Genomic DNA, 55,542 nt, shown 5'->3' on the forward strand with positions numbered 1-55,542 from the left:
GCGCATCGAAGCCTATTGCGACCCGCTACCCTTCTGGTATGCGCCCTTCGAAGGCGAGCGCGTGGCGAAAGATCAATTCCCGCTGCATGCGATCACGCAGCGCCCGATGCCGATGTACCATTCCTGGGGCTCGCAGAACGCCTGGCTGCGCCAGATCATCAGCGAGAACCGGCTCTACGTGCATCGCGAAACGGCGAAGGCGCACGGGCTTGAGGATGGCGACTGGGCGTGGATCGTGTCGCATCACGGCCGCGTGAAGGGCCAGATCAAGACGATGGAGGGTGTGAACCCGCTCACCGTCTGGACCTGGAACGCGATCGGCAAACGCAAGGGGGCCTGGAACCTTTCCGAAGATTCGCGCGAAGCCAATAAGGGCTTCCTGCTGAACCACGCGATCTCGGAACTTCTGCCCGCCAAAGACGGCGAAGGCCGCGTGTCGAATTCCGATCCGATCACCGGCCAAGCCGCCTGGTTTGATCTGCGCGTGCGCCTGGAAAAAGCCGATCCAGTCGAAGCGGGCGTCACGTCGCCCTTGCACCCCACGCTGGGAACACCGCCCAATATGCCCGCCCGCCCCGACATTTTGCGCTACGGCAAGGAATTCCGCCGATGACCGCCTATACGCAAACCTCGAAGCGCTTGGGGCTCGTCATCGACCTTGATACTTGCGTGGGCTGTCACGCCTGCGCGGTGAATTGCAAGGAATGGAACACCGGCGGCCATTCGGCCCCGCTGCCCGATCGCGAGCCTTACGGCGCCGATCCCGCGGGCGTGTGGTTCAACCGCATCCATACCTTCGAGGCGGGTGAAGGCGAGACGAGCCGCACCGTCCATTTCCCGAAATCCTGCCTGCATTGCGCCGAGCCGCTCTGCGTCACCGTCTGCCCGACGGGTGCGAGCTATAAGCGTACCGAAGACGGCATCGTGCTGGTCAACGCCGATACCTGCATCGGCTGCAAGCTGTGCTCCTGGGCGTGCCCCTATGGCGCGCGCGAGTTCGACGACGATGACGGCGTGATGAAGAAATGCACGCTGTGCGTCGACAAGATCTATAACGAAACGCTGCCCGAGGCCGAACGCGTGCCCGCTTGCGTATCGACCTGCCCCGCCTCGGCGCGGCATTTCGGCGATCTGGGCGATCCTGACTCGGCCGTGTCGCAACTCGTCGCCGAACGCGGCGGCTACGAATTGATGCCCGAAATGGGCTACGCGCCGACCAATCGCTATCTGCCGCCGCGCGCGGCCAAGACCGCGAAGACCTGCGCCTCCCTCGAAACCAAAGTCGATCCGAACGCGCTGCACCCCGTGCTGCGCTGGGTCGACAAATTCCTGTCGCGCTGAACATGCACCCCGCTCTTTCCGTCATCGTTTTCACGACCGCGTCGGGTGCGGGCTACGGCCTGCTCGCGTTGATCGGCCTGTTCAACGCGCTGGGCCTGATCCCGGCCGCGTCGTGGTTCGGCTTCTGGTCGCTGGGCTTGGCGTTGATCCTGATCGCGGGCGGTTTGCTGACCTCGACCGCGCATCTGGGCCATCCCGAACGCGCATGGCGCGCGGTCACGCAAGTTCGTACCTCGTGGCTCAGCCGCGAAGGGGTGGCGGCGCTGCTGACCTTCCTGCCCTTCGGCGCGTTCGGCATCGCCTGGGTGTTCTTCGCCAAGACCGAAGGCGTGTGGGCGCTGCCGGGTCTGATCGCGACGTTCGGATCGGCGATCACCGTGTTCACCACCGCAATGATCTACCGTTCGCTGAAGCCGATCCATCAATGGCACAACAAACACACCGTGCCGGTTTACTTGGCGCTGGCATTGGCGACGGGGGCGGTGCTGCTCAACGCGCTCGTGCTGCTCTGGGGCCATCCGCAGAAGATCGTCGGTGTCGTCGCGATCCTGGCGCTGCTGCTCGGCTATTGGGCCAAGCGCCGCTACTGGCATTTCATCGACACGACGAAATCCGCCTCGACGCCCGAAAGCGCCACGGGGCTCGGCGCGCGCGGCAAGGTGCGTTTGTTCGAAGCGCCGCATCAGGCCGACAATTATCTGATGCGCGAGATGGGCTTCCAGGTCGCGCGCAAGCATGCCGCGAAGCTGCGCAATATCGCGGTGCAGACGCTGTTCGTCGGCCCGCTGATTCTAACGGTGCTGGCTTTGGTGCTGCCCGGCCCCGCCGCCGCACTCGCCGCATTGTTGGCGGCGGCGAGTGCGACATTGGGGGTGGGCGTGGAGCGCTGGCTGTTCTTCGCCCAAGCGAAGCACAGCGTGACGCTCTATTACGGCGCGACCGAATTTTAGCGGCGCTTTTTCTTCTTCTGCTCGGCGGCGAAGGCCGCGCTCATTTCCGCTTCCGGCGGATACAGGCCGAAGATCGACTGACCCTTCATCACGCGCTTTTCGACGAAGTTCTCGAACTCCGTCATGCGCGTGGCTTCCTCGGCGATCTCGTCGGCCAGATGCGCGGGGATCACCGCGACCGCTTCGCCGTCGCCCACGATCACGTCGCGCGGATAGACGGCCACATCGCCGCAACCGATCGGATTGTCGATGTCGAGCGCGTGATGGCGCGTGAGGTTCGTCGGCGAGGACGGGCGGTTGGCGTAAGCCGGGAAGCCCAATTCGACGATCGCCGGCGTATCGCGGAAACCGCCATCGGTGACGACGCCGACCACACCGCGCTTCATCAGGCGCGTGACCAGGATATTGCCGGCCGACGCGGCCTGCGGATCCTTGCGCGAGTCGATTACGAACACGCAGCCCGGCGGGCATTGTTCGACCGCGACGCGCTGCGGATGCGTGCGGCCCGCGAAGCCGGAGATCACGTCCAGATCCTCGCGCGCGGGGATGTAGCGCAGCGTGAACGCCTCGCCCACCATGTTGGGGCGGCGCTTGCCGACCGGGGCGACGGGAAACACGCCCTGCATGACGACGTTGCGGAAGCCCTTCTTCATCAGGGCGGTCGACAGGGTGGCGACGCTGACTTTCGACAGCGCGGCGCGCGTTTTCGCGGAAAGCGGTTTGTTGGCCATGTTCCTCACGCTGCCGCCGCAACAGCGCGGCGGCGTTTTTGATGTTGTGCGCCAGTCAGTAGCACAGGCTCGCGCAAACGACTAGCGCGGGCAATCTTTTCGACGCCGAAACAGTGCAACCGTTTGTCTTGGGTAACTATGGCGCGTCGGCCATGCGCCGATGCACCGGGCACGGCGCCGATCCGTGCGCGAGACAAAACGTGCCGACGAATTTCGACATTTCGGCGGCCGCACTCGCTGCCCCCGCATTGACCGCGTCGAGGCGCGCGGCGGCCGCTTCCGCTTTGCGGCGCAACGCGGCTTCGTCGAACGTCAGCAACTTGCCGTCCGCCAGCACCGTACGGCCCGCGATCATCACCTTGTCGATCGAAGCGCCGGACTCGCCGAACACGGTCTGCGTCATCGGGTTGCGGAACGGCACGAAATTCGGCGCGTCGAGACGCAGGAACACGATATCGGCGGCGTAGCCGGGTGCGAGCTTACCGATCTTGTCGAAGCCCAGCAGCGCCGCCGAGCCTTCGGTCGCCAGCGCGAAGGCTTCGTCGGCCGACAGCCAGCGCTCAAAATCGGGCCCGCGCAGCCGCGACAGGAACGACGCAAGCCGCGTCGCTTCGAACATGTTCTGGCCGTCCGACGTATTCGTCGCGTCGGTGCCAATACCCACGCGCAAACCCGCATCGAGCATTTCGCGCACGGCGGCGACACCCGACCCCAAGCGCAAATTGCTGGGCGGGTTATGCGCGACCGCGCAGCCTTTGGCGGCGAGGCGCTTGATGTCGTCGGGCTCGAGCCAAATACCGTGCGCGCCGCTGAACTCGGGGCCGAGCACGCCGAGGCGATCGAGATGCTCGACCATCGTGCAGCCGTAACGCGCGCGCGCCGCGACGGCTTGCGGCTTCGACTCGCAAAGATGGGTCTGGAAGCGCAACCCGGTGTCGCGCGCGAGCCGCGAGGCCGCAATCAGGAATTCGTCGCTGGCATGCAGCGGAATGGTCGGCGCCACGCCGGGGCGCACCATCGCGCGATCATGCGGCCACGTCTCGATGGCCTTGCGCACGGTCGCGAGGCTGACCTCGAAGCCCTGCATCGCCATCGCGGCGGCTTTGGATTTATGCGGCTCGGGTATCGCATCGAGCAAAGCCGGGAACGCTTGGAACAGCGTGCGGTCGGCGAGCATGGGGGCGACGACCGCGCGCATGCCGGCATCGGCATAGGCTTGGCCCACCGCATGCGCGCCCTCGACCGAGGGGGCCGGAATTTCGACGAACAAATCGAAGGCCGCCGTGCAGCCGCGCCTTATCGATTCAACCGCCGACAAGGCGGCCGAAATGTATTTGTCCTCCAACGTGCGCGAACCGTTGATGGCCCCGTTGCCGGTGAGGAACAGCTCCAGCGGCACGCGATCGGCGACCGCCCCGCGCCCCAGCCCGCCATGCGCATGGGTGTGGGAGTTGATAAGGCCGGGGATCAGCAGCCGGTCGGACGCATCCAGCGTTTCAGCCGCGGGCGCGTCGATCTTGCCGATCTCGGCGATCGCGCCGTCGACGACCAGAATATCGGCGTGCGGCGCCTGTCCGGTTTTGGAATCGAGAACGCGCCCGCCGGTGATTTTCAGCGGGCGCGTTCCGGTCATGCGACGATCCTCGGTCAGTTGGTCAGATACACCAGCTCGCGCTCGGCGCGCGGCGGCAGGAAAGAGCGGTTGAAAATCTCCGACGGCACGGGCGTGCGGGTCAAGCCATAACCCTGCACGACCATGTCGATCGAGCGCGCCAACCGGTCGTCCTTCACGTCGCCCGCCCCGATCTCCTTCGCCTCCGCCGAAATCATCAGTTTTTCGTAGGCGAAGCGCAGGCGGCGCTGTTCGACGGGAATATCGACCAGCTGGTCGAACTTCTTCACGGACTCCATCGCGCCGCCGATATCCTTGCCGACATCGATCGTGGCTTGGCTGACGGCGCGCACGAGCCCCTGCACCGCGCGGGGATTTTCCTTCAGCAGCTTTTGCGAGACCATCAACCCGTTCGAGTAGAGGTCCATGCCGAAATCGCCGAACGAGAACCACGTATAATCCTTGTCCGGATCCTGGCCGAGCCCGACGAGGTTGAAGTAGCTGGTGATGTTGAACACCATCGCCGCATCCATATGGCCCTGGATCAGCATCGGCTCCTGCAGGTTGGGCGCCATGGTCGTGAACTTGATCTTGGCGAGGTCGAGATTGTTGACCTTGGCGAAGACCGGCATCAGCCGCGTGGTCGGTGTACCCTGCGCACCACCCAGCGTCTTGCCTTCGAAGTCCTTGATCGTCTTGATGCCGCTGGCGTTGCGCGCGACCACCGCGAAGGGCGGCTGCGTCCACATCTGGAACACCATCACCGGCGCCATGCCGGGCGAGGCCGAGGCGTTCTGGATGATCGCGTTGATGTCGCCGAAGCCCGCGTCATAGGCACCGCCCATGATGCGCGTGATCGTGGCGCCCGAGCCTTCGCCCTGGTCGATGACCACGTTCAAGCCTTCGCGCGCGAAATAGCCCTTGTCGCGCGCCACGAAGAACGCCGCGTCCGAACCTTGGGTCTTCCAGCCCAGCGTGAAGCGGATCGTGGTCGGTTGCTGGGCGATGGCCGTGCCCGCCGCCAGGGCGAAAGCGCCGGCGAAGGCGAGGGTTTTAAGCAGATTCCGCATCGGGGGGCTCCTGTGAAAGGTGAAACCGCCGCGAATTCAGCAGTTTCCGTGCCAGGAACGGTCCGCTTGACCCGATGCCTATGCCTGGGTTACGCATGGAACATGGAATTCCGACTTACGGCGCTTCGACTTATTTGATCCCGCCCCGTCCGGCCAGGACGGGCGCCTCGCGGGCAAGTCGCCGTTTCGCCTCGTCACCACCGGAAATTCCATCGTCCTATGATCCCCGACCGTTCCCAGCTCGCCGCCCCGGCTTTCCTGATTCGCGTGGCAATGGCGCTCGCGCGACTTACGCGCTGAGACCGTCTTCGCCCTGCTCCTTTTCTTGAATTCGACGGAACCGCCAAAATGCCCACGATGAAAAACGTCTCCAAATATCGCCAATTCGCGCCGATCAACCTGCCCGATCGCCAATGGCCCACCCGCACGCTCGACAAGGCGCCGATGTGGTGCTCGGTCGATCTGCGCGACGGCAACCAAGCGCTGGTTGAGCCGATGGGCCCCGAGCGCAAGCGCCGCATGTTCGAATTGCTGGTGCGCCTGGGCTTCAAGGAAATCGAGGTCGGCTTCCCCGCCGCCTCGCAGACCGATTTCGATTTCGTGCGCCAGCTGATCGACGAAAAGCTGATCCCCGGCGACGTGACGATCCAGGTGCTGACCCAGGCGCGCGACGAATTGATCGAGCGCACGTTCCAGGCGATCAAGGGCGCCAAGCGCGCGGTCGTGCATCTCTACAACTCGACCTCGACCGTGCAGCGCCGCGTGGTCTTCGCCCTCGACCGGCCGGGCATCGTCGACATCGCGGTGAAGGGCACCAAAACGGTCAAGCGCCTGGTGCCGACGGTGCCGGAAACGGAAATCGTGTTCCAATACAGCCCCGAAAGCTTCACCCAGACCGAGCTCGATTTCGCCAAGGAAATCTGCGAGGCGGTGATGGACGAATGGGGCCCGACCGCGAAGAACAAGATGATCTTCAATCTGCCCGCGACGGTCGAAGCGGCGACGCCGAACATCTACGCCGACCAGATCGAATGGTTCGCGCGCAACGTGAAGCATCGCGACCGCTATATCCTGTCGCTGCATCCGCATAACGACCGCGGCACGGGGGTCGCCGCCGCCGAGATGGGCGTGCTGGCCGGGGCCGACCGCGTCGAAGGCACGTTGTTCGGCAATGGCGAGCGCACGGGCAACGTGGACGTCGTGAACCTGGCGCTGAACCTGTTCACGCAAGGTGTGGATCCGCAACTCGACCTCAGCGACGTCAACGAGATCGTGCGCACGGTCGAGTACTGCAACCAATTGCCGGTGCATCCGCGCCATCCCTATGGCGGCGAATTGGTGTTCACCGCCTTCTCCGGCTCGCATCAGGACGCGATCAAGAAAGGTTTCGCCGCCCAGGCCAAGTCGAATACCGGCTTGTGGGAAGTGCCCTATCTGCCGATCGATCCGCAGGATCTGGGCCGCAGCTACGAAGCGGTCATCCGCGTCAATTCGCAATCGGGCAAGGGCGGCATCGCCTATCTGCTCGAAACCGATTACGGCCTGGAATTGCCGCGCCGTTTGCAGATCGAGTTCGCGCAAGTCGTGCAGCGCGTGACCGATACGACGGGCAAGGAACTCTCCGCCAAGGACATCTACGACGCCTTCACGGCCGAGTATCTCGAAGGCGGCAAGTTCGGCTTCGTCGAGCACACGACGCTGCCGACAAAGTCGGGCACCGAGCGCAAGATCGACGCCAAGGTCCGCATCGATGGCAAAGAATCGACCCTGTCGGGCGAAGGCAACGGGCCGATCGCGGCCTATGTCGACGCGCTGAGCAAGGCGGCCGGCGTGCCGATCGACGTGGTCGATTATCGCGAACACGCGATCAAGGGCGGCGACGGCGCCAAGGCGAAGGCCGCCGCCTATGTCGAAGCCAAAGTCGGCGGGCGCACGCTGTTCGGCGTGGGCGTGGATTCCAATATCGTCACCGCCTCGCTCAAGGCCGTGACCTCGGCGACCAACCGCGCGCTGCGCTGACGCGCAGCTTCTTTACGGCAACGCAAACCCCGGTGCGGGCATTCCCCGCATCGGGGTTTTCTTTTTCAGCGTCCGCGCGGCGCGGTCTTGGTCGTTTTCAAACGCGCGAGGAAGGCGGCTTTGTGCGTCGTGCGCCATTCCTCGAAATCCCAAGCCGCATCGGACGCGCGCACCGCCCCGCTGCCATCGGGTACATAGACCAGCGCCTGCAAGCGCTTGCCGTCGGCGCGTTCGACGACCCAGGATTCGGCGCGATAGCCCTTGCCTTCATAGGCGTCGAGCAGCGCCTTGGCTTCCGGCGTCACGTCCAGCGCCAGCACGCCCGGCGTCTTCGCGCGGCCATCGGCGACGACCACGGGGAAGGTCGCGCGTTCGGCCTTGCGCCGGCGCCAGCCGAGCAGCGTGGCGTCCTCCACGCGCTTGGGCGCCTTGCCGCCCAGCACCGCGCGGCGCACGGCGGGATCGATCAGCGTGCCGTAGAAGAAAAACTTGAGGGGAGCGGTCATATCAATGTCCCGCCGCGGCGTCTTGCGGCAGGTCGACGCCGGATTTCGCGAGTTGCGCATCGAGCGCGGCTTTGAGACGCGCAAGACCCGCCTCGGTCTTCGACTCGCAGCGCGCGACCAGCACGTCCTGCGTGTTCGACGCGCGCAGCAGCCACCAGCCATCCGGCCCGTTGACGCGCACGCCATCGACCGGGTTCACGTCGGCGCCCTCGGCGGCGAGGCGACCACGCACTTCCTCGACCACTTCGCGCTTGCGCGTTTCCGAGCACGGGAAACGCAGCTCCGGCGTGTTGATGACGATCGGCAAACGATCGCGGATATCGGCGAGGCTGTCGTCGCGCTTCGCGAGGATCGCCAGCAGGCGGAGCCCCGCATACATCGCGTCGTCGAAACCGTACCAGCCGTCGGCGAAGAAGATATGGCCCGACATCTCGCCCGCGAGCGGGGCCGCCGTTTCGGCCATCTTGGTCTTGATGATCGAATGGCCGGTCTTCCACATCAGCGGCTTGCCGCCCAGGCGCGCGATCTCGTCGAACAGCACCTGGCTCGCCTTCACGTCGGCGATGATGGTCGAACCCGGCAAGCGCGCGAGGATTTCCGACGCCAGCACGGCGACGAGTTGATCGCCCCACAGGATGCGGCCCTTGCCGTCGACCACGCCGATGCGATCGCCGTCGCCGTCGAAGGCGATGCCGAGATCCGCCTTCTTCGCCGCGACCGCGTCCTGCAATTGGACGAGGTTCTTGGCGACCGTCGGATCGGGATGGTGGGCGGGGAAACGCCCGTCGATTTCGGCGTTCAGCAGCGTATGCGTGCCGGGGAGCTTGGCGCAGACATCGACCATCACCTGGCCCATGGCGCCGTTGCCCGCATCCCACACGACGTTCAGCTTCTTGCCGTCCTTGGGATAGTCGCGCAGCAGACGCGCGACATAAGCCGCGCGGACATCGACGTCGCTGGCCTTGCCCTTGCCTTCGGCGACTTTGCCTTCGGCGCAGGCCTTGCCCATCGCCTGGATATCGGCGCCCCAGAACGAGGCTTTCCCGATCGTCATCTTGAAGCCGTTATAATCGGCCGGGTTGTGGCTGCCGGTGATCATCACGCCGCCGTCGAGGCCCAGATCGCGCGCGGCGAAATAGAGCATCGGCGTGGGGCCGAGCCCCACTTTGCGCACGTCGAGGCCGCAATCGATCAAGCCGTCGATCACCTTGCCCGACAATTCGGGCGAGGACAGGCGCCCGTCCCAGCCGACCGCGACGGTCTTGCCGCCCTTGGCGACGATCGCCGAGCCGAAGCCGCGACCGACCGCATAGGCGTCGGCCGCCGACAAAGTTTTGCCGACGATCCCGCGCACGTCGTATTCGCGCAAGACCGTGGCTTCGAACGCGTGGCGGAACGCCATCAGCCGGCCTCCGCGCCCGTGGCGGTCGCGGGGCGGCCGATCGACGTGTATTCGAACCCGGCGGCCTTCATGTCGGCCGGCGCGTAGCAATTGCGCAAATCGACGATCACCGGCTTCTTCAGCAGCTTCTTCACGCGATCGAGCTGCAGCGCACGGAACTCGTTCCATTCGGTGATGATGAGGGCGCAATCCGCCCCCTCCATCGCCGAATAGGCGTCCTTGGCGAGCTCGACGCCGGGCAGCATCGACTTCGCCTCGTGCATGCCTTCGGGATCATAGGCGACGATCTTCGCGCCTTCCGCCTGCAACGCCGGCAAAATGTCGAGCGAGGGGCTATCGCGCATATCGTCGGTGTTCGGCTTGAAGGTGAGGCCCAGCACGGCGACCGTCTTCCCTTTGACCGAACCGCCGCACGCCGCGACGACGCGCGCGGCCATCGCCTTCTTGCGCTTGTCGTTGATGTCGACGACCGTTTCGATGATGCGCAGCGGGCTGCCGTAATCCTGCGCGGTCTTGACCAGCGCCAGCGTATCCTTCGGGAAGCACGAGCCGCCGTAACCGGGGCCGGGATGCAGGAATTTCTTCCCGATACGCCCGTCGAGGCCGATGCCCTTGGCGACGTCGTGCACGTCGGCGCCGACCTTCTCGCACAGATCGGCGATCTCGTTGATGAAGGTGATCTTGGCGGCAAGGAACGTGTTCGCCGCGTATTTGATCAGCTCCGACGTTTCCAGCGACGTGAACACGATCGGCGTTTCGATGAGATACAGCGGGCGATAGAGCTGGCGCATCACTTCGCGCGCGCGCTCGCTTTCGGCCCCGATCACCACGCGGTCGGGGCGCATGAAATCGCCGATCGCCGCGCCCTCGCGCAGGAATTCCGGGTTCGACGCGACGTCGAATTGCGCGTCGGGGCGCACGGCCTTGATGCGGCGCTGGACTTCGCGGCCAGTACCCACCGGCACGGTCGACTTCGTCACAACGACGGCATAGCCGGTCAACGCGCGGCCGATTTCCTCGGCGGCGGCGTAGACATAGGAGAGATCCGCATGCCCGTCGCCGCGGCGCGACGGCGTGCCCACCGCGATGAAGATCGCATCCGCACCCGGCACGGCCTTGGCGAGATCGGTCGTGAAATGCAGGCGGCCCGCCTTCACGTTCGTCTCGACCAGCTTGTCGAGGCCCGGCTCGAAGATCGGAATGCCGCCCTTGTTCAGGCGGTCGATCTTGCCGGCGTCCTTGTCGACGCAGGTGACGTCGACGCCGAATTCGGAAAAGCACGCCCCGGTCACCAGGCCCACATAGCCGGTACCGACCATCACGATGCGCATAGGAAGAATCTCCAGGAGGAAGCGGAGGCCCGGCGCTTCTACAAGCCGGGCCGGATCAAGTCGAGAGGGGTATTAACCCCTTGTCATTTCAGGAGTAACGCTTCACGACCTCGCGCGCGGCGGGGCCCAGATCGGCGCGTTCCAGGGCAAACGCGATCTGCGCTTCGAAGAAGCCGATTTTGTCGCCGCAATCGAAACGCTGGCCTTCGAAGCGATAGCCGTGGAACGGCGATTGGCCGATCAGCGGAATCAACGAGTCCGTCAGCTGGATTTCGCCGCCGGCCCCCTTCTTCTTCTTGTCCAGATGGTCGAACACGGCGGGTTCCAAAATATAGCGCCCGATGACCGCGAGGTTCGACGGGGCTTCGTCCGGCTTCGGCTTTTCGACCAGCCCGCGCACTTGCACGAGACGGCCGTCGTCGCGGCCCGGCGACAGAATGCCGTAGCGGCTGGTATGCGCCTTGGGCACTTCCATCGCGGCGACGATATTGCCGCGCACTTCGGGATAGATGTCGATCATCTGCTTCAAGCACGGCGTCTTGGACAGGATCAGATCGTCGGCGAGCAGCACGGCGAAGGGCTCGTTGCCCACCAGATCGCGGGCGCACCACACGGCGTGGCCCAGGCCCAGCGGCGCTTGCTGGCGCGTATAGGCGACATCGCCCGGCGGCGGCAGCCATTCGCGCAACGCGGCCAGCTCGGCGGCCTTGCCGCGCGTCTCCAGCGTATTCTCCAACTCGAACGAGTGATCGAAATGATCCTCGATCGTCGTCTTGTCGCGGCCGGTGACGAAGATCAGCTGTTCGATGCCGGCGGCGCGCGCTTCTTCGACCGCGTATTGGATCAGCGGCTTGTCGACGACCGGCAGCATTTCTTTCGGCATCGCCTTGGTCGCGGGCAGGAAGCGCGTGCCCAAACCGCCGACCGGAAAAATCGCCTTGCGTACGCGCGCCATCGTCACTCGTCCCGTTGGAAATAAAGGGGTTCGCGCCGCAATAACGCGCGAACCGGGCCGGTCATGCCATAGGCGGCCGCGCGTCGCAAGTTCCGGTCTTGTTCCTATTCCTCGCCCGGCGTATCTCGAACCCAGACCGATCCGCGTTCATAGGTTTTGACGAATGTGAAGCCGACGATCCGCCAGCCTTGCGGCGCGCGCTCGAAGTCGTGGATGTAGTGTCCCCACACTTCCCACAAATCGCCGTCGGGCCCGCCGGGTTTGCGATTCCAGGCATAGCCGTTCGACCGTACGGTCGCCCGATCGCCCGAAATCTCCACCAGCGCGTGCCCTCGAATATGCAGGCTCTGCTTGTTGCCTTTGAGGTTGGCGGCCCACCCGCCGATCAGCGCGCCCGCCGGAATGGTCGCGGGCTGGCCGCCGACGAGCGAGGTGAAGTCGATCCGGACATTGTCGGCGAAATACGCGCGCGCGGCCGCCCAATCCTTGCGATCGACCGCGACTTCGACGAGCGCCGGAATGCGTTGCAGATCGAGTTCGTCGGCCAGTCGTTGAATGGACGGCTGGGCCGTCGCGGCGGACGCCGCCAAAACGCCCGCCATCGCCAAAGCGATAATGGATTTGCGCATATTCGCGATCTCCCGTTTCAGAAGGACGCCGGCCGCCACGACCTATCGGTCGCCATGCCGGCAGCGGCAAAAATGAGCCGCAAAAGATCAATACGTCCAATAACGATTTAATGATAAATCGATACGTCATGCCTATCGAATTGCGCCATCTCCGCCATTTCCTGTTGGCGGCCAAACACGAGCATTTCGGTCACGCCGCCGCAAAAGCGAAGATCGCCCAACCGTCGCTTTCCCGCTCGATCGCCGAACTCGAAAGGCTCGCGGCGGCGGCGTTGTTCGATCGCGTCGGCCGCGGCGTACGCCTGACGGCGGCCGGCAAGGCCCTGGCGGAAGATTCCGAGCGGCTGCTGAAAGAAATCGACGCGTCGCTGCTGCGCGCCAAGCGCCTCGCGGACGGCACGCATGGATCGTTGCGCATCGGCTTCGTCGAAAGCTCGGCATGGGGCGGCGAAGTTCCCGCCTTCCTGGGCGAATTGCGCCAACGCCTGCCGGAACTGAAACTCGATCTGACGCCGATGAGTTCGATCGAAGCGCGCGCGTCGCTCGCCGCGGGACGTCTCGACTGCGCCTTCGCCTACGATCCCGCCGATGGCAGCGACGCCGATCTCGCGCGCCTCAACGTGCGGACCGACCGCGTTCTTGCCGCCCTGCCGAAGGGACATCGCCTCGCCGCGCGCAAATCGCTGCGTCTGAAGGATCTGGCGGGCGAGGCTTTCGTGCTGTTCCCGCGCGACGCCGCCCCCGCCTATTGGACGCGGCTGATGGCCGCGTGCGCAAAGGGCGGATTTGCGCCGCGCATCGTCCAGGAAGGCGCGAACGACGCCACGATGCTGACGCTCGTCGCGGCCGGAATCGGCGTAACGCTGGTCAATTCGGCGGCGCGCTGGCGGCACCCCGAGGACGTGACGCTGATCGACGTCGCGGACATCGATCTTCCCTTGCGGCTCGATCTGGTCTGGAACGAATCCGAGCGCAATCCAGCCATCGCGCAGGCCGTGGCGCTGGCGCGCCGTCGCTTTAGGCTCCCAACAATGTCGTCTTCGCCTGATTGATCTTGGCGGCAAGATAGTCCGACCCGCCATGGTCCGGGTGGACCTTCAGCATCAAGCGGCGATGGGCGGCTTTGATTTCCTCGACCGAGGCGGTCTCGGCCACGCCCAGCAGCCTTGCGGCTTCGGCGCGCGACATTGGCCCTTCGCCGGCGGGCGCCGCCGACGAGGCTTCCTGGCCCCCGCGCCATTCGGGATGGACGCGGTCGAGATAGGCTTCCAGAAGCTGGGCCCCCTCGCCGTCCTCGATGCGCAACGTGCCGAGCAGATCGGCGAGCGAATTCGGCTCAAGTTCGGAGAGCCGCTTGCCGCGATAACTTCCTTGCAGCACCAGCCCGTCGAGCGCGCCGGTCGCGTGGTCGAGCTCCATGCGCAGCCATGTGCTCTCGACGCCCGAGCTTGCGTCCGGATCGGGGGCACCGTCATTGCGGCCGATCTTCCACGAGGTGAACCAGCGCGCGAGCTGCGGCCCGTACATCGACCCGATCGCGAGTGCGGACCACAAGCGCCCGGTCAGCAGCAGCCATAAACCGGCGATGCCACCCAGCACGGCGCCGCCGATTTTGGCGCCCTTCACGACATTCGCCGGCTTGGCGTCGATCAAGCCTTTGACGATCTGCCAAAGGGCGAAAGCCAGGATCGTGCCGATGATGAGGTAGATCAGAAACATCGCGCTATCTTACCTGACGCGCGAGCAAGGCGACCGCCCCGCCTTTGCGCGCCGACATATCCGCCAGCGCCTTGCGCCCGCCAGCCGCGAAGGCCGCGACGGCGGCGAGCAGATCGCGCAGCGCATCGGCCGCATTCGCGTCGAACGGGCAATAGGCGCCGCCCGACAGGCGCGCGATGGCCTCAAGAGCACCCCGCGCCAAAGCATCGCCACCTTCGTGGAACACGAAAACCGGCGTGCCGAGCAAGCCCAACTCGCCCGCGTACTTCGCCAACGAGTCGGGGTTTTCTTCGACCGCGTCGCCGACGAACACCAAGGCTGCGACCTTCGCGCGCCGAGTCTCCGCGATGCCGTGGCGAAGCACATTGCCGATCTGGGTTTCGCCGGGGGCGCAACGCACGGCGCGCATGCGCGCGACCAAAGCCGTGGCATCCGCGACAAACGGCCCCGCCTGAAAATCCGCAAGTCCGCCGTAATGGACGAGTTGCACGTCCAAACCGCCCAAATCCTTGGCGGCGAGGAACATCTCACTTTGCAGCTTGCCGGCGCGCTCCCACATCGGTTCGCGGCTCGCCGTCGCATCCAACGCGAAGATCAGCCGCCCGCGCCGCGCGGCCGCGGGGCCGGCCGCGACGGGCAGCGACTTCACCTTGTCGAGAAACGCCGCGATGTCTTTGCGGTTCGACTTGGCGGGGAGGTTCGGGCCGGACATGACCCAATTGAAATAGGTTTGTCCGGCGCCGTCTACAACGCCGTCGGCAAGGGGGCAGGTTCGGGCGCCTCGCGCACGCCCACGGCGTGGAGAATGGCGCGGATTTCCTGGCGGCCGGCGATATGGCTCATCGTCAGCGGCGTAACGATGCCGCGCTCGCGCAAATCGAGCAGCGTGAGGCCCATGAGGAACAATTCGCGGAACACCACGCGGTCACCCAGCCCCGCCGCCTGGCGGAAGCCGAAGCGCTTGGCGAGGGCGTCCAGCGCCTGGGTCATATTCTTCTTGTTGCGCGCCTCGACCGACGCAACGCGGTTGCGAAGGACAAGCCAGTCGATCGACTTCGCGTCGCGCTTAGCACGCACCTTCTTTTGGTCCCACACCATCGCCGAATAGGCGGAGGGGCAGATGATCTTCAGCGTGACGGGCTCGACCTTCGCGATCAAATCGAGATCGACGAAGCTGTCGTTCATCGGCGTGACCAGCGTGTCGGCATAGCTATGTGCGACACGGCTCAATGTCTGGTCGGAGCCGGGCGTGTCGATCACGACCACGTCATGGTTCGACGCGAGCTCGCCCAAAGCCGCCTCGAAACGCTGGGTCTCGTCCGCCACCGCTTCCGACGGCGCCAATTTGGAGCGCGCGACCAAGCGGTGATCGGGCAGCGGCAAGGGCAGTTTCAGCCGCTCCATCGTCTGGGCTCGGTTTTCGAGATAGCGGGTCAGCGTCGCCTGGCGGGAATCCACGTCGATCGTGCCGACCTTCAGCCCTTCGCGCAGCAACCCGACGACCAGATGCATCGCCACGGTCGACTTGCCCGACCCGCCTTTTTCGTTGCCCAGCACGATGATCCGCGCCCGTTGCTGCATTGCGGGGGCGGTGTCAAAATTCGCGGCCGAGGCGCTTTGCGGGCCAAAATCGGCGCCCGCAGCGCCGAACAAGCCCGTTTGGCCGGTCGAATCGGAGATCATGAGCCATTTTACCTCGAATGCCCCGCATCGACCGGCTTGAAAATTTTGCGGCGAGGCGTGCGCGATTCCCGGACCCCTGCTAAACATATGCGTCGAAGCACATGACACAGCCTCAAACATCCGGTTCCGCCGCCGCCGCCACGTTCCGCCTGCGCCAGGTCGCGGAACGCCACTGGGCCTATATCTTCGGCAAGTCCGGCGGCCAGCGCGCCGACAGCCGCAAGCAGAACTTCGCCTTCGCGACGCTGTCGGGGGGCAATCTCTCCTCGGCCATCCTGTCGAGTTCGAACTTTTCGAACTGCACGCTGACCGATTGCGACTTCTCGATGGCGGATCTGTTCGCCTGCGATTTCTCGGGCGCCGATCTCACGCGCAGCGTGTTCCGCAAGGCCGATCTGCGCGCCGCATCCTTCGTGCGCGCCAAGCTGCGCGGTGCGGATCTGTCGGGCTGCGATTTGCGCCCGGGCCAGATCGTCGATTGGGCCGGTTTGCAATCCGACACCAAGGAACGCGCCGCGAGTTTCGAGAACGCGGACATGGAAACGGCGGCGCTGGATTCCACCGACATGTCCTTCGCCAACATGGCGGGGGCGTCGCTCAAAAGCGCTTCGCTCGCCGGCGCCACTTTGTTCTGCGCCAATCTGCGCGGCGCGGATCTGACCGGCGTGAAGCTCGACGGCGCCAAGCTGAAGGGCGCGATGCTGACCGGCGCCAAGCTCAACGGCGCTTCTTTGCGCAACGCCGATCTGTCGGGCGTGGATTTGCGCAACGTCGAAATGAACAACGTGCAGATGGCCGGCGCCAAGCTGGAAGGCACGATCTACGCCGATCCGCCGGCGGGTTCCAATCTGCCCGCGCGCTACAAGGAACAGATCGAGCAGCACGCGCAGTGGGTGAAGACCAACGGCAAGGAAGGCGCCCGCGCCGAATTCGGCGGGCAGGATCTGTCGGACGTGGATTTCGGCGGCTGCGAATTGTCGGGCGCCAAATTCGACGGCGCGATTTTGAGCCGCAGCCGCTTCGTCGCCGCGACGTTGAAGCTCGCCACCTTCCTGTCGGTGCGCGCGGAAAAATCCGATTTCTCCGACGCGAATATCTCCGGCGCGCAAATGCTGGGCGCACGCCTGGAAGGCGCCATCTTCGGCGGCGCGATCGGCCATCCGATGGAAATCATCGCGGCCGACGGCACGCCCACCGGCCGGCGCTTGACAACCAGCCTGAGCAAAGCGTCGCTGATCGGCGCGGATCTGCGCGGCGCCGATTTGCGCGAGGCGGATTTCCGAGGGGCCGATCTGCGCGGCGCCAATCTCGCCGGCGCCTATGTCGACGGCGCGCTGTTCGAGGGCACGCAACGCTGATGTTGCCCCAAGCCGACAGCTACGAACAGCTGCTGGCCAAGTTCCGCTGGGCGATCCCCGACCGCTTCAATATCGGCGTCGATGTCTGCGACAGGCAGGACGCAGCCAAGCCCGCGATTCTGTTCGACGACGATTCGGGCGCCGTCCGCGTCATCAAATTCGGCGAATTGCGCGCGTTGACCAACCGTTTCGCCAACGCGCTGGGCGCCTTGGGTCTCGCGCGCGGCGATCGGGCGGGGATTCTGCTGCAACAAAGCCCCGAAACGGCGGTCGCACATATCGCCGCGTATAAAGCCGGCTTGATCGCCGTGCCGCTCTTCGTGCTGTTCGGCGAAGACGCATTGGAATATCGGCTTGGCGATTGCGGGGCGGCGTGCGTCGTCACCGATCTCGCCCAATTGCCGAAGTTGCTGGCGATCCGCGCCCGCCTGCCCGCTTTGCGCGCGATCATCGTGGTCGACGGCAAGGGCATCGACGGCACGCATGATTTCCAGGCGCTGCTCGACAAGGCGTCGGACGATTTCACGCCGGTCGATACGGCGGCGGACGATCCGGCCCTGATCATCTACACCTCCGGCACCACCGGAAATCCGAAAGGCGCCTTGCACGCGCATCGTGTGCTGCTCGGCCATCTGCCGGGCGTGGAGATGCCGCAGGATCTGTTCCCGCAGCCGGACGATTTGTTCTGGACGCCCGCCGATTGGGCGTGGATCGGCGGCTTGCTCGACGTGCTGCTGCCGTCGCTCCATCATGGCGTGCCCGTGCTCGCCAAACGCCTGCGCAAATTCGAGCCCGACGCCGCCTATGCGCTGATGGCGCGCCACAAGGTGCGCAACGTGTTCTTTCCGCCGACGGCGTTGAAGCTGATGCGTGGGCACCCCGTCCCCGCCGGTCATGGGGCGGCCTTGCGCTCCATCGGCTCGGGCGGCGAAACGCTGGGCGAAGAATTGCTCGATTGGGGCCGCAACACCTTCGGCGTCACGATCAACGAATTCTACGGCCAGACCGAATGCAATCTGGTCGTCGCCAATTGCAGCAAGCTTTATCCGGTGCGGGCAGGTTACATGGGCCGCGCCGCCGCCGGGCATCGCGTGGCGATCATCGACGAGGACGGCAACGAGCTTCCCGACGGCGAGACGGGCGAGATCGCCGTGCGCCGCCCGGACCCGGTGATGTTCCTCGGCTACTGGAACAACGACCGCGCGACGCGCGAGAAATTCGCCGGCGATTGGCTGAAGACCGGCGATCGCGGGCGGCGCGACGCGCAAGGCTATTTCAAATATGTCGGCCGAGCGGACGACGTGATCACCTCGGCCGGCTATCGCATCGGCCCGGCGGAGATCGAGGATTGCCTGATCCGCCATCCGGCCGTCAGCATGGCCGCGGTGATCGGCGTGCCCGATCCGATCCGCACCGAAGCGATCAAAGCCTTTATCGTCGCCAAACCGGGGATAACGCCGGGCGACGATCTGGTGCGCGACCTGCAGGCGCATGTGCGCACGCGCCTGGCCGCGCATGAATACCCGCGCGAAATCGAGTTCGTGTCCGAATTGCCGATGACGGCGACGGGCAAGATCGTGCGCCGGGAACTCAAACGCCGCGAAGCTCAAAAACGCGAAGGGAAGACGCCATGACCGCGAAGACGATCGACTACTACTTCACCCCGCTGTCGCCCTGGGCCTATCTGGGGCATGAACGCTTCGTCGCCATCGCCAAGCGGCACAACGCCCATATCGAAGTGAAACCGGTCGATTACGGCCGCGTCTTCCCCGTGTCGGGCGGCTTGCCGCTCGCCCAACGGCCGAAGCAGCGCCAAGCCTATCGCTTGATGGAATTGCAGCGCTGGCGCGAGCATCTCGCCCTCCCGCTGATCCTCACCCCCAAGAACCGGCCGACATCGGCCGAATTGCCGTCACGCCTCGTCATCGCGGCCGACATGAAGGAACTCAACGCGATGGCGCTGTCGCTCGCCATCCATCGCGCGATCTGGGTCGAGGATCGGGATATTTCCGATCCCGAAACGCTGAAGGCGATTTGCGCCGAAAACGGCCGCAAACCCGACTTCCTGTGGGAAGCCGAGCAGAACGAGGAAACCAAGCGCCGCTACGATTCCTATACCCAGGAAGCGATCGACCGGCAGGTGTTCGGCGCGCCGACCTATGTCTACAAGGACGAGCTGTTCTGGGGCCAGGACCGGCTCGACTTCCTCGACCGCGCGCTGGCGAAAGGCTGACGGCCCGCGCGGCTCGATCAATCCGGTAGCGCGACGACGACGGCGCCGGTCTTGCGGCCGGTATCGACCCGCGCATGCGCAGCGGCAATATCGGCGAGCGCAAACACGGAGTCGATCGGCGGATCGAATGCGCCGGACTCGCATAAACCCGAGAGCACCACGAGGTCCTCGGCATGCTCCGCGGCCGTCCCGGCCAGCACGCGCAGCGCGCCGCGTTGGGGGCGCAGTGCGGACCCCAGCGTCGTGCCGAGGCCTGCGACTACCGCCAGCAAACGCCCGCCCGGCGCCAAGGCCCTGCGCGCGCGGTCGATAGGCGCGTTGCCGATCGCGTCGAGCACAATATCCCAGCGTTCGCGCCCGTCGGCGAATTCGCGCGCGGCGTAGTCGATCGTCTCGTGCGCGCCGTGCGCCAGCACGCGCGCGGTGTTCGCCGCCGAGCACACGCCGGTGACGCGCGCGCCGAAATGCCGTGCGAGTTGCACGGCCGCCGCCCCCACCGAACCGGAAGCGCCGTTCACCAGCACGCGCTCGCCCGGCGCCACTTTCCCGAAATCGCGCAGGAAATGCAGCGCGGTCGAGCCGCCGAAAGCGATCGCGGACGCACGCTCGAACGAATAGCCGCGCGGGATCGGCGCGATCGCGGCCGTTTCGGGCAATACAGCGCACTGGGCATGCGCGCCGAACCGCATACCGAACAACGCGAAGACCGCGTCGCCTTCTTTGAAGCGCGAGACGCCGGGCCCGCATGCAACGACGATCCCCGCACCTTCGGCGCCGAGGATCGCGCGGCGCGGCCCCCAAAGGCCGAGCGCCAGGCGCGCGGGCAGCGCAAAGCCCGTCGGAAACCGCGCCGCGCGCAGGCGTGCATCGCCTGACGTCACGCATGCCGCACGCATCCGGATCAGGATTTCGCCCTTGCGCGGTATGGGACGGGGAACGTCGCGCACGCAAACCGCGTCCGGCCCGCCGTAAGCGGCGCAGATCGCGGCAAGCATCATTTGGATTTCTAAACTTCGACCGCGGCGAAGCGCCAGGTCGGCTCGACGAATTCCTGTTGCGCCGCGACGGTTTGGATCTCGCGCGTACCCGCTTCTTCGGTGCGCTTCAGCAAGCCGTAGATCGACGCCGTCGCGTTCTCGAGCGCTAGTTTCGGATCGCGCGTGCGGCCGAAATGCACGAAGAACAACGCCGCAATGGCGTCGCCCGCCCCGTTGACGCTGACCTTCAGCATCGGCGTTTCGACCGCGAAGCGCTTGCCGTGGTGGGAAACCATCATCGCGATCTTGTCGGCCGCCAAACCGTCGTGATGCAGGCTGGTCAACAGGATCGTCTCGGGCCCGAGCTTATGGACCGCATCGGCCGCCTTGCACGCGTCGGCCAGCGTCTTGACCGTCATGCCGGAGAGATATTCGAGTTCGAATTGATTGGGCGTCACGATATCGGCCGCCGGTACGGCGCGATCGCGCATGAATTCGGGAATGCCGGGGCGCACGAACACGCCGCGCCCCACATCGCCGATCACCGGATCGCAGCAATAAAGCGCTTGCGGGTTGGCGGCCTTCACGCGCGCGGCGGCGTCGAGGATCGCTTCGCCGATCGCCGCATCGCCCATATAGCCGGAGACGATTCCGTCGCATGTCCCCAGCACGCCGCGATCGGCGATCCCTTCGAACACCTCGCGCACCTGATCGGCCGGAAAGACCGGCCCGCGCCATTTGCCGTAGCCGGTATGGTTCGAGAACATCACCGTGTTGATCGCCCACACCTCGACGCCCAGACGCTGCATCGGGAACACGGCCGAGGCGTTGCCGACATGGCCATAGGCGACCCAGGATTGGATCGAGAGCACGTTGCGCATGTCGGCGTCTTCCTTCCTAGACCAAACCCAGCGCGCGAAGTTCTTCGAGCATCGCGGGCGGCAAATTGGAACTGTGCTTGGCTTCCGCCTCGGTCAGATCGGGCGGGGCCGCATCGGCCTCGAAATAGCGCCAGCCCTGAAAGGCGCGCATCGGCTTCGGACGCGTGCGCACCAGCTTGGGCGCCAGCAGAATGTCGCAATAGGGCTTGCCCTCGCGGTCCTTGCCCGTCTTGAAGCCGACGATCTTCTGGCGGCAACGGATCACGCCTTTGATGACCCAATAGAGCGAGCCTTCGCCCGCGATCTCGTCGCCGCGCTTGGGCGCGTTGCGCGTCGTGTGTTTGAGCTGCGGCTTGGCCACGCCGCGCTTGCGTTGATCGGCCAGACGCTTCTTCTGCCAGCCGGCCAGATCCTCGATGGAATCGCAGCCGACGCACAGCTTCACCAGATGCAGACTCATGCCTCGCCCTTCACCTGGGCGACCACCTTGTCGAGCATCGCCACCAGCTGACGTCCGATATCGCCGCCGTCGCCGGCCACGCCGTTGTTGATCACCACGACGATCGCGTCGGCCGCGGCCTTCACCACCACCAGCGCTTTGGCGTCGAGAAAATCGGCCGCGTCGAGATAGCGGCACAGCTGATCGCCGAAACGCGTGATCAACGGGTATCCATAGGTGCCGCCCTGACCGCGCAGTTCGTGCGCCAGCATATAGACGGTCTGGCGTTTCTCGATGTTGTTGGGCTCGCGCAGCAATTCGGCGGCGGCGGCGGCAAGCTTCACCGATTCCGTCTTCGCCTGTTCCTCGAACTCGCCACGCAAACCTTGCACGGCGGTTTCCATGCGTTTGACGGCGGCTTCGTCCACGCCGCCATTGCCGACTTTCGCCTTCAACTGATTGGGCGGGTTCAGCACCTGGAATTTCTTCCCCGGCGCGCCCGCGGCACTTTGCGACATGAACTAGGCCCCCTGCTGTTCGCGCCGCTCGGGGCCGATATAGCCGGCGGCCTTGCGCCCGCGCCGGCGGTCGGGGCCGAAGAACTCGCGGGTGCGGATATAAGGGCGCGGCCGCTCGATCAATTCCTCGATCCGCTGCGACAGCGATTGCGCGGAGACGGGCTTGGCCAGGAACTCGGTCACGCCCAGATCGCGCGCCTTCAGCACCCGCGAACGTTCGGTATGGCCGGTCACCATGATGATCGGCAAGAACGGGTTCGGGCTGTCGGGCTCGGTGCGAATCTTGCGGACAAGCTCAAGGCCGTCGACGGGATACATCTCCCAGTCGATCAGCGCGAAATCCACCGGGTCCTTTTTCATCGCCATCCAGGCCAGGCCGCCGTCATGCGCCTCGACGATCTCGCGCACGCCCACCGCCTCCAGCAGCGCTTTCAGCAGCTTGCGCATATGGGAATTGTCCTCGACGAGGAGGACTCGGATTTTGTTGAACTGATAGGCCATCGGACCGTTGGGGTGCCGGGAATGAGCGGACCTTATGCCTGGCGCTCCGCCTTTTCAAGCCGGGCGGCCTGCGCCTGGGCGGCTTTGGACCCCGGCGGACGGCCCAATTGTCCCGAGATAAAGCGCCCGGCTTGCGCCAAAGCCGCGAAATCGACGCCCGTTACGACGCCCAACCCATCGAGCATGTAAATAACATCCTCCGATGCCACATTGCCGGAGGCGCCCTTGGCGTAGGGGCAGCCGCCCAATCCGGCGACGGCCGAATCGACCGTCGCGATTCCCCCCTCCAGGCAGGCGAGAATATTGGCGAGCGCTTGGCCCCACGTATCGTGAAAATGGATTGCGAGCCGTTCGCGCGGCACCACGGCCGCGACCGCCTCGACCATCGCGCGCGCTTTGGCGGGCGTACCCACCCCGATCGTGTCCCCGAGCGAGACTTCGTAGCAGCCCATCGCGCGCAATTGCGCCGCCACATCCGCGACCGCCGACACGGCGATCTCGCCTTCGTACGGGCAGCCGAGCACGCAGGAGATATAGCCGCGCACTTTCATGCCTTCGGCGATCGCTTTGGCGGCGACGGGGCGGAAGCGCTCCAGGCTTTCCGCGATCGAGCAATTGATGTTCTTGCGCGAGAAGCTTTCCGACGCGGCACCGAAGATCGCGATCTCCGTCACGTTCGCCTTCAACGCCGCGTCGAGGCCTTGCAGGTTGGGCACGAGAACCGGGTACGACACGCCGGGTTTGCGCTTGATGCCCGCCATGACTTTGTCGGTGTCGGCCATCTGCGGCACCCATTTGGGCGAGACGAACGCGCCCGCCTCGATCGCCGACAACCCCGACGCCGATAGAAGATCGATCAACGCGATCTTGGTCGCGGCGTCGATCGGTGTCTTTTCGTTTTGCAGCCCGTCGCGCGGACCGACCTCAACCATTTTGACTTTCGCCGGGATCATGGTGCGGCCGCCTCGAACACCACGAGTTCCTCGCCTTCCGAAGTCTGTTCGCCCGGCTTGAAGCGCACGCGCACGACCGTTCCATCGGCGGGGGCGACGATCGTGTGCTCCATCTTCATCGCTTCGAGTACGACCAGCTTCTGCCCTTTGGTCACTTTCTGACCGTCCGCGACGGCGACAGACACGATCTTGCCCGGCATCGGCGCGATCAACTTGCCGCCCGCCCCGCCTTGCGCGTCCGTCATCGCCAGCGCGTCGATCAGGGTCAGCGTCGTGCTTTCGGCGCCTTGGAAGACGATCGTGTCGAGCCCGCGTCGCACGATATCGGCCTCGACCTTATGCCCATCGAGCGTGGCGGTGAGACGACCGTCCGGCGACAACACGGCTTGCGCCGCGATCGACCCGCCGGGCAAATCGAAGATATAGCCCGCCGCCCCGCGATAATGGACGCGCACGGGCGGCAAATCCTTGAACGCGATCTCGTCATGCGCATCGCCGTTGAGGCGCCAACCCGGCACGCGAGCCCACGGGCTGTCGGGCGCCGCGGCGATAGCGGCATCCTCCCGCGCGCGCAGAATCGCGAGCACGGCGAGCGCTACTGTCGTGTCGTCCGGTGCCGTCACGACGGGGATCAGCGCTTCATTGTGGCGCGCGATGAAGCCCGTATCGACTTCGCCCGCCGCGAAAGAAGGATGCCGTGCGACGCGCGCAAGGAACGCCACGTTGTTCGCCGGGCCGACGATGCGCACGTGATCGAGCGCCGCGCCGAGCCGCGCCAGCGCGCTCGCGCGATCGGGGCCGTGGACGATCAGCTTGGCGATCATCGGATCGTAATGGATCGAGACGGCATCGCCTTCGCGCACACCGGTATCGATGCGCGCGCCTTCCGCCGGAAACGCTAAGCGATGCAGCTTACCGGTCGAAGGCAGGAAATCGCGCGCCGGATCCTCGGCGTAAAGCCGCGCTTCGAAAGCATGACCGTCGATGCGCAGATCGGCCTGACGCAACGGCAATTTCTCGCCGCGCGCGACGCGGATCTGCCATTCGACGAGATCCAGCCCAGTGATCGCCTCGGTCACCGGATGTTCGACCTGCAAGCGCGTGTTCATTTCCATGAAGTAGAATTCGCCGCCGCTATCGGCGATGAACTCGACCGTACCGGCGCCGACATAGCCGACCGCTTGCGCCGCGCGCAACGCCGCCTCGCCCATCGACTTGCGGCGCTCGGCGCTCATGCCCGGTGCGGGCGCTTCTTCGATGACTTTCTGATGGCGGCGTTGCAGCGAGCAATCGCGTTCGAACAGATAGACGCCGTTGCCGTGGCCGTCGCAAAAGACCTGCACTTCGATATGCCGCGGCCGCTCGAGATATTTCTCGATCAACACGCGCGCATCGCCGAAGGAAGATTGCGCCTCGCGCTGCGCGCCGGCCAATTCCTCGGCGAAGTCGGCGGCCGCGCGCACGACGCGCATGCCCTTGCCGCCCCCACCCGCCGACGCCTTGATCAGCACCGGAAAGCCGATCTTCGCGGCTTCCTCGGTCAACAATGCCGCATCTTGCACCACGCCGTGATAGCCGGGCACGACGGGCACACCGGCCTTGACCATCAGCGCTTTCGCTTCGCTTTTGCCGCCCATCGCGCGGATGGCAGATGCGGGCGGACCGACGAACACGATCCCGGCCTTCGCGCAGGCTTCGGCGAAATCGGCGTTCTCCGACAGGAAGCCGTAACCGGGATGGATGGCGCCCGCCCCGGATTTCTTCGCCGCGTCGAGAATGCGATCGGCGCGCAGATAGGATTCGCGCGGGCTCGCCGCACCGATCGGATAGGCTTCGTCGCACGACGCGACATGCAGCGCGTTCGCGTCGGCGTCCGAATGGACCGCGATCGTCCGCAAGCCCATACGCCGCACGGTGCGCGCCACGCGAACCGCGATTTCGCCGCGATTGGCGATCAAGAGCGTGTCAAACATCCTCGCCCTCCCGCCGTCCGTTGCGGCGCGCCAAGAGATCGCGGTTGTAGTTCATGATCTCCGACAGGCCGATCAGCAGCAGCGTCACGCCGAACACGACTTGGATCGACGCGACGACGCGCACCGCGTCGCTGACCGGCGCCACATCGCCGTAACCGACGGTCGACAACGTGACGATCGAGAAATACAGCGCCTCCGAATAGCCGATCGCACGATCGTCGTTTAGGATGCGGAAATGCGGACCGGTCAAATAGACATCGACCAGCTTGTAGATCGCCGCGAAGCCGACGACGATCAGCGAATAGAAGGTCAGGAACGCGTAGACCGGCAGCACCAGCTTGCCCATACGCTCGAAGAACTCTTCGAGCAGAAGTCCCGCATCGATCAGGAAAACGGCGACGTCGCGCGACGCCGCCAGCACGATCGCCGCGATCAGCGCCATCGCGCCCAGGAACACGGCGTCGCCCGGCAAACGCGCGAGACCGACCTCGTTCTGAAAGAAGGTCAAGCCGCCGACCAGGGCCACCGGGATCAGCCAGCGCGTGACGCGCCTGAACTCCGCGCGCGACGTGACATGCGCGGCGACCACCACGCTGCGGATCGCGTCGCGCCGGAAATAGGCGCCGGCCAGAAACGCGGCGAGCGGCAAGGCGAAACCCAAATCCTGCGCGAAATCCGAGACGCCGGGGAAATTCGCTTCGCTGAAGAACACGAAAATCGAGACGTAGATCGCCAGCGAATTCGCCAATGCGAGCGAGAAGAACAGCGAGCCCGGGAACAGCAGCGCGAAGAACGCGAACGAGCAGACCGTCGCGGCCAGCATGGTCAGCGTGAAATCGAGGCCGGCGTCGCCTTCGACCGCCAGGCCGATCAGGACCAGCAGCACGGTCGTGAACGCGATCCCCGTTCGATGGCCCGACAATTTCACGACGATGCCCAGCCCGGTTTGCGTTTGGCGAGGAAAGCGCCGATCCCTTCGCGCCCTTCCGGCGACACGCGAATACGCGCGATGCGCGCGGCGGTGTCGGCGATCATCGCCGCATCGACCGGCCCGCTTTCGACCCGCGCGATCAGCGCCTTCGTCTCCGCGATCGCCTGCGGGCCTGCGGCGCGCAATTTGACGAGCAGCGCCTCGACAGCCGCCTGAAGATTCTCGTCGATAACGTGGATCAGCCCCAGGCGATACGCGTCGGCCGCGTCGAACACTTCGGCTGTCAGGAAATAGCGCCGCGCGGCGCGCGGGCCGATGGCGCGCACGACATAGGGCGAAATGACCGCCGGAATGATGCCGAGCTTCGTTTCCGACAGGCAGAAGCTCGCCGACGGCACGCACACGGCCATGTCGCAGCACGCGACGAGCCCCACCCCACCGCCATAGGCCGGCCCTTGCACGCAAGCGATGGTCGGCTTGGGGCAGGTATCGAGGACACGCATCAATTCGGCCAGTGCCGCCGCGTCTTTCAGATTGGCGGCTTCGTCGTATGCCGCCATGCGTTTCATCCAATTGAGATCGGCCCCGGCCGAAAAGCTTTTGCCCTCCGCCGCCAACACGATCGCGCGCAATTCCGGCATGGCGCCGAGACGCAGGATTTCGGTCGTCAGCGCCGCGATCAGCGCATCGTCGAAGGCGTTGTGAAATTCGGCGCGCGCGAGCGTCAGCATCGCCACGTTGCGGTCGTCGATCTTGGTGTGGAAGCCGGCGCTCATCGCATCACATCCGGAACACGCCGAATTTCGTCGGCTCGATCGGCGCGTTGGATGCGGCCGACAATCCCAGCCCCAGCACCATGCGCGTTTGGGCGGGGTCGATCACGCCGTCGTCCCACAGCCGCGCCGAAGCATAATACGGATGCCCCTGCTTCTCGTATTGCTCGCGGATCGGCGCCTTGAATGCGGCTTCGTCCTCCGCCGGCCACGTCTTGCCGGCGGCTTCGAGATTGTCGCGCTTCACAGTGGCGAGCACCGATGCGGCCTGTTCGCCGCCCATCACCGAGATACGCGCGTTGGGCCACATCCACAGGAAGCGCGGGCCGAAGGCGCGCCCGCACATGCCGTAATTCCCGGCGCCGAACGAGCCGCCGACGATCACGGTGAATTTCGGCACATTCGCGCAGGATACGGCGGTGACGAGTTTGGCACCGTCGCGCGCGATGCCGCCGCTTTCGTATTTCTTGCCGACCATGAAGCCGGAGATGTTCTGCAGGAAGAAGAGCGGAATGTTCCGCTGGCAGCAAAGCTCGATGAAATGCGCGCCTTTTAAGGCGCTTTCGGAAAACAAAATGCCATTATTGGCGACGATGCCGACCTTGTAGCCCCAGATATGCGCGAAGCCGCAAATCAGCGTCGTGCCGTACAGCGCTTTGAACTCGTCGAATTCAGAACCGTCGGCAATGCGCGCAATGATCTCGCGCACGTCGTAGGGTTTGCGCAGATCGGCGGGGACAGCACCGTAAAGTTCTTCGGCCGCATAGAGCGGCTCGGCGGGCGCTTGCGCCTGACCCCACGCGGGCTTGGGTAGGTTGAGATTGCCGACGATGCGCCGCGCGATCCCAAGTGCGTGCGCGTCGTTCTGCGCGTAATGGTCGACGACGCCCGACACGCGCGCATGCACATCGGCGCCGCCGAGGTCCTCGGCCGACACCACTTCGCCCGTCGCCGCCTTCACCAAAGGCGGGCCGCCGAGGAAGATCGTGCCCTGATTCTTGACGATCACGCTTTCGTCAGACATCGCGGGCACGTAAGCCCCACCCGCCGTGCAACTGCCCATCACCACCGCGATCTGCGGAATGCCGGCGGCGGAGAGATTCGCCTGATTGAAGAAGATGCGCCCGAAATGCTCGCGGTCGGGAAAAACGTCGTCCTGGTTCGGCAGATTGGCGCCGCCGCTATCGACCAGATAGACGCAGGGCAAGCGGTTCTCGCGCGCGATCTCCTGCGCGCGGATATGCTTCTTCACCGTGATGGGGAAGTAAGTGCCGCCCTTCACGGTCGCGTCGTTGCACACCACGACGCATTCGCGGCCCGCGATACGGCCGATCCCGGTCAAGATGCCGGCGGACGGCACGTCGCCGCCATACATGTCCCAGGCGGCGAGCTGGGAAAGCTCCAAGAACGGCGTGCCGGGATCGAGCAGCGTTCGGATCCGTTCGCGCGGCAGCAACTTGCCGCGCTTGACGTGCTTGTCGCGCGCGGCCGGGCCGCCGCCGTCGCGCACTTTGTCGGCGGCCGCGCGCAATTCGCCCACGAGGCCGCGCATCGCCGCGTCGTTGGCGGCGAAATCTTCGGACTTCGTGTCGATCGCGCTTTTCAGCACCGCCATGAAATCACCAGCCGCCGGTGACGAGCCATTCTTCGACTTGCGCCAAGCGGTCGGCGCCCCAGAACGGCTCGCCGTCGACGATGATGAAGGGCGAGCCGAACACGCCGCGCTGCACCGCCGCCTCGACCTCGCCCCGGAACCGCTCCTTGAATTCGGCGCTGGTGATCCCGGCTTTCAGCTTGTCCTTGTCTACACCCATACCGGCCGCGAGATCGCAGACGAAATCGACCGGTGTCACGTCGCGCCCGTCGACATAGGCTTGGCGGAACACCGCCTTGGCGAAGCGCTTGGCCAAGGCCGGGTCCTTGTCGTCGAGCCAGTAGAAGGCGCGACTGGGGTTGATTGCGGCGAAGGGGAACGCATCGGGCAGGCGGAACTTCAAATTATAGAGCCGCGCGAAACGCGCGAAATCGCGCTTGGCGTATTCGCCCTTCAGCGGAATTTCGAGCAGCGGTTTCTGGCCCGATTCCTTGAACGCCGCCCCCAGCAGCATCGGCCGCCATTTGACGCTGCGCCCGTAATGCCCGGCCAGATCGTCGATCCGCGTCGAGGCGAGATAGCCATAGGGGCTCGAGAAGTCGAAATAGAAGTCGATCGGGTTGGCCACTTGCTTACCCTTCCGCGTGGATGGCCCGGGCGATCACCAGGCGCTGGATATCGGACGTACCTTCGTAAATCTGGCATACGCGCACGTCGCGCGCGATACGCTCGACCGGAAAATCGGCGAGGTAACCATAGCCGCCATGCGTCTGGATCGCCGCCGAGCACACGCGCTCGGCCATTTCCGAGGCGAAGAGCTTCGCCATGGCGGCTTCCTTCAGGCACGGCAAACCTGCATCGCGCAGCCGCGCGGCGTTATGCACCATCAAGCGCGCGGCTTCGATTTCGGTCGCCATGTCGGCGAGACGGAACGCGACTGCCTGATGTTCGAAGATCTTCTTGCCGAAGCTCTCGCGTTGCTTGGCGTAAGCGAGCGCCGCGTCATAGGCCGAGCGCGCCATGCCCACGGCCTGGGCCGCGATGCCGATGCGCCCGCCTTCGAGATTGGCGAGCGCGATCTTGTAGCCCTCGCCTTCCGGCCCCAGCATCAAATCAGGCGTCAGGCGCGCATCTTCCAATGTGATCTGCGCGGTGTCGGAGCATTTCTGGCCGAGCTTTTCCTCGAGCCGCGCCACCTTCCAGCCCGGATTGTCGGTCGGCACCAGAAACGCGCTGATGCCTTTCTTGCCCGCCTCCGGGTTGGTCACCGCGAAGACGATCGCCACGTCCGCCGTGGCGCCCGAGGTGATGAATTGCTTGGTGCCCGACAGCACCCAATGATTGCCGTCGCGCTTGGCGCGGGTCTTGATCGCCGAGGCGTCCGACCCCGCCCCCGGCTCGGTCAGACAGAAGGCGCCGAGCATTCGGCCTTGCGCGAGCTTCTTGAGAAACGTCTCTTTCTGCCACGCCGTGCCGAACTTCAGGATCGGCATGCAGCCGACCGAATTATGCACGCTCATGACCGTGGAAACGGCCCCGTCGCCCGCCGCGATTTCCTCCAACGCCGCCGCATAGGCGACGTGATCGGCGCCGGCCCCGCCCCATTCTTCGGGCACCAGCATGCCCATGAATCCCAGTTCGCCCAATTCGCGCACGATCGGCTTGGGGAACAGCTTTTCCTTCTCGCGCGCGGCGGCGGTCGGCCACAGCTTCTCTTGCGCGTATTGGCGCGCCGTATCGCGAATCAGGCTCTGGGTTTCGTCGAGCATCGCGCCCTCGGTCTACCAGGGAAGATCGGTGCCGTCGTAGTTGAAGAACTTGCCGTTATCCTTGGGCGTCAGGCCCGACAGCGTCTTGGCGATCGCGTCGGTCGCTTCGGGAATGGTCAGCGTGGCGCCGGGCCCGCCCATCTCGGTCTGCACCCAGCCGGGATGGAACACCGCGACGGTTACGCCCCGCCCCGCCAGATCGATCGACAGGTTTTTGGCGACTTGGTTGAGCATCGTCTTGGACGAACGATAGATCATCGACCCGCCGGCATTCATCGCGATCGAGCCCATGCGCGAGGTCGTGAAGGCGATCGTTTTGCGCTTGGATCGCGCCACCGGCTCGATCAACGCTTCGACAAGCCGCATCGGGCCGAAGACGTTGACGTCGATGACCTTCCGCCATTCGTCGTAATCGGTGTTGCCGACCGCGCCGTCGCGCGGGCCATAGATGCCCGCGTTGCACAGCAGCAGGTCGATGCTCTCGCTCGCCAGCGATTTGCCCAAGCGCGCGACCGAATGCGGATCGCTCACATCGCACAGATGGACTTCGCCGCCTGCTTTGGAGATATCCGCGCCGGAGGCGAGATTGCGCGCCGTGCCCAGCACGCGCCAGCCGCGCTTGGCGAATTGCCCCACGAGCGCAAGGCCGATGCCGCGCGACGCGCCCGCGATCAGAATGGTCGGTTTGTCGGTCATGCGCTTCTCTTCTTCGCCGTGACTTCGATTTCGATTTTCATATCCGCGTTCAGCAATTGGCTGACCACGGTCGTGTTCGCCGGGCGGATATCCTTGAAGTGTTTGCCGACGATCGGCGCCACTTTGTCGAAATCCTTCGCGTCGGTCAGATGGATCTGTACGCGCACGGTGTCGGCCAGATCGAACCCGGCCTGCGCCAGCGCCGCGCGGATATTGGCGAAGCATTGCTCGGTCTGCTCGGCCACGTCGGGCGAGATCGCCATTTTGGCGTAGTCGTAGCCCGTGGTGCCCGACACGAAGGCCCAATCGCCGTCGATCACCGCGCGGCTATAGCCGGCCAAAGCCTCGAAACTCGACCCCGACGAAATCAATCTGCGCGCCATATCCACTCCCTTTTCCCGGCCAGTCTAAGCGGTTTCGGCAAACAATTCGCGGCCGATCAACCAGCGGCGGATTTCGCTGGTGCCGGCCCCGATTTCGTAGAGTTTGGCGTCGCGCAGCAACCGCCCGGTCGGGTAATCGTTGATATAGCCGTTGCCGCCCAGAAGCTGGATCGCGTCCAGCGCGATCTGGGTCGCTTTCTCGGCCGAATAGAGGATCGCCCCGGCCGCGTCCTTGCGCGTCGTGCGCCCCGCGTCGCAAGCGCGCGTGACGGCATAGACATAGGCTTTGCAGGCGTTGGTCGTCGTGTACATGTCGGCGAGCTTGCCCTGCACGAGCTGGAATTCGCCGATCGATTGGCCGAATTGCTGGCGCTCGTGAACATAAGGCAGCGCCACGTCCAACGCCGCCTGCATGATGCCCAGCGGCCCGCCCGCCAGCACCGCGCGTTCGTAGTCGAGGCCGCTCATCAACACGTTGACGCCCTTGCCGACGGCGCCGAGCACGTTCTCGGCCGGTACTTCGCAATCCTGAAACACCAGCTCGCCGGTGTTGGAGCCGCGCATGCCGAGCTTGTCGAGTTTCTGCGCCACCGAGAATCCCTTGAAGGATTTCTCGATCAAGAACGCCGTAATGCCGCGCGCCCCCGCCGCAATATCGGTCTTGGCATAGACGACCAGCACATCGGCGTCGGGCCCGTTGGTGATCCAGAACTTGCTGCCGTTGAGAACGTAGCGGTCGCCCTTTTTGTCGGCGCGCAGTTTCATCGACACGACGTCGGAGCCGGCCCCCGGCTCGGACATGGCCAGCGCGCCGACATGTTCGCCCGAGATCAACTTGGGCAGATATTTGCGCCGCTGGATCTCGTTGCCGTTGCGGCGGATCTGGTTGACGCAAAGATTGGAATGCGCGCCGTAAGACAAGCCGACCGACGCGGAGGCGCGGCTGATCTCCTCCATCGCCACGCAATGCGCGAGATAGCCTTGGCCCGACCCGCCATATTCCTCCTCGACCGTGATGCCGAGCAAGCCGAGATCGCCGAATTTGCGCCAAAGATCGGCCGGAAAATCGTTGTCGCGGTCGATCTGCGCCGCACGCGGCGCGATTTCGGCGGCGGCGAAGCGCGCAACCTGATCGCGCAGCATGTCGATATCCTCGCCCAGGCCGAAATCGAACGACGGGATCGAATTGCGGGTCATGGCCGCCTCCCTTGTCGAAACGGGGTTTCCTCCGCCGTTTCCATACGGTACCGTATGGTATGGCCAAACGGGAGTCAACCAAGCCAAGGCTGGACGAAGCCGCGTGGATCGCGGCCGCACTGGAAGCCTTGGCGCGCGACGGGATCGCGGGGCTGCGGGTCGAACCTTTGGCCAAGCGCCTGGGTGTCACAAAAGGCAGTTTCTATTGGCATTTCAAGGATCGCGAGGCGCTGCTGGCGGCGTCCTTGGAGGCCTGGGCGGCGGGCCGGATCGCCGCGATCCGCGCCCAGGCGGGCGATCCCAAGCGGCGCACCTTGTCGGCGATGGCCGATCTTTATTTGCGCGACCCGAACCCGAAGGGCTTGGCGGTCGAACTCGCCATCCGAGCCCTCGCCCGCGCCGATACGCGCGCGGCCAAGGCGGTCGAGATCGTCGATGCCGAGCGTCTGATCCAGGTCGCCGCGTTGTTCCGCGAACAAGGCTACGGCACGGCAGAGGCCCAGGCGCGTGCATTGCTGTTCTACGGTTTCCTGTTCGGCCAAAGCCTGATGCGCGGGCGTGATCTGGCCGCCGCCCGTGAAAGCGCGATCGCGCTGGTTTCGCGCTAACGCCTTGTACCCAGATAAAGCCCCGGCAGCAGCATGGCGGCGCCGACCAGATGATAGATCGCGAGCCGCTCGTCGAGCACGATCCAGGCGAGTGCCGGGCCATAAAGCGGCACCAGATACATGAGCAGGCTCGCCGCCCCCGCCCCCAGCGCGCCGACGACGATCGAATAGCCGAGATAGGACATGATCCCCGGCACCAGCGCCAGGAACACGAACACGGTCCAATCGCGCAGATCGTAATTCGGCATCGCGTAGAACGCCATTTCGCCGATCAGGAACGGCAAATTCACCGCCACGCCGAAAGCGACGATGGTGGCGAGGCGCGTCATGGGGTCGAATGTCGTGCGCTTGTATTTGAGCTGCACCGAATAGATCGCCCAGGCGACGGCGCCCAGCGCGATCAGCAAATCGCCCTCGACGAAATTGAGATGCACGATATTCGACGGCTCGCCCCGCAGCAGGATCCATCCCGCCCCGGCGAGTGCGAGCGCAATACCCGCCATGCGCGCCCAGCCGATCGCCTCGCCATAGCCGAAGCGCGCGAACAGCACGATCAGCACCGGGCACGCGGCATAGATGAGCCCCGCATTGGTGGCGGTGGTCGTGACACCCGCCACATAAGTGGGCGCGCCGCAAATCCCCATGCCGAGGAAGCCAAGCAACAGATAGCTGCGCCATTCGCGGCGGATTTCCTCGCGCCCGCGCCACATCGCCGAAGCCGCGAAGGGCAGCAGGAAGATCAGCGTCAGGCCCCAGCGCCAAAACGCCGTCGCCACCGGCGGAATACTGCCCGCGATCCAGCGCGCCGCCACCATATTGGAAACCAGGGCGGCGGGAACGACGAAGAACAGGATCAGCGCGAAGCGGCGGTCGTTGACGCTCATCACCCGTGGCGCGTCCGCGCCAACGCGGCCCCTTTGCCCAGCGCGTCGAGCTTGGCGATCGCCACATCGACATCGAGCGGGGCAAGGCCGCAATTCGTCCCCAGGATCAGCTTGTCCTTGGGCACGTATTTCAGCGCCGTGCCGACGATCTCGGCGATCTCCTCCGGCGTTTCGATCAGATTGGTCGCGACGTCGATCGCGCCGACAACGACTTCCTTGCCGTCGAGCAAGCCCATAAGGCGCGCGGGCACATGCGAATGGATCGATTCCAGCGCCACCTGATCGATGCGGCTTTTGGCCAGCGCCGGAAAGAAATCCTCGTATTGGCGCCACTCGCTGCCCAAGCCCGCCTTCCAATCGATATTGGCCTTGATGCCGTAGCCGTAGCAGATATGCACGGCCGTCTTGCATTTAAGGCCGTCGATCGCGCGATGCAGCGCTTCGATGCCCCAGCCGGCGGCTTCGTCGGTATAGGCGTTGAAGGCGGGCTCGTCGAACTGGATCACGTCGACGCCGTCCATTTCCAACGCGCGCGCTTCTTCGTTCAGCAGATCGGCGAAGGCCATCGCGGTTTTGATGCGGTCGCCGTAGTAGGCGTCCTTGACCGTATCCATGATCGTCATCGGTCCCGGCAGGGTGAAGCGCAATTGGCGCTTCGTGTGCGCGCGCGCAAATCGCGCTTCGGTGGCATGCGCGCGGCCCCTCAAGCGCAAGGGCCCGACGACCTGCGGCACGATCGCTTCGTAGCGATTGTTGCGGATCCCCATCGCGACCTTGTTCGCGGTGTCGATCCCGTCGACGAATTCGACGAAGCCGTGGACGAAATGCTGGCGCGATTGCTCGCCTTCGGTCAGGCAATCCAGCCCCGCATCTTCCTGCAGCTTCAGCCACAGCAGCGTGGCGTCGCATTTGGCGCGGGCGAGCTCGTCGCCCTCCTGGCGCCATTTCGGCCACAGCTTGTGGGTTTCGGCGAGCCAGCCGGGCTTGGGCAAGCTGCCGGCGATCGTGGTCGGGAACAACATGGCGGCATTCTCCCAGGGGGTTCCCCCCTGGTTAAGCCGCCGCGCGACGCCGCGCAAGCGCGCTTACGACGCCGGGCGGGCGGTCGGGTGTTCCTGCGCGTCGGCGACGCAGAACGCCGCCATGTTGACGATGCCGCGCACCGTCGCCGTGTTGTCCAGCAGATGGACAGGCGCCGCCGGTCCCAGCAGCACCGGGCCGATCTTCTGGGCACCCGCGAATTCCTTCAGCAGGTTGAAGGCGATATTCGCGGCGTCGAGGCTCGGCATGATCAAAAGATTCGCCATGCCTTCGTAACGCGGCTCGAGAACCGCGTTGCGGCGGATCTCGTCGGAGATCGCGGCTTCGGCCGTCATCTCGCCGTCGACTTCCAGATAGGGCGCCATCGCCTGGATGCGTTCGAGCGCGCCGCGCATACGGTCGGCCGAGGGGCAATCGGTCGAGCCGAAATTGGAATGCGAAAGCAACGCCGCCTTCGCCTTCAAGCCGAACAGCTTCACGACTTCCGCCGCGCGCACGGTCATGCCGGCGATCTGCGCGGAATCGGGTTCGCGCGACACATGCGTATCGGCGATAAAGATCGTGCCGCGCGAATGCACCAGAGCCGACACGGCGGACGCGGCGGCCACGCCGGGTTTCAACCCAACGATTTCGACCACATCGCGCAACGCGCGGTTCCAGCGGCCGATCAAGCCGCCGATCATGCCGTCGGCCTCGCCCATGCGCAGCATCAGCGCCGCCAGCACCACGTTGCGCGTGCGCACGATGGTGCGCGCCGTGTCGGGCGAAATGCCCTTGCGGCCCATCAGATTGTGATAAAGGCGCCAGACTTCCGAATAATTCGGCACGTCTTCCGGATTGATCAGGCGGAAATCGCCGTCGATCGCCATGCGCAGGCCCAGCTTGTCGAGCCGCTTGCGGATCGTCTCACGGCGGCCGACGAGGATCGGCAGGCAAATGCCTTCGTCGATCAGCGTTTGCGCCGCGCGCAACACGCGCTCGTCTTCGCCGTCGGCGAAGATGATGCGCTTGGGGGCGGCACGCGCGCGCTCGAAGATCGGCTTCATCACGAAGCCCGAGCGATAGACGAATTGCGACAGCTGGTCGGTATAGGCGTCGAAATCCTTGATCGGGCGCGTCGCCACGCCCGATTCCATCGCCGCCTTGGCGACGGCGGGCGCAATCTCGGTGATCAAGCGCGGATCGAAGGGCTTCGGGATCAGGTTTTCGGGGCCGAAAGCCGGCGGCTCGCCGCCATAGGCGGCCGAGACGATGTCCGAGGGTTCCTGCAGGGCGAGATCGGCGATCGCGCGCACGGCGGCGACCTTCATCGCCTCGTTGATCGTCGTCGCCCCCACGTCCAAGGCGCCGCGGAAGATGAACGGGAAGCACAGGACGTTGTTGACCTGGTTCGGGTAGTCCGAACGCCCGGTCGCGATGATCGCATCGCCGCGCGCGGCCTTCACTTCCTCGGGCAGAATTTCCGGCGTCGGGTTGGCGAGCGCCAAGATCAGCGGCCTAGCCGCCATCTTCGAGACCATCGCCCCCTTCAGCACGCGCGGTGCCGACAGGCCCAGGAACACGTCGGCGTCGCCGATCACGTCGTCGAGCGTGCGCGCGTTGGTGTCGCGCGCGTAACGCGCCTTGCGCGGGTCCATCAACTCCGTGCGGCCTTTATAGACCACGCCGGCGATGTCGGTGACCCAGATGTTTTCCTGTTTGACGCCCAGATCGACGAGCAGGTCGAGGCAGGCCAACGCGGCGGCACCGGCCCCCGACGTGACGAGCTTCACCTTCGACACATCCTTGCCGACGACGCGCAACCCGTTGAGGATCGCCGCGCCGACGATGATCGCCGTGCCGTGTTGGTCGTCGTGGAAGACGGGGATCTTGAGGCGCTTGCGCAGCTTCTCTTCGATCTCAAAGCACTCGGGTGCTTTGATGTCTTCGAGATTGATGCCGCCGAAAGTCGGCTCCAACGCCGCGACGATATCGACGAATTTGTCGGGGTTCAGCTCGTCGACCTCGATATCGAACACGTCGATGCCGGCGAATTTCTTGAACAGCACCGCCTTGCCTTCCATCACCGGCTTGGCGGCGAGCGGGCCGATGGCGCCCAGGCCCAAAACGGCCGTGCCGTTGGTGACCACGGCGACCAGATTGGCGCGCGCGGTGACGGTGGCGGCTTCGGCGGGGTCGGCGACGATCGCCTCGCACGCGGCGGCGACGCCCGGCGAATAGGCCAAAGCCAGATCGCGCTGGTTGGCGAGCGGCTTGGTCGCGACGACCGCGAGTTTACCGGGCTGCGGGAGACGATGATATTCGAGGGCCGCTTCGCGCAGCTTGTCGTCCGCCATGAATCCCGCCGGTGATATCAAAGGGGTCGATGGTGCGGTCGAGAAGACTCGAACTTCCACGGCCTTTCGGCCACCAGCACCTCAAGCTGGCGCGTCTACCGTTCCGCCACGACCGCACATCGAGGAGGTCGGCATGCCCGCCCAAGGGGAGGACTTGCCAACACGGGTGCGGGGGGATACCAAATCGGGCCCGTCGTGGCAAGCGCTCCTCTCGCTGCCGTCCAGGCCGATTTCACGTCCACGGCGCGTTCAGCGCACATAGAGCGCCAGTTGGAGCCGATTGGCCGTCCCGGTGTTGCGCAGCATCGTGGAAATATGTGTTTTGACCGTAGGTTCGCTGAGATTGAGCCGGCGGGCAATTTCCTTGTTCGACAGGCCCAAAGCCAGAAGCCCGGCGATTTCGTGCTGGCGCGGCGTAAACGGGACGGGCGCCCGCGGCACTTCGGCCAGCGCGACTTCCGGCGGCACGAAAGGTATTCCCGCGAGCAGCAGCAGCCCGATGGAATAGAAATGCTGGGTAATCATATTGTCGGGCAGGACGGCTAGCGCACCAGCACCCAGGGCGCTGCGCACCCAATGTCCGTTCGCGTCTTCCGGCTCGACGATCGCGCCGATCGGCACGATTCCGGCGCGCGCGCGCAGGTCCGACAGCCGCGAGAACGGCATATCGCCGAGCAGCCGGCGATGCAGCAACACCGCACGCAGCGGTGCAGCGGATTGGAGAAATTCGTAGATACCGCGCAGTTTGCCGATCGTCTCGACCTTGACCGTGCAATTCCTGTCATAGGTCAAGGTCAGGCCGCCCCAGCCGCAAACCTCCCCGATTGTCAGACCTGACTGCGCCTTCAGCCCGGCCCGGCCCTTTCGGCAGGGTATGAGCAGCATTGGGTGATCCCTGTCTTGCTTATTTTAGGCCCGCCAAGCGAACGCGGCGATCGGGTGTATCCAATTTGTCGATCAGATTTACCCATTTACCTAAAATTTTATGTAAAATACGCAGGTGGCACAGAACTGTCTAGAGATTTGATCTGTGGTGCAAATTTAAGAGTTTTAAACCTCTCATCGTCCGTTCGAATCTGATCCTTTTGACCGATTGTTCGTAACTTCACGGCCTTGCGATCCTGTCGCAACCGGTCGCACCGGCGCCCGGCGCAAACCATAAAAACAGGCGAGGCCAACGACCATGTGGACGAATACCGCCCGCGCGAAAGCGACGGAAAAAGCGCTGGAAGCACGCATCGCCGAGCTCGAACGCACACTCGCCCGCTTTCAGCAAATGCTCGACTGCATCCCCGTGAATGTGATGACCTGCGACGCGGCGGATTTCCGGATCGACTATGCCAACCGCCCGACCCTTGAAACGTTACGCAAAATCGAACATTTGCTGCCCGTCACCGCCGACGCGCTGATCGGCAGTTCGATCGACATTTTCCACAAGAACCCCGCCCATCAGCGCCGGATGCTGGCGGACGACCGCGCCCTTCCCCACAACGCGCAAATCCGCGTGGGCGAGGAAGTCTTGTCGCTGGCCGTGGACGCGTTGCGCGACAAGGAAGGCCGCTACGCCGCACCTGTGGTCACGTGGTCGATCGTGACGCCGCAAATACGAATGGCCGAAAAGGTGCGGGAAATCGTCGAACTCGTCGCCAAAGCCGCGGCGTCTTTGCACGAGACGGCGCAAGGCATGGTCGGTTCGACCGAAGATACCGGCCAGCGTTCCGCGGCCGTCGCCGGTGCGGCCGGGCAGACGACGGCGAACGTGCAGACCGTGGCCGCGGCCTGCGAGGAGCTAAGCACATCGATCGGCGAAATCAGCCGCCAGGTCGAAGGCTCGGCTACCGTCGCGCAACGCGCGGCCGAACAGACCCGCCAGACCCGCGCTACCGTCGACGGACTGTCGGAAGCGGCACAGCGCATCGGCAAGGTCGTCGAACTCATCAACGCGATCGCGGGGCAGACAAATCTTCTGGCTCTCAACGCCACGATCGAAGCCGCCCGCGCAGGCGACGCCGGCAAGGGCTTCGCGGTCGTGGCGTCGGAAGTAAAATCGCTCGCCACGCAGACCGCGCGCGCGACCGACGATATCGCCGAACAGGTCCAGCATATCCGCGCCGCCACGGCCGCCGCCGTCGGCGCGATCGGCGAGATATCCGGCACGGTCGAGGAAGTGAACCGCATCGCCGCCTCGATTGCCGCGGCAATGGAACAACAATCCGCCGCAACGCGCGAGATATCGCGCGGCATCGGCGAAGCGGCGGCCGGCACGCAACAGGTGTCGAACAACATCGCGATGGTCAGCGAAGCGGCAGCAACGATCGGCCGCGGCGCGCGTAACGTGCTGGATTCGGCGCAATCCCTGTCCGGCAACGCCACGTCGCTGCGCGCCGAGATCGAGACGTTCATCGGGCAAGGCAAACGCCGATGACATGGCCGCCGCCCGCGCGCCATTGGCAAGGCGCGCGGATGCCGATGCTGTTCGACAAGCCGCCCGAATGCCCGATCGAGCCCGATCCCGGCGCAGCAGAGCGCACCGACATCGCCTCGCCGATACTGTGCTTTCCCATCGCCGCGATCGAGGCGGCGACCGAAGCGATCGTCGCAATGTCGGTCGACGGCACAATCCGCTTCTTCTCCCCCGGCGCCGAAACCCTGTTCGGCCGAACAGCATCGGCCACGCTCGGCCAGCCCGTGACCGTTCTGATGGGGCCGGCCCACGCCTCTTCCCATCCCGACTATGTGGGCCGCTATCTGGCCGGCGCGCCGCCGCGCATCATCGGCACGACGCGCGAAGTGACCGGCCTTCACGCGAACGGCGCGGAACTGACGCTCGATCTGCGCGTCGTGCCGCTGCGCGTGGGCGGCGAGGACGTCTTCCTCGCCACCATGCGCGACGCCAGCGAACGCAAGGCGCGCGTCGATGCGCTGTCGCGCCTTGGCGCCGAACTCGGCGCGCGCAATCAGCTTCTGCACGACGCGCTCGCGGCGATCGATCCGGGCGTTTGCATCGTTGAGGCGGACGGTCGGCTCGACCATGTCAGTCCGCGTCTGGCGCAGATTCTGGGCCTGCCGCGCGAGGCGCTGCGCCCGGGCCTGACCCTCTCCGGGGCAATCGCCACGATCTCGAGCTTCGGTCCGTTGCGCGATCCCGGCACTGCCGACACGCTGCGTCGTCTGACCGAAATTCCTGCCGGCAGCGATCCCGCGCAAGCCACGCTGCACGCCGCCGACGGCCGCGCCTTCGAAATATCCTTCCGCCGGATGACGAGTGGGCGCAGCCTGCTGATCGTCGCGGAAACGACCGACCGCGAACGCGCCGCGCGCGAAGCTGCGGAATCTCTTTCCGCCGCGCGCGCGGCGGCGGCCGCGAAAGCCCATTTCATAGAGAATATCGGTCACGAATTGCGCACGCCGCTCAACGCCGTGATCGGCTTCGCGGAGGCGTTGAGCAGGGGGATACCCGGACCACCCAGCGACCGACAGCGCGAGTATCTCACCCATCTCCAATCCGGTGCGCGCGACCTTCAAGCGCTGGTCGACGAATTCATGTCGATCGCCGAATCCTTCGGCACGGCAGCACCCGCCGCCGGCGCGAGCTGCGCACTCGGCGCAGCGCTCGATGAAACTTACGCGCATTGGCTTCCGGCAGCGCAAGCGGCACGGCTCGACCTTGCCATTCCACACCCCGCGCCGGCGCATCGCCTGCGCATCGACGCGCGCAGCCTGCGGATCATCCTGAACTGTCTTGTTTCCAATGCCATCGTCCATTCGAAGCCGGGCGGACATGTCGATATCCGGGTCGCCGAAGGTGTTCGCGGCGTGACGATCGGCGTACGTGACGATGGACCGGGCATCCCCGCCAAAGACCTTGAGCGTGTCTTCGAACCATTCGTGCGCCTCGAAAGCGCATTTCTGCGCGCGCGGGCGGGCCGCGGCATGGGCTTGTTCACCGCGCGGACGATCGCGCGGCGTTTCGGCGGCGACGTGACGCTCGACAGCCTGGAACGGCGCGGCACGATCGCAAGCCTGCGCCTGCCGCTCGCCGAACCCGGCCTTGCAAAGGACGGCGCATCCGGATAGTTCATCGGCGGCATGGCCTGGAAATCCGCCGAATTCAGCCGCATCGAATGGACGGTACGCGAGGGGTATAGCGACTATGCCGCGACCCTCGCGGAAATGTCGGCCCGTGCCGACGCCATCAGGGCCGGAACCGCGCCCGAGGCGGTCTGGCTGGTGGAACATGCCCCGGTCTATACGGCCGGCACCTCGGCCAAGCCCGAAGACCTGCGCGACCCGCGTTTTCCGGTGTTCGAGGCCGGGCGCGGCGGCCAATACACCTATCACGGGCCCGGCCAGCGCGTGGCTTACGTGATGATCGACCTGAAGGAACGCGGCGGCGACGTGCGCGAATATGTCCGCCGGCTCGAGGAATGGATGATCCGCACCCTCGCCCGCTTCAACGTGAAGGGCGAGCGGCGCGACGGCCGCGTGGGTATTTGGGTCGACCGGGGCCCCGACGGGCGCGGCGGGCGGCGCGAGGACAAGATCGGCGCCATCGGCGTGCGGGTGAAGCGCTGGGTCACGTTCCATGGCCTGTCGCTGAACGTCGATTGCGACCTGTCGCATTTCGCGGGTATCGTGCCCTGCGGAATTTCGGCCCCCGCCTACGGCGTCACGTCGCTGGCCGATTTGGGGCTCCTGGTGACGATGCCCGAATTCGACATGATGCTGCGCGAGGAATTTACCCGCGTCTTCGGGGGATGATAGCGCCCGCCGCCGGCGCTATGATTACCCCCGCATGCTGCTGCCGCCCGCCGACTCGATTGCCCATGAACGCGAACAATGGCGCGCCCGCGTGGGCGACCACGACACGGTGCGCGTGGCGGGCGAAGACTTGATCCGGAGCGAGCAGAACGCGATCGACGAATTGTTCCTGCTGCGCAACCAATGCGCGCCGGAAATAGTCATCGACCCGGCTTTACCCGACCTCGACCTGCCCCAACATGCGAATCTGCTGCGCTATTGGCGCCATCTGCCGCGCGAAGCGGGCGCCGACCTGCCCAAGCGCGACACGGTGCGCCCCGAGGAACTGCACGGCACGCTGGGCGATCTGATGCTGCTGGAAGCCGAAACGAGCGGCACCGATTTCGTCTATCGCGTCTACGGTTCCAACATCGCGATCAATGCGGGCCAGGATTGGACCGGCTGGAGCGTGGGCGCGATGGGGTTGAAAACCGGCAACGGTATCGGCCTGTTCTATCGCGCCGTCTATGTCGCGTGCGCGTTGTCGCGCAAACCGATCTATACCGCGCACGAGGCCGCCCCCTATCAATCGCCCAGCCTGTGGCGCCGTTTGATCGTGCCGTTGGCCGGTGCTTCGGGTGATGTCGCGTGGTTCCTGGTCGCCAATCTGCCCGTGAAGTTCCGCCGGCCCGATCGCGCGCGCGAAATCGAGATGCGCCGTCGTCTGGGACCGGGCGAGAGCTGAGGGGGCCCGGTATGCTGCGCCGCACGGCCGATCCCATCGCGCATGAGCGCGAAACGTGGCGCGCCCGCGTCGAAGGCCACGCGCAGGCGCGCGCGGCGGGCGAAGCGTTGCTGCGCGGCGATCAATCGATCGTCGACGAAACCTTCCGCGTGCGCGACTTGCCGCCGCCCGCGATCGTCGTCGATCCCGATCCCGCGACGCTCGACCGGCCCGAACACGCGGCACTGTTCGCCTATTGGCGCGATCTGCCCCGGACCGGCGATGGCTTGCCGGCGCGCGCGAATGTGCGCCCGGAAGAACTGCGCGGCATGCTGGGCGATCTGTTGCTGCTGGAAACGGACGAAACCGGGACGGATTTCGTCTATCGCGTCTACGGCACCAAGGTCGCGCGGCATGCGGGCCAGGATTGGACCGGCTGGAGCGTGGGCGCGATGGGGCTGAAGATCGGCGCCAGCCTGTCGTTGTTCTATCGCGGCGTTTACGTCGCCGCGGCGATCGCGCGCAAACCGATATACACCGCGCACGAAGCGCCGCCCTGGATCGACCATGCGATCTGGCGGCGCTTTATCGTGCCGCTCGCCGGCGCCGACGGTTCGGCGACGTGGTTTCTGGTCGCCAATATCCCGACCGAGCCGCGCGCCCCGAATATCGCGCGCGATGCCGAAATGCGGCGCTATCTGGGGCCGACGAAGGCGGATTAGCCTTCCCAGGCCTGCCACAGGAAGCTGAGTCCGCCCGCCACCACCAGCGCGTCCATCATCGCCAGATGTACGCGCGGCGAGAACCGCTTCAGCATCCAGCGCGCGACGAAGGCGCCCGGCACGGTGGCAAGGCCGAGGATCAGCCCGGCCAAGATCAATTCGAAGTCGAACAGCATCGCCGAGCCGAAGACAGACGCTTTGATGAGGCTGCCGGACATCGACACGGCCGCTTCGGTGCCGATCAGCGCCCCGCCGCGCAAGCCCAGCCCCATCATCACCGATAGCAGCAGCGGGCCCACGCCGGTCATCGATCCGACGATGGCGCCGTAAACCGCCCCGCCCGCGACCGCACCGCCCGCACCCAAGCGCCACCCCGTTTTGTCGAGTTTGCGGCGGATCGGGATCGAGACGATCAGGAACACGCCCAACATCGCCGCGATCGCGCGCACGGGCAGCAGCGTATAGATGTAAGCCGACAGAACGCACATCGGCGCCATGCCCGCCCCGACCAGCAGGATCGCGCGCCACGAAATCTCGTGCCGGAACGCCGCGACGCGGCTGCCGTTGGTCATCGCCATGGCGATCGACATGACCGGCACGACCGACGCCACGCCGACGACGGGGGCGAGAACCGGCGGCAAGATCAATCCGGCGCCATAACCCGACACGCCGCCGACGATCGACGCGACGAAGGCGACCAACGCCACGCCCACTAAGATCAGCGGATCGATGCCCGCAAGGGTGAAGGCGCCTTCCATCATTCACTTGTCGGCAATTGCGAAAAGCCGGTCCAGCCTTCGTCGGTCGCATCTTCGCGCGCGATCGCGTCGACGCGGGCCGCCGGCGGACCTTTGCGGCATTCGCCGAGTATCGCGTCGATCGCTTCGGGCGATCCGGCGAACACCGCCTCGACGCTGCCATCCTTGCGGTTGCGGACCCAGCCGCACAGACCGGCTGCGCGCGCACGCTCGACCGTCCAGCCGCGATACCAAACGCCTTGGACGCGGCCCGAGATGACGACCCGAACGGCGATGCGTTCCGTCATCGCGCCGGCTTCTCGAACACGACATGCATCGCGTGTTCGGTGGTCGCCTTGCGCGCGACATCGAAGCCCTGCGCTTTCAGATCGACGCCGTCGAACGGCTTCGTGCCCGAGCCCAGCAAGATCGGCGATACGACCAGATGGAAACGGCCGATGGCGCCCAGGCGCAGATATTGGTTGATCGTCGCCGCCCCGCCGCCCACGCGCACGTCTTTGGCGCCCGCCGCTTCGCGCGCGCGGCGCAGCGCTTCCTCGGCACCGCCGGTGACGAAATGGAACACCGTGCCGCCCTTCATTTCCAAGGGTGCACGCGCATGATGCGTCAACACGAAGACGGGCACGTGATAGGGTGGCTCCTCGCCCCACCAGCCCTTCCATTGATCGTCGGGCCAGGGCCCGCGCACCGGCCCGAACATGTTGCGGCCCAGGATCCAGGCGCCGACATTGTCGAAACTGCGCGCGGCGAAATCGTCGTCCACGCCCTTGGCGCCGCCGTCCTTGCCGAGCACGCGCTTCTGGAACGTCTCGGTGCCGAACATCCAATTGTGGAGCCCCGTCCCGCCCTCGCCCAACGGGTTTTCGAGGCTTTGGTTCGGGCCCGCCGCGTAGCCGTCGGCCGAAATCGCGAAGCAATCCACGCGCAGCATATTCGCTCTCCTCAACGCCAAGCGGCTTCGGCCAAGGCCCGCAGCGCCGTGCGGATCGCGGCCTGCGCTTGATCTTCCAATGCCGCATCGGACGGTAGCGCGTCGCCGCCGCCATGGGCCAGCGCATTGCGCCGCGCGCGTAACAGGTCGTATTCGGGATCGCCCTCGCCGTGTTTGCGTATCGCCGGTTCGGCCAGCGTGAAGGCGAGCATCACGCACGCCGCCCACGCCCCCGCGCAGAACGCGGCTTCGATTTCGCCCAGCAAACGCTCCGCGCGTTCGTCCAACGCCGGCGCTTCGGGGCCGGCATTGGCCGCCAACGCGGCCACGAACCATTCGGCGCGACCGCGCCAAATCTCGGGATCGGGCGGCGGCAGCCCGGCGCCGCTCACTCGAACTCGACGATCTTCTGATCGACGGCGAGGGAGTCGCCGGCGGCGGCGTGGAGCTTGGCGATCTTCCCGTCACGCTCGGCGCGCAGGATATTCTCCATCTTCATCGCCTCGACCACGCACAACTCGTCGCCGGCCTTGACCTCCTGCCCCGCTTGCAGCGGCAGCGTCTTCAACAGGCCGGGCATCGGCGACAGCAGGAACTTGGACGTGTCGGCTGCGCGTTTCTCGGGCATCAGTTTGCGGAGTTTCGCCACACGCGGCGGCAGTACCAGTACGGGCAAGTTCGTACCGCCATGCGCCAGCACGAAGCCGGCTCCGTTGCGCTCGACCTGGGCGGACAACGCGGCCCCATCGACCGTCGCTTCCATCAACACGCGGCCGGGTTGCCAGTCGGTCGTCACCACGCTGGTCTCGCCGCCGGAGGTGACGCGATAGGCGCCGTCCGCGAACTCGACCTTCGTGGCGGTGTCTTCGCCCGCGAGGCGCACGACGAACTCGGCTTCGATCTTCGCTTCGTGGCCTTTGAGCTGGCCGGAGATACCCGTCTCGCGCTCGCGGATGCGGCGTTGGGCGACGGCCGCCAGCGCCACCAGCACGCGGCGCAGATCGACGTCCACGACGCGGCCCTTGAAGCCGCCGGGGAATTCCTCGGCGATGAAGCCGGTCGTCAGCCGCCCCGCCTTGAAGCGCGGGTGATGCACGAGTGCGGCCAGGAACGGGATATTGTGCCCGACGCCGCGCACGACATAGGCGTCGAGCGCGTCGGCCATGCGTTGCGTGGCCTGCACGCGGGATTCGCCGTAGGCCACGAGCTTGGCGATCATCGGGTCGTAATACATCGAGATTTCGGCGCCTTCGTAGACGCCGGTATCGACCCGGATGCCGGGCTTCGTGGTCGGTGCCGCGCAACGCGTCAACCGCCCGATCGACGGCAGGAAGTTGCGCACCGGATCTTCGGCGTAGACGCGCGCTTCCAGCGCCCAGCCGGTCAGCTTCACGTCCTTCTGTTCGAAGGGCAGCTTCTCGCCCGCCGCGACGCGGATCATCAGCTCGACCAGATCGACGCCGGTGACGCATTCGGTCACCGGATGCTCGACCTGCAAGCGCGTGTTCATTTCCAGGAAATAGAAATTCTTGCGCTTGTCGACGATGAACTCGACCGTGCCGGCGGATTTGTATTTGACCGTTTTGGCGAGGGTGACGGCTTGCGCCCCCATCGCGGCGCGCGTCTTCGCGTCGAGGAAGGGCGACGGCGCTTCCTCGATCACCTTCTGATGGCGGCGCTGGATCGAGCATTCGCGCTCGCCCAGATGCACGATATTGCCGTGGCTGTCGCCGATCACCTGGATCTCGATATGCCGCGGCTCCTCGACGAATTTCTCGACGAAGACGCGATCGTCGCCGAAGGCGCTCTTGGCTTCGTTGGTGGCGGAGCGGAAACCTTCGCGCGCCTCGGCGTCGTTATGCGCGATGCGCATGCCCTTGCCGCCGCCGCCGGCCGAGGCCTTGATCATCACCGGATAGCCGATGGTCTTCGAGATCGCGACGCATTCCTCGGCGTCTTTCAGCGGCTTCAGATAACCCGGCACGGTCGATACGCCGGCCTTCTGGGCGAGCAATTTGGACTCGATCTTGTCGCCCATCGCGGCGACGGCGCGCATCGACGGCCCGATGAACACGATCCCGGCTTCGTCCAACGCCTTGGCAAACGCCGCGTTTTCCGACAGGAAGCCATAGCCCGGATGCACCGCCTCGGCCTTCGTCTTTTTGCAGGCCTTCACGATCGCGTCGATCTTCAAATAGCTCTGCGCAGACGGGGCTGGGCCGATATGCACCGCCTCGTCCGCCATGCGCACATGCAGGGCCTCGGCATCGGCGTCCGAATAGACCGCGACCGTCTTGATGCCCATGCGCCGGCAGGTGCGGATCACGCGGCACGCGATCTCGCCGCGATTGGCGATCAGTATCTTCGAAAACGGCGGGCCGCCCGGCACCACCGGCTTCTTGAGCGCGGATTTTTTCGCGGGCGATTTCTTGGCTTTCTTCGCGGCCATGATCACTTGTCCCCGGGGCCGAACAGACCCGATGCCAGCACGACATGAACGGCCAACGGCCCGCCCCAGGCGACTGCGACCAGCGGCCACCAATCGAAGGCGGAACCTTTGACGAGATTGAGCAGCGCCAGCACGCCGGTCGTCAGAATCGCGGCGGCGACGTGAAGCTGGAGCGCGCGGCGCTTATCGATCATCGCCGCGCTCCGATAATCTCGCGCGCATAGAGCCAATGCGCGAACAGCGGCAGCGCCCAGGCGAAGGCGAAATACATCCACCACGGATTCCCGGGCGAGACGAGGAAGTTCACCGGAATCATCACCACCAGCACGGCGAGAAACAGGATCGCGTGCAGCCGGAATTTCCGGACCTTGTCGGCGCGGGGGTCGGTCACAGTGGCATGTTCCCGTGCTTCTTCCACGGATTGGCGAGTTGCTTGGTCTTGAGCATCGCCAGCGCGCGCGCGAGGCGCGGCCGCGTCGCCTTGGGCATGATCACGTCGTCGAGGAAGCCGCGCGACGCCGCGACGAAGGGATTGGCGAAGCGGCGGCGATATTCCTCGGTGCGCGCCTCGATCTTCGCCTTGTCGCCCATATCGGCGCGGAAGATGATTTCGACCGCCCCCTTGGGGCCCATCACGGCGATTTCGGCCGACGGCCAGGCGTAGTTCAAATCGCCGCGCAGATGCTTGGACGCCATCACGTCGTAGGCACCGCCATAGGCTTTGCGCGTGATGACCGTCACCTTCGGCACCGTCGCTTCGGCATAGGCGTAGAGCAGCTTGGCGCCGTGCTTGATGATGCCGCCATATTCCTGCGCCGTGCCCGGCAAAAACCCCGGAACGTCTACAAAGGTCACAATAGGTATGTTGTAGCAATCGCAGAAGCGCACGAAGCGCGCGGCTTTGGTCGAGGACGCGATGTCGAGGCAGCCCGCCAGCACCATCGGCTGGTTGGCGACGAAGCCGACGGTCGAGCCTTCGATGCGGCCCAAACCGACGATGATGTTCTTGGCAAAATCCGGCTGGATTTCGAAGAAATCGCCGTCGTCCACGACTTTCAGGATCGCTTCCTTCATGTCGTAGGGCTTGTTCGGGTTCGCCGGAATCAGCGTATCGAGCGATTCTTCGATCCGCTCCGGGCTGTCCGCCGTCGGGCGCACGGGTACCGGCGCTTTGTTGCTCGCGGGCAGGAAATCGACGAAGCGGCGCGTTTGCAACAAAGCTTCGACATCGTTGTCGAAAGCGAGATCGGCGACACCCGAACGCTGCGTATGCGTCGAAGCGCCGCCCAGGTCTTCGGCCGAGACGATCTCATGCGTCACGGTCTTCACCACGTCCGGCCCCGTGACGAACATGTAGGAGCTGTCGCGCACCATGAAGATGTAGTCGGTCATCGCGGGCGAATAGACCGCGCCACCGGCGCACGGGCCCATGATGAGCGAGATCTGGGGCACGACGCCTGAGGCGAGCACGTTGCGCTGGAACACTTCGGCATAGCCCGCGAGCGACGCCACACCTTCTTGGATGCGCGCGCCGCCCGAATCGTTGAGGCCGATGACGGGGGCACCCACCTTCATCGCCTGATCCATGATCTTGCAGATCTTCTCGGCATGGCTTTCCGAGAGCGAGCCGCCGAACACCGTGAAATCCTGCGAGAAGACGAAAACAAGGCGGCCGTTGATCGTGCCCCAGCCGGTGACCACGCCGTCGCCCGAGACCTTCTGCTCGGCCATGCCGAACTCGGTCGAACGATGCTCGACGAACATGTCCCATTCCTCGAACGAGCCTTCGTCGAGCAGGATGGCGAGACGTTCGCGCGCGGTGAGCTTGCCCTTGGCGTGCTGCGCTTCGACGCGCCGTTCGCCGCCGCCCGCACGAGCCCCGGCCCGGCGCGCTTCGAGTTCCTTCAGGATTTCCTGAGTCATCGTCCCTGTCCCCGGAAGCCGTTCGTGCTTTACCGGGAAACAGGGGTAACAAAGCCTCTAGCTTCGCGCCAGCGCGAAAAACCGTTCTGCGACAATAAGTTCCTGGCGGGTCTTGGCGCGCTTCTCGGTCGCTTCCGAATCTTCGCCCCATCTTTCAATCTGAAATGTCGCGTCGAGTTCGGCGGCATCGAAGGCGCCGGTGGCGTCGATTTTGCCTTCGGCGAGTGCCAGCGACACGATCAGCGAGCCCGTCGTGGCAACCGCGACACCCAGCCCCGCCAATTTAAGATCGTCCATCGCCGCCATCGCGGCACGCAACGCCGCGAGGGATTGCGCGGGTTGATCGGGCGCAATGATCGAGCCATGCGACACGATCAACGGCGCGTCGAAGGTCAACGCCGCCCAATCGAGCAGCGGCTGCCAGATCGCGGCTTCGCGTTCGATCAGCGCGGGCGGCTCGGAAGCGCGGAAGCACAGCAGCTCCGTCTGCGCATGCGCGACCAATTCGTCGAGGATCGCCTCGCGCTTGGGGGGGACGCGATCGATCGCCGTACCCACGATGCGCGTGAGCGGCAGTTTGGAAAAATCGATCTTCGGCGCCTTGCCGCGCGGGGCGACGCCCCGCCACTCATCGACCATCGCCTCGGCGAGGCTTTTGGACGCAACGGCGATCTCGCTGCCCGCCGGCGTCCTCAACGGCTTGCCGTCGAGCGCCACGCCGAAGGAACCGTCGCCGCGCGAATGCAGCGACGGTTCGACGAAAGCGACAGCGCTCACCGGCCGAACAGGCCGCGAATGGCGCCGCCCACGCCGCCGGGCTGCTGCTGTTGCTGCTGCTGTTGCTGCGCGGGGGCCTGCTGCTGCGCCGGGCGCTGCTGATTGGCGGGGGCGGTTTGCTGCGGCGGGGCCGCACGGCCCGTGGCCGCCGCCAGCGCGTTGGCGCAAGGATCGCCCGAGACGCGCGAGGCGGCACTATTGGCGACCAAGCCGGTGATCAGCGAGCTCGCCCCGCCGGTCGCGATCCCGGCGGCCGTGCCGAGAACGCCGGCCGCCAAGCCTTGCGCCATCGCCGCCGCGTCGGGCGCGTAGCTCGGGTTCGCGAAGGTGCCGCCGATGCGCAACGCGATCGGCCCGGCCGTCTGGCCCAGCGCCAACTGCTCAGTCGCCAGATTGACCGTGCCTTGGGTGCGCGCACTGATGATCCCCGTTTCGATCAGACCGGCCTTATAGGTGCCGATACCGTCGCGGAAATCGATCTTGTGGATGCCGCACTTGACCGACGTGCCGATATTCACCTGGGCGAGGCCGGGCGCCACGCTGTTCAGCCATTGGCCGACGAAGCGCACCGCCGCTTGGCCCAGCTCGCCCTCGCCCATATTGAGGAACACATCGCCTTGCAGCGACGCCGCGACCGCGCGGGGCGTTTCGCCGCGCCCTTGCAGATTGAGGTCGAAGGCCGTGACGCCGCCCTTGAACCAATCGCTGAGCTTGCGGCTTTCCAGCACCTTGCCGACGTCGAGATTGCGCACCTCGACCTTCTGGGTCAGCGATTTCTGCGCGCCATTCAATGCGCTCTCCACGGAGACGCGCCCGCCTTCGATTTCGAAGGTCAGCGGACGGACGGTCAGATTGCCGTTGGCGAGCGCCACTTGCAGGTTGAGCGCGCGCAACGTCGCCGGCTCGGTCACGATCTGCCCGGCGCGATAGGTGATGTTCGCGTTGGCGGCGTTGAGCGCCTCGTAGGGCAACTTCTCGTTCGGGATCACGCGCCCGTCGCCGGCGGGCTTCGCGGCACCGCCGCTTGCGGCGGGTGCGGACGCGGGCGTGCTCGACGACGAACTGCCGGACGTGGCCGGGAACAGCTTCGTCAGGTCCACTTGCTGCGATTGCAGATTGGCCGTGACGCTGGGCTTGGCGTTACCCGTGGGCAAGGTCGCGTTGATCGTGCCCGCGAGATCGACCGCGTTGTCGTTGCCGACTTTCAGGTTCAAGCCCGTCACGTCGATACGGTTCGCGGCGGGTTCGCTGATCGCGGCTTGCAGCGACAGCGGCCCGGTCACGGGTGCGTCCTGTTTCAGCGCCTTGAACAGCCCGGCGAGGTCGCGGCTTTCGGCCTTGATGTCGAGCTTGATGCCGCGCGTGGTCGCGTTGGTCGGATCGGTCACAGCGCCGGTGATGGTCGCCAGGATCGTTTCGACCGCCCCCGCCGTCACCGCCAAACGCGGGATCGACGGGCGGCCTTGCGGCGCCGCATCGGTCAATTGCAATTCGGCCTTCACCGGGCCGATCGCCGGAATGTCCTGCTTCACGAGCGCGCCGAGCTTGGCGAGATCGGGCACGTCGACGCCCAGGACGATATCGAGGCCCTTGCCTTGCGTCGGCGCCACGATGCCGCCCTTGACCGTCGCGGTCACGACGTCGGCGAGCTTCGCGGTCAAATCCACCGGCCAAGCGGGACCGGAATTGGCGAGCATGCGCTCGATCGAACCGACCGTGCCGGCGAGCGCGAATTTGACGTCGCCGACGACCGGCGCGGTCGCGCCGCCCGCGATATCGAGCTTCAGCGGCGACGACACGGAATCGGCGTTGAGCAGAACCTTTTCGAGATTCGCGGCGTTCGTTTCGTTGGTCTTCCCGTCCTTATAGGTGAAGCGCAGATTGCGGATCTCCACCTCGCGCACCACCGGCAACGGCATGGCGCCGCCCGAGGTTTGCGCGGCCGGCGCTTGCTGCTGCTGGGTCTGCCGCTGCTGGCCTTGCGCGGCGGCGGGCTGCGCTGGTGCGAATTCCCAATTGCCGCGCCCCTGGCGATCGGTTTCGATCAGCAGATCGGCGTCGAGCAGAACGAGCTTCTTCACGTCCACTTGCTGCGACAACAGTGGGATCAGCGCGACCTGCACTTCGAAGCGGCCGACCTTGACCATCTCGGGGCGCGAGCCCCAGGAAGCGTTGGCGAACGACACGTCCGCGACCGAGAAGCTGGGATTGAAGCCGAGGCCGAGCTTGATATCGCCGGTCAGCTTCAGTTCGCGTCCCGTGGCGTTCTTCGCGGCCTCCACGATCTGCGGCTTGTATTTGTTGACGTCGAGCGTGGACAGGAACACGGCCACACCGCCGACGGCGAGGACGATCAAGCCGACGAGGCCGATGACGATCCATTTCAACGCTTTCATGGCGTGTCTCCTTTTCCTATCGCGCGAGGGCGGGCAGCAAATCGGCGAAATTCGCCAATACGCGCTCGGCCCCGTGCTCGATCAGTTCCGAATCTTCGTGGTAACCCCACGACACGCCGATGCCGCGAACCTTCGCGTTGCGGGCCATCGCCATGTCGAAAACCGTATCGCCGATCATTACGGTGTTTTCGGGGCCGAAGCCCGCTTCTTCCATCGCCTGGAAGATCATCGTCGGATCGGGCTTGCCCGGCGCGCTGTCGGCGGTCTGCAACGTGGCGAAGCGCGGATGCAGACCGTGCGAGCCGAGCACGGCGTCGAGGCCGCGCCGGTTCTTGCCCGTGGCGATGCCCAGCGTCCAGCCAGCGGCGGCGAGCGCGTCGAGGGCGGCCAACGCACCGTCGAACATCGGCTCGACGAAACCCGGCTGCAAACGCAGCGCATGGAATTCGTGCTTATACGCCTCGACCAAGCGCATCACCGTCGCCTCGTCGCTGTCCGGCGCCAAGCGGGCCAGACATTGCGCCAGCGGCAAGCCGATGATGCGGTGCGTTTGTTGCAGCGTCGGCGGCGGCAGGTTTTCCGACGCGAAGGCGGCCTCCATGCACGCCTGAATGGCGTGCTGGCTGTCGACCAGCGTGCCGTCGAAATCGAAAATCGCGAGACCCGTCATGCCGCCGAATTTGGCAGATTTGGCCGCCTATTGGAACCTACGCTTCCGGGAACGGATCGGGATTGAGATTCGGATCGAATCCGAAAAACTCCCAGGTTTTACGCATATGCGGGGGCAAAGGCGCTTTGATCTTCAGCAAGCCCTTGCCCGAAGGATGGGGCAATTCGATCGAGCGCGCGTGCAGATGTAATTTTCCCGAAATGCCTTCGCCTTGGATGCGCGATTCCCCGCCGCCATATTTACCGTCGCCGACGATGGGCGTGCCGAGACCGTCCGCGCAATGCACGCGCAATTGATGCGTGCGGCCGGTGCGCGGCCACATAACGAGCCACGTGCAGCGCCCCGCCGCCACGTCGACCGTGTCGTACAAGGTGATCGCGCGCTTGGCATCGTCCTCGCCGCTCGACGCAACGCGCTCGAAGCCCGACGGTCCCGCTTCTTTGGCCAGCGCCAGATCGATCTTGCCGCGCGCCATTTTGGGCTGGCCGACGACCAGCGCCCAATAGAGCTTGCGCGCGTTGCGATGGCGGAAGGAATCCGCCAGACGCTGCGCGTTCTTCGCCCCGCGCGCGAGGACGAGCACGCCCGACGTGTCGCGGTCCAAACGATGGACGAGTTTGGGCCTTCCTTCCAAGTGATCGAATTCGAGCGCTTCGAGCATGCCGTCGATATGCCGCTCGGTGCCCGTCCCGCCCTGTACCGCCAAGCCCGGCGGCTTGTCGAGCACGATCACGTCGTCGTCCTTGTAGATGACCCAGGACCGGATCGCCTTCGCGTCCGCCTCGGTCACCGGCCGGCGTTCGCGGATCGCAGGTGCCGCTTCCGCCACTTCCGCCGGCACTTCCTCGATGCGCGGCGGCAGGCGCACGGTCTGGTCGGGTTCCAAGCGATGCGACGACTTCACGCGCTTGCCGTCCACGCGGATTTGTCCGGTGCGCAGCAGCTTTTCGATGCGGCCTTGATTCAGCACCGGGAAGCGGCGCTTCAGCCAGCGGTCGAGACGCTGATCCGCGTCATCGACCTTGATCTTCAATTCGGTGACGGCGCTCATTCGTCCGCATTCCTTTTCGCCCGCAGCTTGGCCCAATAGTCGAGGCGCTTGCGGATCTCGCGCTCGAAGCCCCGTTCGGGCGGGGCGTAGAATTCGCGCCGCGCCATGCCCTCGGGGAAATAATTCTGGCCGGAAAAACCGTCCTCGGCGTCGTGGTCGTAGTTATAGCCTTTGCCGTAGCCAAGCTCCTTCATCAGCTTGGTCGGCGCGTTCAGGATATGGGCGGGCGGCATCAACGAACCGGTTTCGCCCGCCGCGCGCTTCGCCGCCCCGAACGCCATATAGGCCGCGTTCGATTTGGGTGCGGTCGCGAGATAGATCACGGCCTGCGCCAAGGCGAGTTCGCCTTCCGGGCTGCCGAGGAAATCGTACACGTCTTTCGCCGCCAGCGCTTGGTGGACGGCTTGC

57 protein-coding genes and 1 tRNA gene (2 of these 58 running past the window's edge) are annotated in these 55,542 nt (G+C 65.4%); 14 read left to right on the top strand and 44 right to left on the bottom strand.

The window, feature by feature from the left end:
* The 3 genes in view from J0H39_25200 to J0H39_25210 are tightly spaced (at most 2 nt apart) and all read left to right on the top strand, a layout consistent with a single transcriptional unit that may run on beyond the window.
* Positions 1 to 613: the 3' end of a molybdopterin oxidoreductase family protein gene (locus tag J0H39_25200; protein MBN9500061.1), read on the top strand. Its footprint begins 2,228 nt before the window's first position; 613 of the gene's 2,841 nt are visible here — the last part of the coding sequence; its start codon lies beyond the left edge, outside the window; its stop codon occupies positions 611 to 613.
* Positions 610 to 1,341 (top strand): 4Fe-4S dicluster domain-containing protein, encoded by a 732-nt coding sequence (locus J0H39_25205; GenBank protein MBN9500062.1) that lies wholly within the window; start codon positions 610 to 612, stop codon positions 1,339 to 1,341. The genes J0H39_25200 and J0H39_25205 overlap by 4 nt, the downstream gene beginning before the upstream one ends.
* A gap of 2 nt (positions 1,342 to 1,343) precedes the next feature.
* Entirely contained in the window at positions 1,344 to 2,291 is a 948-nt protein-coding gene (locus J0H39_25210; protein ID MBN9500063.1) for a dimethyl sulfoxide reductase anchor subunit, read from the top strand.
* Here the strand turns inward: J0H39_25210 and J0H39_25215 are convergent.
* The 3 genes from J0H39_25215 to J0H39_25225 form a co-directional block, all read right to left on the bottom strand.
* Positions 2,288 to 3,022, bottom strand: coding sequence for a ribonuclease activity regulator RraA (locus tag J0H39_25215; protein ID MBN9500064.1), 735 nt, complete (start codon positions 3,020 to 3,022; stop codon positions 2,288 to 2,290). The genes J0H39_25210 and J0H39_25215 overlap by 4 nt on opposite strands.
* A 136-nt stretch (positions 3,023 to 3,158) precedes the next feature.
* A complete protein-coding gene (locus tag J0H39_25220; GenBank protein ID MBN9500065.1) occupies positions 3,159 to 4,655 on the bottom strand; it encodes an amidohydrolase family protein in 1,497 nt (498 codons plus the stop codon).
* A 14-nt stretch (positions 4,656 to 4,669) separates the two neighbouring features.
* On the bottom strand, positions 4,670 to 5,704 hold the full coding sequence (locus tag J0H39_25225) for an ABC transporter substrate-binding protein (protein MBN9500066.1): 1,035 nt from the start codon (positions 5,702 to 5,704) through the stop codon (positions 4,670 to 4,672).
* A gap of 348 nt (positions 5,705 to 6,052) precedes the next feature.
* Between J0H39_25225 and leuA the strand changes: the two genes are divergently transcribed.
* On the top strand, positions 6,053 to 7,723 hold the full coding sequence (gene leuA, locus J0H39_25230) for a 2-isopropylmalate synthase (protein MBN9500067.1): 1,671 nt from the start codon (positions 6,053 to 6,055) through the stop codon (positions 7,721 to 7,723).
* 65 nt (positions 7,724 to 7,788) lie between these two features.
* On the opposite strand, the gene J0H39_25235 is transcribed toward leuA, so the two are convergent.
* The 5 genes from J0H39_25235 to J0H39_25255 form a co-directional block, all read right to left on the bottom strand.
* Positions 7,789 to 8,229, bottom strand: coding sequence for a gamma-glutamylcyclotransferase (locus J0H39_25235; GenBank protein ID MBN9500068.1), 441 nt, complete (start codon positions 8,227 to 8,229; stop codon positions 7,789 to 7,791).
* A 1-nt stretch (position 8,230) separates the two neighbouring features.
* Positions 8,231 to 9,631, bottom strand: a complete 1,401-nt coding sequence (locus J0H39_25240; protein ID MBN9500069.1) for a phosphomannomutase/phosphoglucomutase — start codon at positions 9,629 to 9,631, stop codon at positions 8,231 to 8,233.
* On the bottom strand, positions 9,631 to 10,962 hold the full coding sequence (locus tag J0H39_25245; protein ID MBN9500070.1) for a UDP-glucose/GDP-mannose dehydrogenase family protein: 1,332 nt from the start codon (positions 10,960 to 10,962) through the stop codon (positions 9,631 to 9,633). The genes J0H39_25240 and J0H39_25245 overlap by 1 nt, the downstream gene beginning before the upstream one ends.
* A gap of 88 nt (positions 10,963 to 11,050) precedes the next feature.
* A complete protein-coding gene (galU, locus tag J0H39_25250; protein ID MBN9500071.1) occupies positions 11,051 to 11,917 on the bottom strand; it encodes a UTP--glucose-1-phosphate uridylyltransferase GalU in 867 nt (288 codons plus the stop codon).
* Between the two features lie 104 nt (positions 11,918 to 12,021).
* Positions 12,022 to 12,546: a nuclear transport factor 2 family protein gene (locus tag J0H39_25255; protein ID MBN9500072.1), complete on the bottom strand. Its 525-nt coding sequence runs from the start codon at positions 12,544 to 12,546 to the stop codon at positions 12,022 to 12,024.
* Between the two features lie 128 nt (positions 12,547 to 12,674).
* Between J0H39_25255 and J0H39_25260 the strand changes: the two genes are divergently transcribed.
* Positions 12,675 to 13,598: a LysR family transcriptional regulator gene (locus J0H39_25260; protein MBN9500073.1), complete on the top strand. Its 924-nt coding sequence runs from the start codon at positions 12,675 to 12,677 to the stop codon at positions 13,596 to 13,598.
* On the opposite strand, the gene J0H39_25265 is transcribed toward J0H39_25260, so the two are convergent.
* From J0H39_25265 to J0H39_25275, 3 genes are read right to left on the bottom strand one after another with little or no spacing between them, the layout of a single operon-like run.
* The gene (locus J0H39_25265; protein ID MBN9500074.1) at positions 13,564 to 14,265 is read right to left on the bottom strand and encodes a DnaJ domain-containing protein; all 702 of its coding nucleotides are present in this window, start codon (positions 14,263 to 14,265) and stop codon (positions 13,564 to 13,566) included. The genes J0H39_25260 and J0H39_25265 overlap by 35 nt on opposite strands.
* 4 nt (positions 14,266 to 14,269) lie before the next feature.
* A complete protein-coding gene (locus J0H39_25270) occupies positions 14,270 to 14,977 on the bottom strand; it encodes a VWA domain-containing protein (GenBank protein MBN9500075.1) in 708 nt (235 codons plus the stop codon).
* A gap of 32 nt (positions 14,978 to 15,009) precedes the next feature.
* Complete coding sequence (locus tag J0H39_25275) at positions 15,010 to 15,846, bottom strand: AAA family ATPase (protein MBN9500076.1); 837 nt, start codon at positions 15,844 to 15,846, stop codon at positions 15,010 to 15,012.
* Between the two features lie 203 nt (positions 15,847 to 16,049).
* Between J0H39_25275 and J0H39_25280 the strand changes: the two genes are divergently transcribed.
* From J0H39_25280 to J0H39_25290, 3 genes are read left to right on the top strand one after another with little or no spacing between them, the layout of a single operon-like run.
* Positions 16,050 to 17,306: a pentapeptide repeat-containing protein gene (locus J0H39_25280; GenBank protein MBN9500077.1), complete on the top strand. Its 1,257-nt coding sequence runs from the start codon at positions 16,050 to 16,052 to the stop codon at positions 17,304 to 17,306.
* On the top strand, positions 17,306 to 18,940 hold the full coding sequence (locus tag J0H39_25285) for an acyl-CoA synthetase (protein MBN9500078.1): 1,635 nt from the start codon (positions 17,306 to 17,308) through the stop codon (positions 18,938 to 18,940). The genes J0H39_25280 and J0H39_25285 overlap by 1 nt, the downstream gene beginning before the upstream one ends.
* Positions 18,937 to 19,539, top strand: coding sequence for a 2-hydroxychromene-2-carboxylate isomerase (locus J0H39_25290; GenBank protein MBN9500079.1), 603 nt, complete (start codon positions 18,937 to 18,939; stop codon positions 19,537 to 19,539). Before J0H39_25285 ends, J0H39_25290 begins: the two co-directional genes overlap by 4 nt.
* A 17-nt stretch (positions 19,540 to 19,556) precedes the next feature.
* On the opposite strand, the gene J0H39_25295 is transcribed toward J0H39_25290, so the two are convergent.
* Genes J0H39_25295 through J0H39_25365 form a run of 15 tightly spaced genes read right to left on the bottom strand, consistent with a single transcriptional unit; the run spans position 19,557 to position 33,124 of the window.
* Positions 19,557 to 20,534, bottom strand: coding sequence for an NAD(P)-dependent alcohol dehydrogenase (locus J0H39_25295; protein MBN9500080.1), 978 nt, complete (start codon positions 20,532 to 20,534; stop codon positions 19,557 to 19,559).
* Between the two features lie 11 nt (positions 20,535 to 20,545).
* A complete protein-coding gene (gene pdxY / locus J0H39_25300) occupies positions 20,546 to 21,397 on the bottom strand; it encodes a pyridoxal kinase PdxY (GenBank protein ID MBN9500081.1) in 852 nt (283 codons plus the stop codon).
* 16 nt (positions 21,398 to 21,413) lie between these two features.
* Positions 21,414 to 21,857, bottom strand: coding sequence for a DUF1489 domain-containing protein (locus J0H39_25305; GenBank protein MBN9500082.1), 444 nt, complete (start codon positions 21,855 to 21,857; stop codon positions 21,414 to 21,416).
* Complete coding sequence (locus J0H39_25310) at positions 21,854 to 22,354, bottom strand: hypothetical protein (protein MBN9500083.1); 501 nt, start codon at positions 22,352 to 22,354, stop codon at positions 21,854 to 21,856. The genes J0H39_25305 and J0H39_25310 overlap by 4 nt, the downstream gene beginning before the upstream one ends.
* 3 nt (positions 22,355 to 22,357) lie before the next feature.
* Positions 22,358 to 22,855: a response regulator gene (locus tag J0H39_25315; protein MBN9500084.1), complete on the bottom strand. Its 498-nt coding sequence runs from the start codon at positions 22,853 to 22,855 to the stop codon at positions 22,358 to 22,360.
* 32 nt (positions 22,856 to 22,887) lie between these two features.
* Entirely contained in the window at positions 22,888 to 23,808 is a 921-nt protein-coding gene (locus tag J0H39_25320; protein ID MBN9500085.1) for a hydroxymethylglutaryl-CoA lyase, read from the bottom strand.
* Entirely contained in the window at positions 23,805 to 25,781 is a 1,977-nt protein-coding gene (locus J0H39_25325; protein ID MBN9500086.1) for an acetyl/propionyl/methylcrotonyl-CoA carboxylase subunit alpha, read from the bottom strand. Before J0H39_25325 ends, J0H39_25320 begins: the two co-directional genes overlap by 4 nt.
* Positions 25,774 to 26,709 carry a two pore domain potassium channel family protein gene (locus J0H39_25330; GenBank protein MBN9500087.1) on the bottom strand — a complete coding sequence of 312 codons (936 nt, stop codon included), beginning with the start codon at positions 26,707 to 26,709 and terminating at the stop codon, positions 25,774 to 25,776. The genes J0H39_25325 and J0H39_25330 overlap by 8 nt, the downstream gene beginning before the upstream one ends.
* Complete coding sequence (locus tag J0H39_25335; protein MBN9500088.1) at positions 26,706 to 27,488, bottom strand: enoyl-CoA hydratase/isomerase family protein; 783 nt, start codon at positions 27,486 to 27,488, stop codon at positions 26,706 to 26,708. Before J0H39_25335 ends, J0H39_25330 begins: the two co-directional genes overlap by 4 nt.
* Before the next feature lie 4 nt (positions 27,489 to 27,492).
* Positions 27,493 to 29,100, bottom strand: a complete 1,608-nt coding sequence (locus tag J0H39_25340; GenBank protein ID MBN9500089.1) for a methylcrotonoyl-CoA carboxylase — start codon at positions 29,098 to 29,100, stop codon at positions 27,493 to 27,495.
* A gap of 4 nt (positions 29,101 to 29,104) precedes the next feature.
* Positions 29,105 to 29,707, bottom strand: a complete 603-nt coding sequence (locus tag J0H39_25345) for a 2-hydroxychromene-2-carboxylate isomerase (GenBank protein ID MBN9500090.1) — start codon at positions 29,705 to 29,707, stop codon at positions 29,105 to 29,107.
* Positions 29,708 to 29,711: 4 nt separating this feature from the next.
* On the bottom strand, positions 29,712 to 30,848 hold the full coding sequence (locus J0H39_25350; GenBank protein ID MBN9500091.1) for an acyl-CoA dehydrogenase family protein: 1,137 nt from the start codon (positions 30,846 to 30,848) through the stop codon (positions 29,712 to 29,714).
* A 12-nt stretch (positions 30,849 to 30,860) separates the two neighbouring features.
* Positions 30,861 to 31,544: an SDR family oxidoreductase gene (locus J0H39_25355; protein MBN9500092.1), complete on the bottom strand. Its 684-nt coding sequence runs from the start codon at positions 31,542 to 31,544 to the stop codon at positions 30,861 to 30,863.
* Entirely contained in the window at positions 31,541 to 31,927 is a 387-nt protein-coding gene (locus J0H39_25360; protein MBN9500093.1) for a RidA family protein, read from the bottom strand. Before J0H39_25360 ends, J0H39_25355 begins: the two co-directional genes overlap by 4 nt.
* A gap of 24 nt (positions 31,928 to 31,951) precedes the next feature.
* Positions 31,952 to 33,124: an isovaleryl-CoA dehydrogenase gene (locus J0H39_25365; GenBank protein ID MBN9500094.1), complete on the bottom strand. Its 1,173-nt coding sequence runs from the start codon at positions 33,122 to 33,124 to the stop codon at positions 31,952 to 31,954.
* Between the two features lie 59 nt (positions 33,125 to 33,183).
* Here J0H39_25365 and J0H39_25370 point away from each other — a divergent pair, with 59 nt between their 5' ends.
* Positions 33,184 to 33,732 carry a TetR/AcrR family transcriptional regulator gene (locus tag J0H39_25370; protein ID MBN9500095.1) on the top strand — a complete coding sequence of 183 codons (549 nt, stop codon included), beginning with the start codon at positions 33,184 to 33,186 and terminating at the stop codon, positions 33,730 to 33,732.
* Here the strand turns inward: J0H39_25370 and J0H39_25375 are convergent.
* From J0H39_25375 to J0H39_25395, 5 genes are all read right to left on the bottom strand, one after another.
* Positions 33,729 to 34,616: a DMT family transporter gene (locus J0H39_25375; GenBank protein ID MBN9500096.1), complete on the bottom strand. Its 888-nt coding sequence runs from the start codon at positions 34,614 to 34,616 to the stop codon at positions 33,729 to 33,731. The two genes, J0H39_25370 and J0H39_25375, sit on opposite strands and share 4 nt — an antisense overlap.
* Positions 34,616 to 35,635, bottom strand: a complete 1,020-nt coding sequence (locus tag J0H39_25380) for a methionine synthase (GenBank protein MBN9500097.1) — start codon at positions 35,633 to 35,635, stop codon at positions 34,616 to 34,618. Before J0H39_25380 ends, J0H39_25375 begins: the two co-directional genes overlap by 1 nt.
* A gap of 66 nt (positions 35,636 to 35,701) precedes the next feature.
* Complete coding sequence (locus J0H39_25385; GenBank protein MBN9500098.1) at positions 35,702 to 37,993, bottom strand: NADP-dependent malic enzyme; 2,292 nt, start codon at positions 37,991 to 37,993, stop codon at positions 35,702 to 35,704.
* Positions 37,994 to 38,023: 30 nt separating this feature from the next.
* Positions 38,024 to 38,109, bottom strand: a tRNA-Leu gene (locus J0H39_25390).
* A gap of 133 nt (positions 38,110 to 38,242) precedes the next feature.
* Positions 38,243 to 38,878, bottom strand: coding sequence for a response regulator transcription factor (locus J0H39_25395; protein MBN9500099.1), 636 nt, complete (start codon positions 38,876 to 38,878; stop codon positions 38,243 to 38,245).
* 298 nt (positions 38,879 to 39,176) lie between these two features.
* On the opposite strand from J0H39_25395, the gene J0H39_25400 reads away from it, so the two are divergent.
* The 5 genes from J0H39_25400 to J0H39_25420 are packed head-to-tail and all read left to right on the top strand — an operon-like array spanning position 39,177 to position 44,179.
* Complete coding sequence (locus J0H39_25400) at positions 39,177 to 40,418, top strand: methyl-accepting chemotaxis protein (GenBank protein ID MBN9500100.1); 1,242 nt, start codon at positions 39,177 to 39,179, stop codon at positions 40,416 to 40,418.
* The gene (locus J0H39_25405) at positions 40,415 to 42,070 is read left to right on the top strand and encodes a PAS domain S-box protein (protein ID MBN9500101.1); all 1,656 of its coding nucleotides are present in this window, start codon (positions 40,415 to 40,417) and stop codon (positions 42,068 to 42,070) included. The genes J0H39_25400 and J0H39_25405 overlap by 4 nt, the downstream gene beginning before the upstream one ends.
* Positions 42,071 to 42,082: 12 nt before the next feature.
* Positions 42,083 to 42,754 (top strand): lipoyl(octanoyl) transferase LipB, encoded by a 672-nt coding sequence (lipB, locus tag J0H39_25410; GenBank protein MBN9500102.1) that lies wholly within the window; start codon positions 42,083 to 42,085, stop codon positions 42,752 to 42,754.
* Positions 42,755 to 42,788: 34 nt separating this feature from the next.
* Positions 42,789 to 43,478, top strand: coding sequence for a PAS domain-containing protein (locus J0H39_25415; GenBank protein ID MBN9500103.1), 690 nt, complete (start codon positions 42,789 to 42,791; stop codon positions 43,476 to 43,478).
* Between the two features lie 11 nt (positions 43,479 to 43,489).
* Positions 43,490 to 44,179, top strand: a complete 690-nt coding sequence (locus J0H39_25420; protein ID MBN9500104.1) for a PAS domain-containing protein — start codon at positions 43,490 to 43,492, stop codon at positions 44,177 to 44,179.
* Here the strand turns inward: J0H39_25420 and J0H39_25425 are convergent.
* The 13 genes in view from J0H39_25425 to J0H39_25485 are tightly spaced (at most 57 nt apart) and all read right to left on the bottom strand, a layout consistent with a single transcriptional unit that may run on beyond the window.
* Entirely contained in the window at positions 44,176 to 44,940 is a 765-nt protein-coding gene (locus J0H39_25425; protein MBN9500105.1) for a sulfite exporter TauE/SafE family protein, read from the bottom strand. The two genes, J0H39_25420 and J0H39_25425, sit on opposite strands and share 4 nt — an antisense overlap.
* Positions 44,937 to 45,224, bottom strand: coding sequence for an acylphosphatase (locus tag J0H39_25430; protein ID MBN9500106.1), 288 nt, complete (start codon positions 45,222 to 45,224; stop codon positions 44,937 to 44,939). The genes J0H39_25425 and J0H39_25430 overlap by 4 nt, the downstream gene beginning before the upstream one ends.
* Entirely contained in the window at positions 45,221 to 45,868 is a 648-nt protein-coding gene (locus J0H39_25435) for a dihydrofolate reductase family protein (protein MBN9500107.1), read from the bottom strand. Before J0H39_25435 ends, J0H39_25430 begins: the two co-directional genes overlap by 4 nt.
* A gap of 11 nt (positions 45,869 to 45,879) precedes the next feature.
* The gene (locus tag J0H39_25440) at positions 45,880 to 46,260 is read right to left on the bottom strand and encodes a hypothetical protein (protein MBN9500108.1); all 381 of its coding nucleotides are present in this window, start codon (positions 46,258 to 46,260) and stop codon (positions 45,880 to 45,882) included.
* Entirely contained in the window at positions 46,257 to 48,317 is a 2,061-nt protein-coding gene (locus J0H39_25445; protein ID MBN9500109.1) for an acetyl/propionyl/methylcrotonyl-CoA carboxylase subunit alpha, read from the bottom strand. Before J0H39_25445 ends, J0H39_25440 begins: the two co-directional genes overlap by 4 nt.
* Before the next feature lie 2 nt (positions 48,318 to 48,319).
* Positions 48,320 to 48,511, bottom strand: coding sequence for a hypothetical protein (locus tag J0H39_25450; protein ID MBN9500110.1), 192 nt, complete (start codon positions 48,509 to 48,511; stop codon positions 48,320 to 48,322).
* Positions 48,508 to 48,708: a 2TM domain-containing protein gene (locus J0H39_25455; GenBank protein ID MBN9500111.1), complete on the bottom strand. Its 201-nt coding sequence runs from the start codon at positions 48,706 to 48,708 to the stop codon at positions 48,508 to 48,510. Before J0H39_25455 ends, J0H39_25450 begins: the two co-directional genes overlap by 4 nt.
* Entirely contained in the window at positions 48,705 to 50,240 is a 1,536-nt protein-coding gene (locus J0H39_25460) for an acyl-CoA carboxylase subunit beta (GenBank protein MBN9500112.1), read from the bottom strand. Before J0H39_25460 ends, J0H39_25455 begins: the two co-directional genes overlap by 4 nt.
* 57 nt (positions 50,241 to 50,297) lie before the next feature.
* Positions 50,298 to 50,987, bottom strand: coding sequence for a hypothetical protein (locus tag J0H39_25465; GenBank protein MBN9500113.1), 690 nt, complete (start codon positions 50,985 to 50,987; stop codon positions 50,298 to 50,300).
* A 26-nt stretch (positions 50,988 to 51,013) separates the two neighbouring features.
* Positions 51,014 to 53,413: an AsmA family protein gene (locus J0H39_25470; GenBank protein MBN9500114.1), complete on the bottom strand. Its 2,400-nt coding sequence runs from the start codon at positions 53,411 to 53,413 to the stop codon at positions 51,014 to 51,016.
* Positions 53,414 to 53,429: 16 nt separating this feature from the next.
* Positions 53,430 to 54,083, bottom strand: coding sequence for an HAD-IA family hydrolase (locus tag J0H39_25475; protein MBN9500115.1), 654 nt, complete (start codon positions 54,081 to 54,083; stop codon positions 53,430 to 53,432).
* A gap of 37 nt (positions 54,084 to 54,120) precedes the next feature.
* Complete coding sequence (locus J0H39_25480) at positions 54,121 to 55,134, bottom strand: RluA family pseudouridine synthase (protein ID MBN9500116.1); 1,014 nt, start codon at positions 55,132 to 55,134, stop codon at positions 54,121 to 54,123.
* A protein-coding gene (locus J0H39_25485; GenBank protein MBN9500117.1) for a replication-associated recombination protein A crosses the window boundary here: on the bottom strand, positions 55,131 to 55,542 show its final stretch. Its footprint extends 905 nt past the window's final position; 412 of the gene's 1,317 nt are visible here — the last part of the coding sequence; the start codon falls outside the window, past its right edge; it ends in the stop codon at positions 55,131 to 55,133. The genes J0H39_25480 and J0H39_25485 overlap by 4 nt, the downstream gene beginning before the upstream one ends.

The sequence above is a fragment of the Alphaproteobacteria bacterium genome (genome assembly GCA_017308135.1).
Taxonomy (GTDB): domain Bacteria; phylum Pseudomonadota; class Alphaproteobacteria; order CACIAM-22H2; family CACIAM-22H2; genus Tagaea.

Excerpts from the sequence above, each read along its gene's own strand:
- J0H39_25415 (MBN9500103.1), top strand. The coding sequence starts at position 42,789 with ATGCTGCTGCCGCCCGCCGACTCGATTGCCCATGAACGCGAACAATGG.
- J0H39_25290 (MBN9500079.1), top strand. The coding sequence starts at position 18,937 with ATGACCGCGAAGACGATCGACTACTACTTCACCCCGCTGTCGCCCTGG.
- J0H39_25450 (MBN9500110.1), bottom strand. The coding sequence starts at position 48,511 with ATGATCGATAAGCGCCGCGCGCTCCAGCTTCACGTCGCCGCCGCGATT.
- J0H39_25260 (MBN9500073.1), top strand. The coding sequence starts at position 12,675 with ATGCCTATCGAATTGCGCCATCTCCGCCATTTCCTGTTGGCGGCCAAA.
- J0H39_25240 (MBN9500069.1), bottom strand. The coding sequence starts at position 9,631 with ATGGCGTTCCGCCACGCGTTCGAAGCCACGGTCTTGCGCGAATACGAC.
- J0H39_25425 (MBN9500105.1), bottom strand. The coding sequence starts at position 44,940 with ATGATGGAAGGCGCCTTCACCCTTGCGGGCATCGATCCGCTGATCTTA.
- J0H39_25210 (MBN9500063.1), top strand. The coding sequence starts at position 1,344 with ATGCACCCCGCTCTTTCCGTCATCGTTTTCACGACCGCGTCGGGTGCG.
- J0H39_25375 (MBN9500096.1), bottom strand. The coding sequence starts at position 34,616 with ATGAGCGTCAACGACCGCCGCTTCGCGCTGATCCTGTTCTTCGTCGTT.
- J0H39_25365 (MBN9500094.1), bottom strand. The coding sequence starts at position 33,124 with ATGACCCGCAATTCGATCCCGTCGTTCGATTTCGGCCTGGGCGAGGAT.
- J0H39_25235 (MBN9500068.1), bottom strand. The coding sequence starts at position 8,229 with ATGACCGCTCCCCTCAAGTTTTTCTTCTACGGCACGCTGATCGATCCC.
- J0H39_25360 (MBN9500093.1), bottom strand. The coding sequence starts at position 31,927 with ATGGCGCGCAGATTGATTTCGTCGGGGTCGAGTTTCGAGGCTTTGGCC.
- J0H39_25295 (MBN9500080.1), bottom strand. The coding sequence starts at position 20,534 with ATGCTTGCCGCGATCTGCGCCGCTTACGGCGGGCCGGACGCGGTTTGC.
- J0H39_25280 (MBN9500077.1), top strand. The coding sequence starts at position 16,050 with ATGACACAGCCTCAAACATCCGGTTCCGCCGCCGCCGCCACGTTCCGC.
- lipB (MBN9500102.1), top strand. The coding sequence starts at position 42,083 with ATGGCCTGGAAATCCGCCGAATTCAGCCGCATCGAATGGACGGTACGC.
- J0H39_25460 (MBN9500112.1), bottom strand. The coding sequence starts at position 50,240 with ATGACTCAGGAAATCCTGAAGGAACTCGAAGCGCGCCGGGCCGGGGCT.
- J0H39_25385 (MBN9500098.1), bottom strand. The coding sequence starts at position 37,993 with ATGGCGGACGACAAGCTGCGCGAAGCGGCCCTCGAATATCATCGTCTC.
- J0H39_25340 (MBN9500089.1), bottom strand. The coding sequence starts at position 29,100 with ATGGCGGTGCTGAAAAGCGCGATCGACACGAAGTCCGAAGATTTCGCC.
- J0H39_25475 (MBN9500115.1), bottom strand. The coding sequence starts at position 54,083 with ATGACGGGTCTCGCGATTTTCGATTTCGACGGCACGCTGGTCGACAGC.
- J0H39_25480 (MBN9500116.1), bottom strand. The coding sequence starts at position 55,134 with ATGAGCGCCGTCACCGAATTGAAGATCAAGGTCGATGACGCGGATCAG.
- J0H39_25220 (MBN9500065.1), bottom strand. The coding sequence starts at position 4,655 with ATGACCGGAACGCGCCCGCTGAAAATCACCGGCGGGCGCGTTCTCGAT.
- J0H39_25430 (MBN9500106.1), bottom strand. The coding sequence starts at position 45,224 with ATGACGGAACGCATCGCCGTTCGGGTCGTCATCTCGGGCCGCGTCCAA.
- J0H39_25285 (MBN9500078.1), top strand. The coding sequence starts at position 17,306 with ATGTTGCCCCAAGCCGACAGCTACGAACAGCTGCTGGCCAAGTTCCGC.
- J0H39_25245 (MBN9500070.1), bottom strand. The coding sequence starts at position 10,962 with ATGCGCATCGTGATGGTCGGTACCGGCTATGTGGGCCTGGTGACCGGG.
- leuA (MBN9500067.1), top strand. The coding sequence starts at position 6,053 with ATGCCCACGATGAAAAACGTCTCCAAATATCGCCAATTCGCGCCGATC.
- J0H39_25310 (MBN9500083.1), bottom strand. The coding sequence starts at position 22,354 with ATGTCGCAAAGTGCCGCGGGCGCGCCGGGGAAGAAATTCCAGGTGCTG.
- J0H39_25420 (MBN9500104.1), top strand. The coding sequence starts at position 43,490 with ATGCTGCGCCGCACGGCCGATCCCATCGCGCATGAGCGCGAAACGTGG.
- J0H39_25315 (MBN9500084.1), bottom strand. The coding sequence starts at position 22,855 with ATGGCCTATCAGTTCAACAAAATCCGAGTCCTCCTCGTCGAGGACAAT.
- J0H39_25335 (MBN9500088.1), bottom strand. The coding sequence starts at position 27,488 with ATGAGCGCCGGCTTCCACACCAAGATCGACGACCGCAACGTGGCGATG.
- J0H39_25350 (MBN9500091.1), bottom strand. The coding sequence starts at position 30,848 with ATGCTCGACGAAACCCAGAGCCTGATTCGCGATACGGCGCGCCAATAC.
- J0H39_25325 (MBN9500086.1), bottom strand. The coding sequence starts at position 25,781 with ATGTTTGACACGCTCTTGATCGCCAATCGCGGCGAAATCGCGGTTCGC.
- J0H39_25275 (MBN9500076.1), bottom strand. The coding sequence starts at position 15,846 with ATGCAGCAACGGGCGCGGATCATCGTGCTGGGCAACGAAAAAGGCGGG.
- J0H39_25370 (MBN9500095.1), top strand. The coding sequence starts at position 33,184 with ATGGCCAAACGGGAGTCAACCAAGCCAAGGCTGGACGAAGCCGCGTGG.
- galU (MBN9500071.1), bottom strand. The coding sequence starts at position 11,917 with ATGGCGCGCGTACGCAAGGCGATTTTTCCGGTCGGCGGTTTGGGCACG.
- J0H39_25395 (MBN9500099.1), bottom strand. The coding sequence starts at position 38,878 with ATGCTGCTCATACCCTGCCGAAAGGGCCGGGCCGGGCTGAAGGCGCAG.
- J0H39_25405 (MBN9500101.1), top strand. The coding sequence starts at position 40,415 with ATGACATGGCCGCCGCCCGCGCGCCATTGGCAAGGCGCGCGGATGCCG.
- J0H39_25355 (MBN9500092.1), bottom strand. The coding sequence starts at position 31,544 with ATGACCGACAAACCGACCATTCTGATCGCGGGCGCGTCGCGCGGCATC.
- J0H39_25265 (MBN9500074.1), bottom strand. The coding sequence starts at position 14,265 with ATGTTTCTGATCTACCTCATCATCGGCACGATCCTGGCTTTCGCCCTT.
- J0H39_25320 (MBN9500085.1), bottom strand. The coding sequence starts at position 23,808 with ATGATCCCGGCGAAAGTCAAAATGGTTGAGGTCGGTCCGCGCGACGGG.
- J0H39_25400 (MBN9500100.1), top strand. The coding sequence starts at position 39,177 with ATGTGGACGAATACCGCCCGCGCGAAAGCGACGGAAAAAGCGCTGGAA.
- J0H39_25205 (MBN9500062.1), top strand. The coding sequence starts at position 610 with ATGACCGCCTATACGCAAACCTCGAAGCGCTTGGGGCTCGTCATCGAC.
- J0H39_25470 (MBN9500114.1), bottom strand. The coding sequence starts at position 53,413 with ATGAAAGCGTTGAAATGGATCGTCATCGGCCTCGTCGGCTTGATCGTC.
- J0H39_25255 (MBN9500072.1), bottom strand. The coding sequence starts at position 12,546 with ATGCGCAAATCCATTATCGCTTTGGCGATGGCGGGCGTTTTGGCGGCG.
- J0H39_25215 (MBN9500064.1), bottom strand. The coding sequence starts at position 3,022 with ATGGCCAACAAACCGCTTTCCGCGAAAACGCGCGCCGCGCTGTCGAAA.
- J0H39_25225 (MBN9500066.1), bottom strand. The coding sequence starts at position 5,704 with ATGCGGAATCTGCTTAAAACCCTCGCCTTCGCCGGCGCTTTCGCCCTG.
- pdxY (MBN9500081.1), bottom strand. The coding sequence starts at position 21,397 with ATGCGCAACGTGCTCTCGATCCAATCCTGGGTCGCCTATGGCCATGTC.
- J0H39_25305 (MBN9500082.1), bottom strand. The coding sequence starts at position 21,857 with ATGAGTCTGCATCTGGTGAAGCTGTGCGTCGGCTGCGATTCCATCGAG.
- J0H39_25445 (MBN9500109.1), bottom strand. The coding sequence starts at position 48,317 with ATGGCCGCGAAGAAAGCCAAGAAATCGCCCGCGAAAAAATCCGCGCTC.
- J0H39_25435 (MBN9500107.1), bottom strand. The coding sequence starts at position 45,868 with ATGCTGCGCGTGGATTGCTTCGCGATTTCGGCCGACGGCTACGCGGCG.
- J0H39_25270 (MBN9500075.1), bottom strand. The coding sequence starts at position 14,977 with ATGTCCGGCCCGAACCTCCCCGCCAAGTCGAACCGCAAAGACATCGCG.